The following is a 57,671-nucleotide window of genomic DNA, read 5'->3' as shown; positions in this document are numbered from 1 at the left end:
GCAATAATCTGGGGCCTTGTAATCGTCTTACTTGCCTATATTTTAGTAACTTGGAGTATTTTCAGTGTTTTAACAGCTGATCAAATCCACCAATTTGGTGAAGATGCAGCGCCTCAGTTTGCTTCAATTGCATTTGGTAATTTAGGCGGCAAATTACTTAACATCGGCATAATCATTTCAATTGCTGGATGTCTAAATGGTAAAATTATGTCTTTTCCGCGTATTATGTACGCGATGGCAAAAAATAATGATCTGCCTTTCTCCAAACAATTAGCTTATGTGAACACCAAAACGCACAGTCCAATGATTTCGACACTTGTTATTTTTGGAATTGCTGTTTTAATGATTTTGAACGTTAATGCCGATCGCTTAACCGAACTATGTATTTTTACCGTTTATTGTTTTTACGTTGTTGCATTTTTTGGACTTTTCAAATTACGACTCATTCGTCCGCAGCTCCCTCGTCCATTTTCAGTTCCGCTCTATCCATGGATTCCTTTGATTGCCATCGGAGGAGCTGTCTTTGTTCTAATCAGTGAGGTTATTAGTGATACCCAAGGCGTTCTTGCGTCGCTGATAATCGTTATTGTCGGTATTCCAATTTACTTCTATAAAAACAGATCTAAACGGTAATATGTGTTGTATCATAATATAATTATTATTTAAGAAGACAAAAACACTGTCCTCAGATGCGCTTATACGTGCATCTGAGTACAGTATTTTTTATATCATTATCATTTATTTTACTTGTTAGCTCGTTCTTCTTTCAAGACCAGATGCAACAAGCGACAATGCATAACAGACTACAAAGTACATCACTGCCAGAGCAATAAACATTGGAATCATGTAACGTGTATTCTGTCCATAAATAATCTGGGCTCGATACAACAGTTCAGGTAAAACAATGATAGTTGCTAAAGATGTATCTTTTATCAAAGAGATAAATTGACTCACCAGCGGCGGAATCATTTTTTTCATTGCTTGTGGTAAAACAATGACGCGCAGTCCTTGCCAGTAAGTCATTCCGACTGAGCGTGCGCCTTCCATCTGCCCCGTATCAACCGCTTGGATACCACTACGAACGATTTCAGCAATCATTGCTGATTCAAAAACAGTCATTGCCGCAATCGCTGCAGATAAAGGTTCCATTTTAATTCCGATTTTTGGAAGACCAAAATAAGTAAAGAAGAGCAGCAATAGCAGTGGCAGATTTCTAATTAAGTCGATAATAACTCCTACTATCGCGGACAAGAAAGGAAAACGAACATATCGAATTATACCAAGAATCGACCCGCAAATGAAACTTAAAACAATTGAAATGACTGAGACTTCGATCGTTACCCACAAACCTTCTAACAAATACCGCAAATTAATCCATGAGTAAGCTTCAGCTAAATTTGACATTTAATTCACCCTCCTTCTCTAGGCTAACTTCTTCTCTAAATACCGCATGTAATAACTTAATGGCAATGTAATGATCAAGTACAAAATTCCAACGACAATATACGTATTAAACGTATCAAAAGTTGTCGAAGCAATTGCATCGCCTTGATACATTAAATCAAACCCTGCCACAAATGCCAGTACAGAAGAATTCTTGACCAAATTTATGAATTGGTTTCCTAAAGGCGGAATAACATATCTAAATGCCTGTGGAAGAATAATATGCCACATAGCTTGCATAAAGGTCATTCCGTTAGCACGTGCTCCCTCCATTTGTCCATCGTCAACTGCTTGGATCCCTGCACGTACAGTTTCGGCAATAAAGGCAGATGTATACAACGTCAAACCAATCGTCCCAGCTGTGAAGCCATCCAAAGTAACAAAAAATTGCGGAACAACAACGTAGAAAAACATTCCAATTACCAGTAAAGGTATGTTACGGAAAACTTCAATATAGACACGACCGACAATATGCAATACTTTGTATGGTAAAACTTCAAAAATTGCAAATGCCGACCCAATTACCAAACTAAAGAATAGTGCGATTACACTGCAAAGCAGTGTATTTCCAAAACCAAGCAGCAATTCCTGCCAATGTTGCATAAAGACATTTATCATTGTTGGCTCGCCTCCTTCAAATCAAATCCTGCGACATTTCCAAACCATTTCTGCAGCAGTCTTTGATAAGTGCCATCTTTTCTCATATCAGCGAGTGCCTTATCAATCTTATTTTTCAGCTGCGTTTGATTCTTATCAACCGCAATTCCGTATGGTTCATTAGTAAATGTTCCACCAACAACGTGATAAGCCGGGTTTTCTGATGCGACCCCGAACAAAATACCATTATCAGTTGTCATTGCATCTCCTTGACCTGACTTAAGAGCTGTAAAGGCTTGTGCATAGTCCTCTAATTCTAAAACCTTAGCTTTTGGAGCATATTTTTTAACATTAACAGCCGAAGTAGATCCTTTAACGGCTAAAACGGTCATCCCGTCTTTATTTAAATCACGAACATTTTTAATACTGCTGCCTCTTTTTACCAGCAATGACTGACCAGCCGCGAAGTAAACATTCGAAAAATCAACGATCTTTTCCCGATCCGGTGTAATTGTCATTGTGGCGATGATAGCATCAATATTTCCGTTCTTGAGCAAAGGGATACGCGTCTTGCTAGTAACCTGAACGAATTTTGCATGCCCTTTTTTACCTAGGACCCGCTTAGTTATTTCCTTGCCCATATCAATATCAAAACCTTTGATCGTTCCTGATTTGATATCCATCAGTCCGAATAAACGAGTATCAGCTTTAACACCCCATGTCAGAGTATTACTTGCTTGACTTCTTTTCAGTGCATTTTGTTGAGTACTCTTCTCATTTGAACAAGCACCAAGCGACAGGGTCAACAAAAGCATCCCAAGCAAAATCAGGATTGGTTTTAGTTTTCTCATTATTCTTCCCCCTCTTAATGCTTGATGATTTTGCTTAAGAATTGCTGTGCTCTTTTCTCCTTAGGCGCTTTGAAGAAGACATCTGCCTTTTCGTCCTCAAGAATCTCGCCATTATCAATAAAAATAACACGGTCAGCCACTTCACGAGCAAAACCCATCTCATGTGTAACTACGACCATGGTCATCCCCTCAGTCGCAATCTTCTTCATAACGTTCAAAACATCGTCGATCATCTCAGGATCAAGCGCCGATGTCGGTTCATCAAACAGTAATGCTTTAGGTTTCATTGCTAAACTTCGCGCAATTGCCACCCGTTGTTTTTGTCCACCAGAGAGCTGCCGCGGATATGACTCAGCTTTGTCAGCCACCCCTACACTCTTCAACAAACGCATAGCAAGTTCTTTATTTTCCTTAGGATCGCGCTTCAAAACTAATTTTGGTGCCAGCATAATATTCTCAAGCACCGTTTTGTTATCATATAAATTGAAATGTTGGAAAACCATCCCAACATCTTTTCTAATTTGATTCAAATCCGTTTTACTGTCCGCCAAATCATAATCATTGACGAGTAATTGGCCTTCAGTAAAATCCTCAAGCCCATTGATAGTTCTGATCAATGTACTCTTTCCAGAACCAGAAGGACCGATGACAACAACCACTTCACCCTTATCTACCTTCAGGTTAATATTCTTTAGTGCATGGAACTTATCATAGTACTTTTCGACATTTTTAAACTCAATCATTGCCATTTCTTTTTCCTCCTTGGGAGCAATCATTAATTTCCGGTAACTACAATATTAAAATTTAATTTAATTTTGTGCAAGAAATTCGAATTAATATTATTTTTAATATAAATTTTGACCATTAAACTTTGTTAAACAAAGTTTAATAGTCAAAATTTAATATAATATCAAAAGAATTTTCGAGTATTGAAGAACGATTGCAATTATACTTTGTTTTTGAATATGCTTAATTTCATAATTAAACAAGAAAAACAGTATTTCATACATCCGCATGCAGAAAACAAAACTTAAAAATGGTCCTAATTTCTAAAATTTTAAATTTCATTTTCTAAGACAGCAAAAGATCCCGTCAGAAACCAAAAAATCGATTGCTAGCGAGATCTAATTTTTAATTAATTATTACAAATTCTCAACAAATAATCACTTACTATCCAGTCTTTCCGAGCTGTTAAATGTCCTTTGAAACATCTTTTTCTCGGTACGCAACTTGAATTTTCAACTCGTAAGGGCCCTCTTCTTGCATTACCGTCGAACGACCAGCAAATTTATATGGGCCTCCATAAACAGCCGCTGCGGCAACAAATAAACTGTATTTTCGTTCCACTTCAGTAACCGGCATCAAACCAACAGACTTAATCTGTCCAAGCCTTTTTCTTTCAATTTGATTAATACCGCCATATAAATTCAAATGTCCAGCTTCGTGCACCAATTCAAAGTAAGGAAGTGCGACTGGCTCATTGAGGGCGAAAACATTCTCTTTCTTCGCTCGTGCAATTTTGAAAATCTCATTATCACTATTGCCACCATAATCAAGCCTGAGATAATTTTCTGCTGCCAACTGTCCGACAATCTCATTTAAAGCCTGAATTTCAGCCGCATTTCTTTTGAGTTTTGCCGGCAAAATAGTTTCTCCCTTAAAAAGGCCATTGGTTTGCACGAATCCATTTTGAGCTCCAGTCTTTTTCTTATCCAACATATCTTCCTTAGGCTTCATTCCTAATTTCTTTTCAATCCAAGGTGAGAAATCAAAGCGCGACTTCTTGGATGTGAAAAAATATAAAATATTCAGATATGCGAAATAACTGAGACCAAAAAAGGCTAGAATAAACAATAAACCACGTGCTAAAAAACCATTTGCTAAGAAACGATATGCTACGTACAGCAGATAGAAATTACCAACTGTCCCTAGGATCGTATATACACGGTTCTTCAGCTTAACGTTAATATTGATATAACCTAAATAACTGTTGATTAATCCTATAATACTGAACAAGTTATTTCCTCCTATTCTCCTGTAGCATTATTACTTTGGGTATTCTGATTATTTTGCGTTTGTGTACTTGAAGAAGAACTTTCAGCCTGTTGATTAGTAGATTGTGAGCTAGACTGAGCCGAACTGCTACTCTCTGCTTCATCGTTGTCTTCACTTGATGTACTACCACTTGTTCGTGAAGAAGATGAGGTTGATTCAGCTGAGGAACTCTGATCCATATCTTCTGAACTGCTGCTCTCACTATCTTGTTGCTCATCAGAAGAAACAGAACTGTCTTCACTGCTAGATCTTGACGATGTTTCCTCACTATCAGATTCTGAACTTTTCTTTTTATCACTAGAATCATCTGCTTTAGAAGAACCACTCGATGCGCTCGAAACCGAACTAGAATTTTCAACTTTTTGTGTTACAGGTTTACCTTCGGAAGTATTTGTTGCTTTGTTCACAGCCACGTTAGTCGCGCCTAGAGCAAGTACGACCGACATAATAGCAAATGGTGTAATAAAAGGCGGTGTTCGATAAGCCATTCGTAATCTCTCCATTTCTTATCTTGAAACTTAATATAATTAAACCAAAAATAGGCCTTAAAAGATACTAGTTAGACATATCTTTGCTTAATTTTATACAATCTGCGCACAATCCGTACAATTCAAAATGATGTTCATCAATTCGACAGCCGGGAAGCTGCTTTTCAAAATAATCCAACGGACACATTTCAACCTCTTGGACCTTTCCACATTGCTTGCAAATAAAGTGATGGTGATGCTGATGTATGAAATCGCATTGATACTTCACACTTGCATTACCATCTTTTGTTCGCTGCTCAATGATCCCAACTTCTTCAAATTCTTTTATATTCCTATATATTGTGTTATGACTCATGCCTGGATATATGCTGTGCATATACTTGTCAACTGCCACAACATTAATATATTGTTCCTGAAAATGACTTAAATACTCCAAAAGACTCAAACGCTGTTTAGTGATTTTATAATTGTTTTTTTGCAATAACTTAACTGCAAACTCTATCATAAGTCTTACATGCCTCCAAGCAAATAATAATTATTACTATTAAGCATAGTATAGCACAGCTTTTTAAGAATAAAAATCAATTGTAGTATCCTTCTTCTATCAATGTTTTTGCGATCTTCTCCTCAACTTTTTCCCAATTGTCATTACGAATACGCACACAAAAATCTTTAAGTTGGTCCGGAACATCCATGTCTCTTCTCGCCTCTGAACTGGACAAACGTTGCGTAGCAGCATTGCAGCCGCCATCTCTGTCTTTCAATCTTCTTACCAAAGTTTCGCTGTCAGAAACATAGATGTACCAGCACATGAGACTTTCCTTTAATTCCTTTCGATATGTGAGGGCACCTGCAGTATCTAAAACAATAACTGCCCAAGCGCTTTTTTCCCACGCTCGCTCTAAGCCCTCTCGCGAAGATCCATAAAAATAGTGATCATACTTTACATATTCAAAATAATCATTTTTAAAAAAGGAAGTTTCAGTTTCAAAATAGTAATCACTGCCATCAACCTCATCTGCCCTTTTTGGGCGGGTAGTATGTGTAATAACGCGTTCAAATCCGTGTTTATTTATCAGATAATTCTGGATCGTTGTTTTACCGGCACCAGAAGCACCACAAATAATTAAAAGATGTCTCATAGTTTCCCTCAATTCGATTAAATGCTCAACTGTTTAACATCCATATGTCTCTCTTACCATTGTAATTTCAAAAATAGACTTTGACTATGAATGTAAATCTTTCAGACACAATAGTCAATTTCTCTCAGAATAAAATAATATACGTCGCTTATCCAATACCATCTTTTTAATTTGTCTCTTTTGAAAAAAAGTCAATTTTTTCTTTAAAAAAAAGGTTCTTCCGAACTCTTACTCTTCTAAAAAAACATTTACTTTTAAATATAATTGACATCGTGCTCTAATATTTATATTATCAGGGTTGTATGTTCTATTTTTTATGAAGAAATGGAGGGATTATTCATTGAATTTGAAACAAAGAATCTTCAAAAAAGAAAGTCTTTCGCGGTACATCGATAAAGATGGTCGTCTTGCTAAGACATTAAGTGCCGGTGACCTGATTGCACTGGGTATTGGAGCTGTTATTGGAACTGGTATTTTTATACTTCCAGGAACAGTTGCCTCTTTGCACAGCGGTCCAAGTATTATCTTGTCGTTTGTAGTAGCTGCTATTATCTGTTCGACTGCTGCTATGTGTTACGCAGAATTTTCATCGGCACTTCCGATTGCCGGCAGTGCCTATTCATTCGGCAATATTGTTTTTGGTGAAGTTATCGGCTGGTTTTTAGGTTGGGCATTGATTCTTGAATATATGCTGGCTGTTGCAGCTGTTTCAACTGGCTGGTCAGCTTATTTTAACTCTTTTGTAGCGGGCTTTGGCCTCAATATACCTAAAGCTGTTAGCGGTAACTTCGATCCAACTCATGGAACATACGTCAACATCGTAGCAATTCTAATCGTCCTATTTATTTCTTTTATTCTTTCGAAGGGTGTTAAGACTTCTATTCGTATCAACAATATTATTGTTATTGTGAAAATAGCTATTATTTTCCTTTTCCTGCTTGTTGGCATGTTTTACGTTAAACCTGCCAACTGGCATCCTTTCTTCCCATTCGGCTATGGTGGTGTTTTAAAAGGTGCTTCTTTAGTCTTTTTCGCCTATCTCGGATTTGATGTCGTTTCTGCAACAGCAGCCGAAGTTAAAAACCCGCGAAAAAATATGCCGATTGGAATCATCGGGACATTGCTAATATGTACAGTTTTGTATATCTTGGTTTCAATCGTTCTAACAGGTATGGCTTCTTATACAAAATTAAATGTGGCCAATCCTGTTTCATATGCTTTGCAGCTCGTTCATTTAAATTGGGTTGCCGGAATCATCTCAATCGGTGCTTTAGCAGGCATGTTTACAATGATGGTCACCATGATTTACAGCAGCTCGCGCCTGATCTACTCAATTGGACGTGATGGTTTGCTGCCTAAGTTTCTCGGTGAAGTAAATCCAAAACATCATACACCTAATAAAAGTATGCTGTTCGTAACAATTATTATCAGTTTTATGGGTGGTTTTGTTTCATTGACTCAGCTAACTAATCTGGTAAATATTGGAACTTTGATTGCCTTTACTTTTATTTCAATTGGTATTATCCCTTTACGTAAGCGTAAAGATATTCCTAACGATGGTTTCAAGGTTCCATTCTACCCGTATTTACCAATTATCTCGACACTTCTCTGTATTTTAATGTTAACTCAATTATCTAAGGAGACATGGATTGCTTCAATCATCTGGTTCATTATCGGAATGATTATCTACTTCACATACGGTATCAAACATAGTCAAATAACCAAAAACGAGTAAAGTTTGACCATAAAAGAACTATCTTTGTTTTGCATGAAGCATTGCACAGTTACTAGGAAAGCCCTGACAACTATGCAGTGCTTCTTTATTGTTTATCCTTCTATATTTGCACTCTTTTTAATCATAGACTGTATTTTACGGTATAATTAGAAATTAAAGATAACTTCTGGAGGATATCAACTTATGCGTTACAATCAATTTGCACATATTAAAACTTCTTTAAAAACCAAGCTTGCAGAATTAAACCAGATTCATTACGTTGATCAAGCAATGCTTCATGAAACACCAACTAAATTGTGGCTGCAATTAGTAGAAAAAGCTTTTCCACAAGCACTTTCACTCGCTGCTCAAAAACAAAAGGCAGCTGCACTTTTAGCAGACGAGACAACTCCACTGACTGATTATGTAAAAAAAGCAGATGTGAATGTCCAAGCCTTCTACAATGTAGGCCTGCAGTTATTAGGTTTTGAACCTGAAAAAGACTTTTCACTATCCGACCCACTTGAAGCCATAAAAAAAAGTAACCTTTCTTACCAAGAACAGCTTTCCTCAAAAGAAGATGTGCTTAGCGCTTGGTATGATCTCCTTTGTACACATACCACAAGCGGACAAACTCTGTTAGATAAATTAGCTTCACTTGGATATTTCAAACCTTTCTTCGGAAATGTTTCAGACCCACTCTTCTTTAATGGAAAAGCACAACCCATTTTTGATACAAACAAACTAATACGTGAAGTGGTTTACGTCGAATCAGATTTGGATACTGATAAAGATGGTCAACGTGATCTTTTGAAAGTAGAAATTATTAGGCCAGAAGAGTCCTCTTCTGGTTTAAAAGTTCCAGTTGTTTACACCGCTAGTCCTTACAACCAGGGAACAAACGACACTGATGGACAAAAAATGATGCACAACATGAATACAACTTTAACTCATAAAAAGCCAAGTGACACAAATTATGCCGCCATCGAATATCGAGCAAAAAGCAGTGTGCCGCCTGCTCCTCGTTCTATCACACGCGAAACAACAATAGCTGAAGAGTCGTTCGGGCGTGAATTCTCATACACACTTAACGATTACTTACTGGCACGTGGATTCGCGGCTGTCTATTCAGCCGGCATCGGTACTCTGGACTCCGATGGCGTCAGAACATGTGGTTCCCCCGCCGAAACAGCAGCAGCGGTCGCTGTAATTGAGTGGCTGAATGGTACTCGAATTGCCTTCACCAATAAGACGGACAGAGCAGCAATATCAGCTTGGTGGTGTAATAAAAATATTGCAATGACAGGCAAATCGTATCTGGGAACACTAGCAACTGCTGCAGCAACAACTGGTGTTGCTGGATTAAAAACCATAATTTCAGAAGCTGCCATTTCCAGCTGGTATGATTATTATCGTGATGGTGGCCTTGTTGTTGCTCCTGGAGGTTTCCCAGGTGAAGATGCTGATGTTTTAACTATGGAATGTTTCAGTCGCAAAAAACAGGCTGCCGATTATCTAAAGGTCAAAGATATATTTAAAAAACAGTTAGCAGACATCACTGACGGTCAGGATCGATCAACAGGTAACTATAATACTTTTTGGGATGCACGCAACTATTTAAAAAATATCTCTAAGATCAAAGCAGATATTATCATGGTTCATGGACTAAACGATTGGAATGTTAAGCCGCGAAACGTGTTCAATCTCTGGCAAGCCTTAAAGCACGTTCCAGTTACAAGCAAACTTATCCTTCACCAAGGACAGCATATTTATATCAACAATATGCGTTCACTTGACTTTAATGATATGATGAATCTCTGGCTGTCTTTTAAACTCTACAACGTTGATAACCATGCAAAAGACGAGCTGCCGGATGTTCTGGTGCAAGATAATGTCACACCTGAAACATGGAATAGTTTTGCGGATTGGATAGCTCCTCAACACAATGTAGAAAAATTGTGCTTGCGGCCACATGAACTGGTCTCATCTAAACTTGAGCCTGCAGAAGGTGCCGCCAATTTTCAAGATAAATTACCATCTGCCGATTTTGAATACTATCAAAAACATTTAAATATTTGGATGAAGGATTTGCTGTCTCCGGACCACTCGCCTTTAAAACATAACCGCCTTTTATTCAGAACAGCAGCTATGGACGAGGACAAGATCATTCAGGGGGAACCGGAAGTCACAATGAGCGTGGCCACCAACAAGAATCATGGAATGCTGAGCTTCATGTTGATTGACTATGGCACAGCCCGTCGACTAGGAAGTGTGCCAACAACACTCGAACGTAAAGGCTTAAACTATGGCTTTCAATGGCGCGAAGATGATCTTGTTGAATTTTCGTTAGCCAAAAAAACTCCCTGGAAAATGATTTCCAAGGGACATATCAACCTTCAAAACCGTCATTCTAATTGGAAAAATGATGAACTGCAGCCTAATTCCTTCTACACCATTAATACCAAACTGCAGCCAACTTTTTATCACTTACCTAAAGGTCATCATTTAGGCTTGATTATTTATGCAACAGATATGGGAATGACAGTTCGCGCCAATGAAGATTTAGCTTATTCAATCAAATTAGCTGACAGCTGCCTAAAACTGAATTTTATTTAACTGATACGCTTTTTGTTAATCTTTTCCAATTTATTCCGCTAACTGAGCTTAAAGTGCTATCATAAAATTATCTTTAAAGAAACTAGGTGTTTGATTATGAAACAAGGCACAACCATTCTTACCTTAGACAATGGTTATCATTTATGGACACATACTGAGGGTAAAGGAAATATTCAACTACTTTGTCTGCATGGAGGACCTGGAGGAAATCATGAATACTACGAGAATTTTGCAGAAAAGCTTGCAGATCTCGGTGTTCAAGTATCGATGTATGATCAGCTTGGATCTTGGTATTCAGACCAGCCCGATTTCACAAAGCAGGAAAATATAGACAAGTTTTTAAATATGGATTACTTCATTGATGAAGTTGAAGAAGTTCGTCAAAAACTTGGTTTGGACAATTTTTACCTCATTGGCCAGTCATGGGGCGGTATCCTGACACAAGAATATGCGCTTAAATATCCTGAGCATCTCAAGGGAATTATTATCTCCAGCATGACAGACAATATTGATGAATATGTCGAGAACATCAATGCTATCCGTGAAAAAGAATTCTCAGACGATGAACTCGAATTCATGAAAAAATGTGAAGCTGAAAATGATTATGCTAACACTTGCTATCAGAAATTGATCGATGCCTTAAATCGTGGCTATGTTGATCGCAAACAGCCACCAGCTATCTCACATTTAACAGATACTATGGCCACACCTGTCTACAACTATTTTCAAGGTGACAATGAATTTGTTGTTACCGGTAAAATGAAGGGATGGGATCGTCGTCAGGATATTCATAAGATTAATGTTCCAACTTTAATTACCTATGGTGAACACGAAACAATGCCACTCGCTACAGCAAAAAGAATGGCAAGTGTAATTCCACATGCTCGTTTGGAAACAACTCCAAATGGTGGACATCATCATATGATCGATAATGCCCCCGTTTATTTCGCTCATTTAAAGAAATTCTTACAAGATGTTGAAAATAATACATTTTCAGAATAATTATTGCATGCGAAAATTAGGCGTTGGATCGTAAAATTCCAACCTGGTACCTAGGTTGGAATTTTCTTATTAAAACATCCTCAAAACAAGTTTTCTCCGCCTAACTATGAATTACTCATAGTCGAATACGTTTAATTACAAAGGGTGCTGATATAATGAATATCAAACGAATTGATCACATCGTTCTAACTGTTGCAAATCTTCCTCGTGCTATTCGTTTTTACCGCGAGGTCTTCGATATGCCAATTATTAAGGACAAATCTACTGGAGAAGAAAACTGCGTTCGCTGCGGACACCAATTGATTGAATTTCAGCTCGCAAATACCGACCGTGATTTGAGACCTGCTAAACCTGTCATCGGATCAGCCGACATATGTATCATAGCAGGTGACTCAATGGACCAAATTATTAATCATTTGATTAGCTACTATATTCCCATTCTTAAAGGGCCGCTTAAACGAGTTGGTTCCGAAGGTGAAATGACCTCAATCTATATTAATGACTATGATAACAATTTGCTTGAAATCTCAAGCTATAAATAAATTCAAATCATAAAAAACAAGGAGCCGTTCCAACACTGATGTTGGCACAGCTCCTTGTTTTAATTTATCTTATCAAAAATTCAATTAGGCATTATTAACAGATAGAATCAGACTCAGTCTGAAACCTGCGATTAATGCTCTAAAAGTTTCTATCTTTTACCAAACTATAACTTTTATTTTTTTCTCGTTATTTTCAAATAATTTTATTTGGTTAAATCAATTCGCAGACTAATGAGCCAGAAGGCTACAGCACCAATAATCATTGAGATAAGTTCCCCGATTGCAACTGATAAATACGTTGCCCAAAATGGAATGTGACTAACAAAAAACATTTCTAATGCCACGCTCCAAGTCAATACCGTACATGAAATGACACTGATCACCAGTTTACGCGGCACCGATTCAGTATATCGGCTCAATAAATAACTGACCCCAGTCATCATCAATGTTCCTAAAGAACCAAAAACAACATCCACTGCACCTAAGCTCGACCATAAATTTGCAATCAAGCATCCAAGTGTCAGTGCCCAAATATAACGTTTGTTAAAGACCGCGAGGTTGTTCAGCATTTCTGCCAACCTCAACTGGACTGGTCCGAAGCTCCAAGGTATTAATGCGACCGTGATCACAACATAAAGTGCTGCAATCAACCCACTTTTGAGCAGTCCAACTGTTCTTTCGTGCGTGTTTCCCATTTCAAAGACCTCTTTCTAGTTTTTTTATTTTGGTGGGATTTTTGCGAACCACCAGCACAAGTATCAGAAAATACTTGAAAACTGCTATTTTTCTGTCCAAATCTTCTGTATTTGTACACCGCAACCGATTATAACAAAAATAGGTACCAGAGAAAAGCAACCGAGCTGCTTTTAAAACATGTTTTCCCACTCAAAAAGACACTTCCCAACACAAACTACTTTTAAGGGAAGCATCTCTTAATTTATCATTATTAGAAAATGTGCTAAAAAACACTCACAATTTATTGCTTTATTCTTTTTTAAATGCCCAGAATCTTTGTCCTAAATAATTCAATCCTACAAACAGAATTGTTCCCGATAGCATCGCAATATTATCTTGCGTTCCTTGAGAAAAACTACTAAAAAGAACTTTTATGACAGGTTGTGCAGCCCCATAAGCTATCAAATAACAAATGGTTATATTGATCACAAAGCGGACAATAATCCGTTTGTCCTTTGATTTGTTCTGAAAAGTAAAATATTTATTTAGAAAATAACTTAAAATACTGCCGAAGATATAATTAGAGGCTGAAGAAACCCAGTAATTAAAATGAAAAAGATTATAAAATAAAAACATTATTGCCATCCCAAAAATAGTGTTTGCAATACCAACCACTATAAACTTGAGCATTGTAACATCAAAGAGTTTTCTTAGTCTATCTAGCATCATTCGTATGTGTCCTTTCACTTATGATATAACGCGGACGAGCTTTTGTTTCTAAGTATATTTTACCAATGTACTCACCGATGATACCCAAACATATCAATTGAATTCCTCCGATAAATGTCACAAGTGCACAGGTACTGGCCCAGCCACTGACCGTTTCTCCCATCAAAAAGCGGACAATTACCCAAACCAAGATGGCAAAACTAAACAAAGACACAGAACTTCCCAAAGTTGTGATGATTCGAATAGGTTTAATACTAAGACTCGTTATCCCATTGAATGCAAGACCAAGCATTTTACTTAAAGGATAGTGGCTCTTCCCCGCCAAACGTTCGTGACGTTTATAGTAGACAGATGTACTTTTAAAACCTACCAGAGGGATCATCCCCCGCAAAAATAAGTTAACTTCCTTAAACTTGGCTAATTCGCGCAAAACTCGCTCCGAAATCAGGCGGTAATCAGCATGGTTATAGACAACCTCTGCACCCATTACATTCAATAATTTATAATACGATTCTGCTGTAAAACGTTTGAAAAATGTGTCTGTTTCTCTTGAGCTGCGAACACCATAGACGACTTCATTTCCCTTAGCATATTCTTCAATCATTTGATCCATTGCATTAATATCATCTTGTCCATCGCAATCAATTGAAATTGTAATATCAAACTTTCCAATGGATTCCATTAGACCAGCTAAAACAGCATTTTGATGACCACGATTTCTACTTTGTCTAATGCCGGTGAAGTGGCTATCCTTTTCAGCCAGCTCCCTGATCAGCGCCCATGTTCCATCCTTGCTTCCATCATCCACAAACAAAATTCTACTATCCGGTGCAATCATTTTCTCTTCCGATAATTCTAATATCTTATCTAAAAACTCAGGTGCAGTGACTGGCAGTACCTCTTGCTCGTTAAAACAAGGTATTACTATACATAATCTAGGTTCAATTTTCATAAAAATCCTCCAAACCATTCACAAAAACTATCCTTTGTATTCTAGCATTTGACTGCACTTTTGTAAATTTATCCAAAAATTTTTTACATTTCCTTATTAAACTACAAAAAAGGAAGCGGGATCAAAATTTCTCCAGCCTCCTGTTTTATTTTTGTACTATGCGAATAATGTTTTTCAATAACCATTTTTTTATGTTTAATCACGGATTACTTTGTAGTCAGTCCTTAGTATTTGTAATTTTTGATTAATATGCAAAACATAACAACTATTGACACAACTATTCAAGAAATGAAAATGTTTATTCGGAGAATTAATTTTTATAAAAATTATCTTTTCAAAATAGAATTGATGCGCTTGAGCTCATCTTCAGAAAAATCTAAATGTTGAATTGCTGCAAGATTGTCATCCAGATGTTTGAGATTTGTTGTTCCAATGATGACACTCGCAACTGTTTCGTTACGCAGCAGCCAAGCTAATGCTAATTGTGAGAGAGTCTGTTCGCGTTCTTGGGCAATTTCATTTAATCCACGTAGTCTCTGAATAACTTTGTCTTTTCCTTCATCAAAAACAGACTGGCTAGTATGATGAATCTTATATGAATCAGGTATACCTTCCAAGTAGCGTGTGCTTAAAAGACCCTCCGCAAGTGGACCATATGCCACAACACTTTTCCCTTCATGTTCCATTGCGTCAAGTAAGCCACTATCTTCAGCCTCCCGATTCAATATGTTATATGAAACTTGGTTAACAGTAAAAGGCGTCCCCATTTTTTTAAACAGTTTTGTGATTGCCTCTGTTTGCTGCACATCAAAATTCGAAACCCCAATGTATAACGCTTTTCCCTGACGGACAACGTCATCTAAGGCAGCAGCTGTTTCTTCCAATTCAGTATGCGGATCGAACCGATGAGCATAATAAATATCAACATAGTCCGTTCCTAATCTTTTCAAACTCTGATCGATTGATTGTAGGATTGTTTTGCGCGACAAAAAATGTCCATAAGGTCCTGGAATTGTTCGATATCCGACTTTAGTTGTAATAACTAGTTCATCACGGTAGGGTTTTAATTCATCCTGAAGAACACTGCCCAATAGCTTTTCTGCTGTCCCTATTTCAGGGTAACCGTAATGATCCGCACAATCAAAACTAAATATACCTTTATTAAAAGCACTTAAAATAATCTGTTTTCTATCATAATACGGAGCAGCACTGTCGAAGCGCTTCCATAAACCTAAAGAAATCACTGGCAATCGCAATCCAGTCTTTCCGACCCTTCTATAAGGCAAAACACCATATCTTTTTTCAGCTGGAATAAACATCTTCTCAATCCTTTCCTAATAATATTTGAACATTTTTTAAGCAGACTGCTTTCAAAAAAACACCTGGCAGTACTTTAAAATATATTTGTTCAAGTACCACTTACAAAACAAATTTTTCAATAACCTCCGCAACTGCACTGTGATTATTATCTCTTTTAGTGATATAGTCAGCTTTCTCCTTAACAAAATCCTTGCCGTTATTAACACAGACACCCATTCCTGTTTTCTGTATCATTGGCAAATCATTGCTATTATCGCCGATAGCAATAATTTCTTCAGGCTTAATCCCTAACTGCTCACCTAGTTGAATCGTTGCCTCTCCCTTATCAGCAGCTGGATCATTAAATTCAATATACCGATCCGAAGAAAATGTAATATTCAAATTTTTATTCATCTTTTGCGTCACAAACTTCCTGAGTGCAATCCGCTCCTTAGCTAATGGTACATAAAAAAGTATTTTTACTAATTCTTTTCCGCGTAGTTCATCAATATTGTCTTCTTTCAGATCGACCCAGCCATTAATGCGCCCAGTTAAATAATCAATTTCACTTTGATTCATATTCCAAATATATAATTTGTGTAACGAATAGACATGGACACAGAAATTATGTTCCACACCTAGTTTGAAAAGCTCTTCAATTGTTTCGAATGCCATCGCATTAACTTTCAGAAAACGGTTGTTTTTATTTTCAACTATTGCCCCCCCATTAAAAGAGATAACGTATTCATTTTTCTTCTGAAACAATCCAAGTTCGCGCAGATTGTCTTGGACCGTCAGATAATTACGTCCTGTGTTCGGAACAAAATAGACGCCCCTCGTCACCGCATCTTGGATAGCTTTAATATTTTTTTCGGTAATTTTTTTGTCGTCAGTCAACAAGGTTTCGTCTAAATCACAAGTCACCATTTTATACATATAGCCTGAACCACCTTATCATTATTTTTCTCACTTCCAACATTGAAAATTGCTAATGCCGAATTCGGTTCACAATAATTGTCACGAGAATTGAAAGGAAGACAATAATCGCAAAAACCGCAGCTGGAATTTCAATATCAATTGCCGGAATCGACAAGAACAGCTTAACTGCAATTAATGCAATCAGTCCATAAGCCATAACTTCCAGCTCTGGAACAAGTTCCATTAATTTGATAATAAACTCTGCAATACCCCGCATACATATTATCCCAATCATTCCACCTATCAAAACAATTACAGGATTGCTTGAAATTGCTAACGATGCCAGTACAGAATCAATTGAGAAGACAATGTCCATCATTTCAATTGAAATAACGACCGACCAGAACAGCGGCAATAACCTCTTTTTGGTTTTTCCCTCTTTCATAGGCACAGGGTGGAAAATACGATAAAAATGGTTGACCGATAGATATAACAGGTACCCTGCTCCAAGAATCTTAATTTCCCAAAAATTGATTAGGTATGTTCCTATCCCAATGATCAAGAAACGAAAAAGATAAGCGCCCCACAAACCATAAAACAAAGACTTTTCCTGTTCTTTTTTTGTAGGGAGCGTTTGTGTCTGTGCTGCTAATACAATTGCATTATCAACTGAAAGCAAGCATTCAATTAAAACTAAAGAAAGAATGATCATCCAATCACTGCCGGATTCAACCACGCTTTTCCAATTCTCTATATCAAAAAAGGGTCCATATAACTTCGAAATGACACTCAAAAAAGTAGCTCCTCCCATTGGGGTTTAATTATTTTAATTCATTCTACCATAGCCTTATCTTAGATAAAACACCTTAATATTTTGCTGCTATAGAATACGCAAACTGTCTTTCCCATACACACTATGGACTTCTTCCATTACCACAAAGGCATGCTCATCAACGGTTCGAATTGCTGCCATAAGTCGTACAAGTTGTTTCTGTTCACAGATACAATAGATCATCATTTGAGGATCTCCGCTGACCACTCCTTGCCCAGGAATCAAAGTCACACCCTTTTGAGTAATATCTGCAATTTTTTTTGCGATCAGCTCATGTTTTTTTGAAATAATCGTCAATGCTTTCCGTTTGCCGAAAATCGCCAGTAGTTGGTTCAAAACAGCAGCTGATATATAAAGCTCAATAATAGTTAAAAGCATATTCTCAATCCCAATTAGAAAAAATGAAGGCACAGCAACAATCAAATCAAAAAATAACATTGCCGATCCTGTCTTTACTCCGAGATAACGTGTGGTTATCTTAGCCAAAATAGTGCTTCCCGCAATTGTTCCTTCACCATACATGATAAAACCCAGAGCAATTCCCATCAGCATACCGCCAATAAGTGCTCCCACTATCGGTTCATTCAGTTCTAGACTCCAAGCAGCCGTCAGTTTTAAAAACACCGAAATACCTACTACTGCCACTACTGTATAAGTAATTGTTCGTTTATCAAGCATTTTCCAGCCAATAAACAGCAATATACCATTGCAAACTATATTCGTCAGTGCAGGCGAAATATTCAACCAGTAATACAAAATAGTCATCAGCCCCGTTACTCCGCCTTCGCCTAAATGATTCGACATTAACAAAGAATTAACGGCAAATGAATATATAAAAGTTCCTATTAGTATCAATCCCACATTTTTACCGATTTTTTTCAAAAAACGTTCCTTCTCTTTCTCCTAACTCAAAAATTTTAATGAAGCGGTAAAGTTACTTCACCATCATTGCCATCATCGTCAGGTGTTTCTAATGGATACTTGCCTCGCAGGTAGCTCTTAATCAATCCATAGATAATTTCACGTTCTTGTCCATTTAGAATATGGCCTTCCATTGATAACTCAGTATTCATAGCAAAAAGATCTGACAAATCTCGCACACCGTAACTGTTTCCAACTAAAAAATCAAGTGTAACACCGAAAAAACGTGCTAGTTTCAACACTTCAAGGTAAGAAGGCGTATTGATTCCTCTTTCCCAGCTCCCTATCTGTGGACCCGAATTGAGACGTTCAGTTAAATTATCTTCATTCATTTTGTTCAATTCTATTGCTAATTCTGCCAAGGTCAATCCCCGTCCCTTGCGTAGAGCCTTTAACCGTTCTGGAAACATTGTCCCCCACCCCTTTTATATTAGAATACTACAAACCATTCATTTCTGTCTCCAAAATGTTTTTCAAAATTTGTTTGCTGTGCTAGCTTTTGTACCTGCCGCAACTCACATTCCACAGTCGTGCACAAAATACACCACCTATTCGGAAACACTGATAGTTTATACTTCAATTTGTTCGCTTGTTTCCAAAAGATATAGATATCTATGTGTAATGTCATGCCCTAAGATGTTCTCCAGCGCCGTAGCATACAAATTCAACTGTCCTTTATATCGCTCAATTATTTTTTGCTTTGCTTGCTCATCACCCGGTTGCAGATAATCAGTTTTGTAATCAAACAACTCAACTTTATCGTCATTAATAACATAACCGTCTATAATTCCATGGATGAGCACATCCTGTTCTTTGTCCTCAACATTGGCAAATAGACGTTTTGCTGGTAGTAAAAGTGAGAATGGAACTTCACGACTAACATTATCAGGCATTTTTAACAAAGTTTGCCCCAAGCTGCTTTTAAAAAAAGCCAAAATTTTACTTTTATCAACTGCAACTGCTAATTCTGCCGTCAGTATCCCTTGTTCAGTTAATGAAGTGATCAATTCTTGCAGACTTGCCAATGTCGGCTGCTCAGTTAAGGAAAGCTCCTGCAACACCAGATGTGTAGCTGTCCCTATTTGTGCATTGGTTATTTTTTGTTTGCGTTCGATAAAACTAGGTAGGGTAACATCATTTTTAACATAACGTTTTGCCTGTGTTTGTGTTTTAATCTCAAAATCGGGTTCTAAAAACTCCATCCGTTCTTGGTCAGGATCGTTAAACAGTCTTTTGATTTCCGAAACCGACTGGTAAGCTGTTGTCCGTGTCAGTATTTCCGCTGGATACTGATATTTTAATATCTGCTGTGCTCGTTTTACTTCTTTTTTAGTTTCAGGCTCTTCAATAACAGGAGCATTTGCTAATTCTTTTAACCAGTTGGTGCCTTCTTCCTGTACAGTGGATGCATTAGCCTCTAACTTCTGACGATCAAAAAATGAAATACTAAATTTAGCCGTGTTTTCTTCTAGCGCTGGTAGATTCTGACTCTCGTCAAGATCAAATTCTGCATTGAAGTCTTGACGCCGCACAAGACACATTCCTATCCAATCCATGAAATTCTTAGTTTCTTGACGCAAGCGGCTGTTTAAAACTGTGCCTGTGCTTTGGAATGCTCTTCTCCAACTTTCAATTGTCTTTTGCTGGTCCACACAAGTTCCAACAATATACAATCGCTGTTCAGCTCGAGTTAATGCAACATAGAGGAGGCGCATTTGTTCAGCAGCCATTTTCTTCTGCCCATTATCACGCGCAACAAGTTTCGGCAATGTCTCGATTTTGACTCTAGTGCGTGGATTGGTCCACGTAATCCCGACCCCTTCCTGCTCATCCAAGATATAGTCGCGAATTAAGGACTGTTCATTAAAATGATGTGTTGCATCCATTAAGAAAACAACAGGGAATTCCAGCCCTTTACTACCATGAATTGTCATCACCTGAACTGTATCCTCAGTTGTTTGTGCATTAGCTTCTGTCAAATCTCGATTCTTTTGCTGCATTTTATCAACAAAACGCAAAAACTGAAAAAGTCCTTTAAAACTGGTTTTCTCATAAGCACTTGCACGTTCATACAAAGCATGCAAATTAGCTTGTCTTTGAGCTCCACCAGGCATTCCACCAACGTAATCCAAAAAACCTGTTTCATCATATATCTGCCAAATGAGTGCCGCTAATTCATTTTGCCGTGCAAGCGTTCTGAAGCGTTCCAACTGCTTTAAAAATTCTGCTATTTGATCATATAATTTTAATGCAAAATTACTTGCTTTTTGAGGTACAAAGTTACGATAAAATTTCAAAACAGCCTGATAATAATCACCCGTTCGATCATTAATCCGTAAAAAAGCCAGCTGATTCTCCTTTAAACCAACTATTGGTGAACGCAGCACACTGACAAGTGGAATGTCTTGATACGGATTATCAATAATTTTCAAAAAAGACTGCATTATTTGAATTTCAATTGTTTGAAAATAGTTTTGTGCATCATTTACAAAAACGGGAATCCCCAATTTTCTGAATTCCTCAGTAATAAGCAGGTTGTTATTGCGTGTCGGAACCAAAAGCACAATATCACGATATTGAATTGCACGTTCAGTGTTAGTTCTCCGATCGAAAATCAGTGCTTCACGCTCAATCAAAGTTTTGATTTTCTGGCCAGTCATAATGACTTGCCCCTGTGCCGCGCTGTCTACCACGAAACTTTCATCGAAAGGTTCTCCATCATCTTTGCGAACTGTACTGTTTTCTTTATCTGTTTCATACAATAAAAGCTCCGACTTAGGTGTTCTTTCTGGGTAATACTTCGCACCAAAAACTAATCTTGCATTCTCATCATAATCCATCTCTCCGACTTCAGTGTTCATTAATTGCATAAAAATTAAATTAGTAAAATCAGTTATTCCACTCATTGAACGAAAGTTTTCAGCCAAAATAATCCGTTGTCCTTGAGGGTTGCCCTCGGTGTAAGCATGATATTTTTTTAAGAATAAAGTTGGGTCTGCTAATCTAAATCCATAAATTGATTGTTTGACATCACCGACCATAAACATATTTCCAGGTTCTTTTTGGGCAATCGTTGTTAGTATTGTTTCCTGCAGTTGATTTGTATCCTGATATTCATCAACCAATATTTCACGATATTTATTCTTTAAAACATTCAAAGCTTGTCTTGATTCATCTGTATCTTGCGTTAAAATTTTCAAAGTTAGATGTTCGAGGTCATTAAAGTCAAGAACATGTCTCTGTTTTTTTTCAGCATTAAATGCATCCATAAATCCAGTCACAACTTGGCTTAATTTTTGAACTAAGATAGCTGAATGTTTCAGTGCTGTGCATGTCTCCTCCTCATTTAGAGGAAAATAACGCTCTGAAAGTTCACTCAAAATTTTTTTGGCTAATTCACGTAAATGCATAATTTCATCTTTTGCTTGCTTTTGAATGTCATCCAACTTGCTGAGTCGTGGAGCACGTTCCAATTTAAATGCCTGTACCATCTCTTTGACTCTATCCCATTTTGCATCATTGGTTAATGCATTTAGAATCATCTCGATTCCCGCTTGATCTTTTTGCAGTGCTGCTGTAAACTTATCCAGCCCTTCTTTTCTTGAGATCTGCTGTGCCATTTTCAATTCACTGACTGCCTGTTTCAACTGCTCGGCAGCTAGTGGCACCACTTTTTTAGTAAAAATTTTACTTTTGCTTAACCCACTATCTTGGATATAATATTCGTCTACTAAGTGTTCGAGCCAAAAATGCGGGTCTGGTTTAGCGCTGGCAAAATCAAAAGTTCTAAATATAAGTTCGGTTAACCCATCATCATTGCGATCATTGGAAAAGTTTTGTGTCAACTCTTCAAAAAGTGGATCATTTTCGCCATAAAAATGTTCACGCAAATCTGCCCACACATCTTCAAGCAATAATCCGCGCTCAGTATCATCTGTCAACAAGCGAAATAAAGGATCAAGTTTGATTACATAATAATAACGTTCAATAACTCTCAAACAAAATGCATGCAGAGTACTTATGTTGGCTATTCCCAACTTGGTAAGCTGCTCCAGATACCATTTTTTTCTCACTTCGTCTGCTTGATTAATCTCATCACGCAAGGCCGCTTGAATACGCTCGCGCATCTCTCGGGCTGCTGCTTCTGTAAAAGTTACAACTAGTAATTCATCAATTCCGATCCCCTGATGCAGATGCTCAATAACTCGTTCAACTAAAACCCTTGTTTTACCTGAACCGGCTGATGCCGAAACTAAAATATCTTTGCCGGTTTCTGTAATTGCTTTCTGCTGTGCCGGCGTATATTTAATTTTGTTCGTCATTCATCTGGGCCCCTTTCTGGTTTTTTAAAGTTGTCAATATATCAAGCGGCGATAATGGATCCAAGCGATGATAATTATTTTCTGGAAGTAATGCATCAAATTGGAAAATGGATTTGAACGGTGAATATTGTAACGCCGAGCGGCCATTAGGCCAAAGTGCTGGATTTAAAGCATCTGCACCGGCAAAAATCTGCAGCGCTGCTTGCCGAATCAGCTCTTCATTATGCTCTAATAGCAGTTGCAATTCCGTGTAAGTTACCAATTGATGTCTTCTTGCCTTAAATGAACCATCTTTATTGCGCCTAAAAGGATAAACAACAGATTCGCCATTTCCCTTCTCCTTAAGTTGGCGGTCCAAGCTTTCAAGCATTACCGGATCAGCAACTAAAAGTCCATCATACTTGTTTTTCTTCAGCAAAACTTCATCCACCGTTTTTTTAGCCACTTCTTTAAGTTTTAACTTAGGATTGTATAAATGCATATATAATGCACCAGCAGGTTGTACAGTATCCACTTTCTCTCCTACTGTAAGCAGATCTAAATTCTTCATTACGGCATTCAAATACGTCAACATTTGCAAAGCCAGTCCATAATAAGCATCTCTGAAATCAAAAATGTGTGAACTTGACTTATAATCAACAATCCCTAAATAATTCTTTCCAGCAACACCCATATGATCAATTCGATCAATTTTCCCGCGTACATTAACCTTTTTACCGTGAGGAAGTTCAAAAGTTAACGGTCTCAGACCATCTTGCGAACCAACATGTCCAAATAACACTTCGGTCTTCAAAGGGCGCATCCCTGTTCTCTGTGCTTGCTGATGGATTGACCAGCCGATCTGGCGCACTGTTGCAATCAGTTGGCGGCTTAAATAGTTCATCCTATTAGAACTGCTTAGAATTTGAAACTGTGGCAATTCTTTGATCTGCAGCAATATTTTGTGCAGCAATTGGTTGATTTCGTCTTGCGACGTTTCAGCAATTGTCTTTCCTGTCTGCGCGATTGCCTTCATCAGTGAATCCAACGCCAAATGGAAAAATTCTCCTGTATTTGCAGCTGACAACTCAAAAACATCGCGTTCTTGCAAATGCAATCCATATTTCAGAAAATATGCGTACTGGTTTGCATAGAATTCTTCCATTTTAGAAACTGAAGTGTTAATCGCTTTTCCATATAACTGATCCACGATCTCTGGCTGCAGTCTTTCGGGGATATTTTTATAATCAAGGCTCTCAAATAGCTTTTGTGTAAGTGGCTTAATCTGATTGTCTTGTTGAAATAACCGATACACATAATGCCAAAAAACTGGCAATCGAGTTTTCTTAGCATGGGCTTGTCTACTGATATTTAAAAGCTGGGTCAACGTCGTTCGCATGGTGCCTATAAAATCATCTGCGAATTTTCGTGGTTCATATGAAAGCGCTGGTTCTGCCGCAACTTGCTTAACCTTTAAGGAAAAGTGCTGCTGAATGTGTTCTAAATATCTTGAAGGTTTGATGCCAACTTGATCTTCGCTGCCGCTGGGGTAGGAAAGATAAAGCCGCTCACTGCCGCTCATAAAGGCTAAATAATCAAGATATATTTCCGCCGCCATTTGATGATCTGCCGTTTCAGCAATATACTGTCCGTCTTGCAAAAGCGGCTCCATTTTCAAGCGGTCCGCGTCAGACAGCAGGTTATTTTGGGTAATACTATCAGGCATAACTGCATCTGTTGACCCAATCATGAAAGTCACTTTGCGTTCATTCATTTGAACCATACCTGATTCCGAAATAATTACCTGATCAAGTGTTGAAGGAACCTGACTATATTCAGAACCTTCAAATCCGCTTTGTAAAAGTTCCAAAAAATTGTCACTATCAAACTCAAACTCACCTAATGCCAGCACATATTCATCTAGCAGTTGGCAAAAAGTATCCCATGTTTGTTCTGGTCGTGCAGCTGCCTCAATATTTCCCTTTTCTAACTCAGCATCACGCCATTCCAACAACCTCTGCGGTACATTTTGAGCAATAAGAAAGTTACATAACAAAGTTGCTGCTTCAAGGCCGTTTTTGGCTTCATCAACTTTTTTTAGAAATGGAGCAATCTGCTCTTTTACAAAATGTCGAATTAGATTTGCCTTATGGGTCTTAGCCTTTTCCGCGTCCGTTTGTGTTCCTGTATCTGTCTCTGTAAAGCGATAGTAGATCCAATCTTCTTTCTGAAGCCAGCGTCTTCCTTCAAATCCATACTTAAGGACCATATTCTCGGTTAGATCAAGGCATTCCCTAAATACTTCGATCTTCATTGGGTGTCCATCGATTTGGGGAATCAACAGTTCCGTTTTCAGCAATCTCATCATGTCATCATAGCGGTAATAGCGTTTTTTGACTGCAAATAATGCATTAATCAATTCAACAAGAGGATGATCAGTCATTTTCTTTTGAAGGTCCACAAAAATAGGAATATTAAACTGTTCAAAAATTGGCTGCAAAACGTTCTGATAAAGATCAAGATGTCGTGTCATTATCAAGAAATCACGATAACGGTATCCTTGTGCAACCAGTTGCCTGATTCGCGTTGCAACTTCCCGAGTTTCAACAAATCGATTCGATGCTTGAAAAATTTGCAAGGCCTTTTCGTCTGGAATTTCTGTTTTTTTCATCGGTGTCATCTTAGTTGTTTCAATCCAATAATCTTCTAAAGCTAACAAACTTTTGTTCTGAATACGCATCTTCCCTGCATATTCATCCATTAAAACCGGAATTTTATTTTTTCTTGCTCTTTGATACAATTCAAAATATAATTTTCCTGAACGATAAAAAAGATCATGGCTTTCCGGTTGTTGATTGATGTACGGTTTATCCAAGACTAAGGCAATTCGTACATGTTGTGCGTGCTGAATAAGGGTTTCTACCAATCGCCGTTCTCCAGCGGTCAGTTGTGAAAATCCAGCAATAAAAAAATAACTGTGTTTCAAGTTTTGCTTCGCCAAGTAACGACTCATTTCGTCTAAAAGATCTGCACTTTCATTGTATTTACCAAGTGTTGCTTGCTCAAACGCTTGATAAATGATCTGCAGATCGTGAATTTTGGCCTGCAAATCGACCGCCGAATTTCCATTATTTTTTAGTGAAGAAGCAAGCTCTGTTAAATCTGCACTTGAGACGCATCCATTACGCAATTCTGTCAATTGACTAACTAGTTGGCTGACGAATCCCATTTGGCCCTGTTCTCCTCTAAAAACCGTTAATTCATCTTGATGAATTCTCAGAATGTTCTGCACAATCATATTCAACCCTGCTTTAGATAAACGAGGTATTTGATAAAATGCTGTGTTTTTAAGAAAGAACCAAGCCAGCCGTGTAAATGAAAAGACTTGAACATTTGTCTCCGCAAAAAGTCTTTCTTCTGGTTGTTCCATAGCTCGCAGCATTTTTAAAGCTCTGACTTCTGACGCAAATTTAATATGATTCGGGACCAGATAAAAAAAATTTCCACGCGGATCTTTTTTCTTGAGTTCTTCAATTTCTTTTACCAGTTTTTCTTGATGATCTCGCGAAGCTTTACCTAAAATAAATCCTAAGCTCATATCATTTCCTCCTTGCGTTCTTTTCCTATTTGTTATTTTAACATTTAATATCGAATGCTGAAGCTCACAAACATGAAAATAGATTCCGGTTACAAGCAAACACAAAATATTCAGACAACATCTTGATATTCTTACAGACATTAAGTAGCTAAAAAAGCATCTCAAAATTAAGCCAAAAAATATTGATTGCACCAATGAGTATGTAAAAAAGAGACAGACTTGATGGTCTGCCCCCAATTTTAAAACACTTTGCATTCTCCGCGTTAACACCCACTAAAAGTCAGCCTTTTCCACCTTACCACGAGTTGATCATATTCCGAACTATGTCCGTAACTCGTAGTTAATATTCAGAGCCTAATGTCTATTGGCAACTTCTATTTTTTTTAATTTGTATTTAACTAGAAGACGTTAAGCCAAAGAGTCCCATGGCTCTAACATAATTTTTTCTTTAGTCAAAAGTTTTCTCTGCTTGCTGTTAAGGTACTTTTTATTAACAATCACTTCATAAACATACTCATCGAACCAAGCATCACTCATTACAAAGTAGCCTTTATCGCCATTTTTTTCTCCCCAGCTATTCTCAACTTTCCATTTAGCTGGTTTTCTATCCACAAGATCCACCCCAACTAAGGTCATTGCATGTGAAACTGATCCTTCGTGCGTCCGCAGCCGATCAGCTTTTGAAAGCTTCAAGTCAATACTGAACAACTCATCCTTTTTATAAAATGATGGGTCCAGAATTCCTTGCTGACGACCCGTATCCTTTAATACATCATTCCCGAACCAGACCGTTTCTCCGTCTTTCATCTGTGCAATTGCTGCGTCTTTCAAAGCTTGGATATCTGTATTCACAAACATAATCTTCTGACCATTAAAAATGTAGTCCTGACTGTCTAGACCATAAACTTGATCCGGTTCATGATCAGGTGCATTAGTTAAGCAAACGTATTCATCCCATCGATGTGTAACGTACTTCTCGTAAAAACTTTTTGGTGTTAAATCACGATCAATATGATATTTTTTCTTGTCATCACGATACTCAAAATCAAATTTAACAGGTGGTTCTCCGAAAACATACACCAGCATCCGATAAACTTGGTTAAGATATTCTTTCTTGACTTTATCTACTTCCATTCCAGTTATACCTTTGTTAATCAGTTTGCGCAAAGCCAAACCATCTTTGCGCAGCTTTAAGGCCAAGGTCTCGCTGATTTCATTTGTCTTATCACTGTTGTAAGTCTCAGGCATAATTGAGCGTGGAACAACGCCATACTTGTCTATCAGTGCTGCAGCATTAGCCCACTGACCTCCATCACTATCCGGTGATGAAAAAAGACATTCAATACGCCGATCTGAAAAGGGAAGCATAGCTGTTTCAATCACTGTCTCATAAAACTTGTTTGCTTTTTCAAGACGATCATAAAAAGAATTATAATTTTGCGAAAATTGAAAATCTTTCATGTTATATTTTTTTGCAAAGTCGTGCCGTAATGTATTAAGGGTCGAAAAAAGCCAACAACGGCCGCTTTGCTTCTGGTTAGTAACTTTGCCTGGGTTCAAATCAAGTGAAAAAACTCTGCCTAGATTACGTTTAGCGTTATAATTTTCACTTGAAGCATTTACACCATTTTTTTGAACCGCTCGCGCAATTGCCCTTGCCGAGGGAGTCTTATTTAAATCTGTTCGAAAAGAAGCCAAGTCGCTCAGTGTAATATCTTTCTCCATTATGATTCTTCTCTCCTAACGCTTATTATTTAAAAATTCAAATGTTGCAAATTCTATCATACTCAATGTTATCACACAACTATCAGTTAAAAAGCATCTTTGTAAAAAACAACCTTTCGTCCTGCAATTTTTTGCTTTTCACGCGCATTACCGCTAAAATTATTTTTCAAAGCTGAAAATTGACTTTCAGAAATAAACAATGGCTGTTGGAAAACCCACCATTCCACTCCACGACTTAAAGGCGGTGTTGTAAGCGAGCCTAGGTAGTTATATGCATTTTGCGTCTTTCCTTTGAGAAGGTCAGACATAGGAAGACGATATTCAAATTTCTGCTGCTGATTTTCTTTTGTCTTCTTCTCTTCATAAAAAGGTCTTAGCAAAGAATTATCATTACCTATTTCAACAAAAAAGGCTACAACTACAGTTTGGCCTATAGCATTCTGATGAACAAAATGCCACTCCATCGGAAATGTTTTACCGTTCAGAATATGCTCTGCAGGTATATGAAAATGCAGTTGCTGAAATTTAAAATTACGACCATTGAGCTGCATCTTCCCTCTGCCATTAAATTGCAGATTGTTTCCCTTATTGAGTACACTCTCAAAAACATAGTCTGTCATAAAGGTCAAGGGTTCTTTCTCCACTACTTTGCGTTCTGTTCGCTCAGTTTCAATAGCAATCGGTGACTGCAAAGAAGAAGGAACAAACTCCCAACTGTCCTGCTGCTGATAATTTAACATACTTAAATGCCCTCTTTCTCTTATAAATCATCTTATATTATCAACAACCAACACCTTTAATTCAAATTCTCTGCTCTAGATCAATGTTATTTGCAAAAAAGGGCACATTAAAAATTCAACTACTGAAATTCATTATGATACAAGATAAAAAAAGGCTGAGTCAAATGTAACTTCTGACTCAGTCCCATAATTCAATTTTGTTTTCAAAACTGTTATTTATAATTCTAAATCTGCACTTACACAGTATGTTTTTTATTAAACAATGAGTCAACTGATCGATTATGAAAAATCAAATCGATTGCCTTTGCAAAGGTAGGTGCGACAGATAAGACTTTCAATTTAGCAATTTTTTTAGGATCAGGTACCTCGATTGTATCCGTAACAACAATCTCAGTGTAATCAGAATTCTGCAGTTTTTCAACGGCTTCATTAGAAAAAATAGGATGTGTCGCACAAGCATAAACATCTGTTGCCCCTGCATTTTTTAAGGAACTAACAGCACCCATCATCTTTTCACCAGTATCGATTAAATCATCAAAAACGATACACCTTCTGCCCTTAACATCACCAATAATCGTTAGATTTTCATTCTCGCATTCTGGACTGCCTTCTCTTTTGTCAACAATTGCAAGCGGTGCCTTCAACAATGTTGCTAAATTACGTGCAATCTTTACACCGTTATGGTCAGGTGCAACCACAACTACATCATTAGTAATACCCTTTTTTACAAAATATTCAGCCTGAACAAAAATAGCAAGCAAGTGATCAACTGGAATATTGAAAAATCCCTGTAATTGACCAGCATGGAGATCCATCGTGACAACACGATCTGCTCCTACGAGTTCTAAAAAATTAGCAATCAATTTTGCTGTAATCGGTTCACGCGGACGTGCCTTTCTGTCCGCACGTGCATAACCGTAATACGGAATCACCAGGTTTATTGTGCCTGCACTTGAACGGCGCAAAGCATCAATCATAATCATTAGCTCCATAAAATTTTCATTTACCGGGTCAGAGATTGACTGAATAACGAAAACATCGTCGCCACGAATACTTTCATTAATACTAATTTGAATCTCTCCATCACTGAAATGATTAACTGACACCTTGCCCAAAGGAACTCCAAGTTCTTGTGCTACATTCCCTGCCAATTCCTGATTAGAATTCAAGGCAAACAATTTCAAAGATTCTTCTGCTTGTTTTTCGCTCATAACTGCCTCCAATTTAGAATGTCTTCCTAACCATTATAATAAACTCTTTTCCGGAATACTATTACTTTATTCATTATCTTTGTGTTTCTTATAATTTTTCAAAAAATATTCCGTTCTTCTAAATTAACTGCGCTAAAAACATTAATTTCTAGTTTGTCCCTGCCCACGAACAACATACTTTGTAGTGGTCAGTTCTTCAAGTCCCATTGGTCCACGTGCATGTAGCTTTTGTGTCGAAATACCGATTTCAGCTCCAAATCCATACTCAAAGCCATCGGTGAAACGTGTTGATGCATTGACATAAACAGCAGCTGCATCAATCTGATCTAAGAACTGCTGACTTCTTTGATAGTTATTTGTTATGATTGTTTCAGAATGCTTTGTATTATATTTATTGATATGTGCTATTGCCTCATCGATTGAATCAACAACCCTAATTGCAAGAATATAATCATTATATTCAGTATACCAATCTTCCTCAGTCACCGGTTTTACCCCAGAACCCAATATCTGCTGAGTCTCCTTGTCTCCTCTTAGCTCAACATGATATGGTCTAAGTTTTTCAGCAATATACGGCAAATATTCGACAGCCACGTTTTTATGAATCAGCAGCTTCTCCATTGAATTGCAGACCGCTGGACGCTGACACTTTGCATTAACAATGATATCCGCAGACATTTTCTTATCACTGTCATCATCAACATAGACATGACAATTTCCGGCACCTGTCTCTATTACAGGAACTTTTGCATTATCTACAACAGCTTTGATAAGACGTGCACTTCCTCTTGGAATCAAAACGTCCAAATAATCAGTCAGTTCCATGAAACGTCCTGCAGTTTCATGTGATGTATCCTCAATAATTTGAATTGCATTTATATCAACATCGTTGTCATTCAAAACTGCACGTAAAATTTCTGCTAACTTCAAATTAGAATGCAATGCTTCTTTACCACCACGTAAAATAACAGCATTCCCTGACTTGAAACACAGCGCAGCCGCATCAACAGTCACGTTTGGGCGTGCTTCATAGATGATTCCAATGACACCCAGAGGTACACGACGCTTGGCTATGCTTAGACCTGCCTTATTGATCCAGGCCTTATCAACATTTCCTATTGGGTCCTGCAACTGTGCTACCTGTTTTAATCCTTCAGCGATTCCTTCAATCCGTTCTTCTGTCAAAGTCAACCTGTCAACGAAGTTGCTCGGTAATTTTGCAGCACTTTCCAGATCTTTCTGGTTAGCCTCCAAAACTTCAGAAGTATTCTCAATAAGCGCTTCCGCCATTAGTTTCAATATACTGTTTTTTTGTTCTGTTCCCAATTGTCCTATCTGATAGGCTGCCTGCTGAGCCCGTTTGCCTAATTCAACTATATCAGATGCCATGGTTTACACCCCTTTGAGAAATTATTTTTGTGTTTGAAATAAAGTGCCTAACGGATCTCCTTGGAGTAATTTAAAAATGATTGAAGGATTTTCTCCGTTCGCCAAAATCATTGATTTGCCCGCATTCAACATTTTTTGCGCAGCTTTTAATTTGGTAGTCATTCCACCGGTCCCTAATTTAGTTCCTTGCCCGCCGGCACCTTCAAAAGTCTGTTCATCAATATGATTGATTTTTGATTTCAAGACTGCATCAGCAAATTTACGCGGATTTTTGTCAAAGAAACCATCAATATCGGATAACATAATTAACAAATCTGCATCAATTGTAGTTGCTACAATAGCAGACAACTGATCATTATCACCAAATTTTGTATGATGGTCCAACTCATCAACTGCAACAGTATCATTTTCATTCACGATAGGTATCACATTAAGCTGTAGCAAATTTTCAAAAGTATTCAAAACATTTTGATGACTTATCGGATAATCAACTACATCATGCGTCAACAGAATCTGACCGATTTTTTGACCATAAATTGCAAACCGCTGCTGATATACTGTCATCAGCTGGGTTTGCCCTACAGCTGCAATTGCCTGCTGCTGAGGAATTGAACTTGGTCTTTCATCTATCCCCATCAACCCAAGCCCCACTCCAATTGCACCTGAAGATACAAGGACAACTTGTTTTCCTTCATTAACCAAACCGCTTAGAGTGTAGCATAATTGATCTATCGCCTGTAAATTCAATTTGCCATTTGGATGTGTGAGCGTACTTGTCCCAACTTTGACAACGAGCCTCTCTGATCTGAGGTGTCGTTTTTCAACCATTCTTAGCTTCCTCCATTATTATAGATAATTTTATATTCTTCATTAGTGCTATCCAGCATACAGTACATTATGCAGCCTGTATACTTTAAAGTATTTTATCGCTCTTTTGCCTCTTGGTCCTTACTTTGTTCTTCTCTCTCTATGTCTTCATTTTCTTCATTATGACGTGTTACTTCAAGCCATTCAATATAATTGCGGTTGAATTCTGCAACTTTTAAATCAAACTGACCGATAGTAATGACGTCTCCGCTTTTAACTTTGTAGTTTTCCAATAAGTACCCAGCTATTGTTACACTTTCTGATTCATCAAAACTGCGCTTCTTAACTCTAAAAAAGCGTTCAAAATCATACAATGTTGTTTTACCTGAAACCCGATATACATTAGTTCCCGTTTTGACAATATACTCACTGGAAACATCATCGATCTCATCTTTAACAACTCCAAATAGTTCTTCATAAATATCTTTATCAGTAACGATTCCGCTTGTTCCACCATATTCATCTAAAATGACGACTATTGGAGTCTGTTTCTTAATCATTTGCTGAAGAAGTCCTTGAATTGGAGTCACCTCTGGTGCCGTGATGATGGTCCTCAATAATTTACTAACCAACACAGAATCATCCACCCGTGCTTGGCGAATCAAATCATAAATATAGACATATCCTAAAATCTTATCCTTATCGTTATTAGCCACTACTGGGAAGCGACTATAGCCTTCTCTAAGGTAATAATTAATAACTGTCTTCACTGAGTCTGTTATGTCAACAACTTCCAGACTAGTTCGATCGACCATAATATCTTTTGCAACTTTATCATTAAAATCAAATGCTCGCTGCATATAAAGCAGATCATTTTTGTCCAAATTGCCGCCTGTAACTGCATTTCTAGACAATCGTAAAATTTCAGCCTGTGTTAAAATATCATTGCTCTCATCAGCGGGTGGCAGCCCGAAAAGTTTAATAATTCCCATAGCTGAAACATTCAGTAATCTCACAAAAGGATAGAAAATAATATGGCAATAATGCAGCGGAGTGACCACTAACATTAACATTTTCATCGGCATATCAATACTCAGGTTTTTAGGAACAATCTCAGTCAAGACAACTTCTAGATATGTCAGCAAAAGAACCCCTAAAACCGCTCCAACTGCGTGAAGCGCACTAGTACTGATTGGTGTCACCTTCAAGACATCGACAATCAGCAGTTCAATCGTTCCTTCTCCAATCCAACCCAAAATAATACCAGAAAGAGTCACCCCAACTTGTGTAGTTGATAAGTATTCATTCAGTTCTTGAACCATTTTAAGAGCGGTTCGTAATTTGCGTTTATTGCCTTGTTCAGATTCAAGTGCACTTTCCAAGGCACTTTTACGCGTCTGAACCAATGCAAATTCTGCAGCTACAAAAAAAGCCGCACAATAAAAAACAATTAACATTATGACCAAATTGATTACTAACTGATCATTTGTCAAAAACCATTCCCCATTTCTCTATCGTCTACTCTATGAGTACATCATATCATTTTTTTCTTTATAAATGTTAATCGATATTAGCAAAGATTTTTTATTATTTTCATTGTGTTATCGGCAAAGATAAGAAATTTCAACCATCTGATTAATAGTATAAATAATGTCATGATCCTAGTAATAAACAATCTCTGCTTTCTAAAAATGGTAGAAAAGAACACCGCAACAGTAAAAAAAGCAAAATTGAAAAAAACAAATTAAAGAAGATAGATCTGTAATAAAAATCAAGTATTTTTGGGCAATACTGACCGCTGATTAAAAAAAATTTTTGGCTATGGTAAACACAAAAGAGTCAAACTACCTCACGTTAGCTATCGAGCCGAATAATATTTTTCAAAAAAGCAAAAATAGCTTGAAAAACTGAATTTAATCAGTACTCCAAGCTAAAATTCTTTATTTATATAAAAAATGTTTTTACTAAAGATTAATCTACTTTTTTAACTGGTAGAACGCCGCCTTTATATTTATCCTTAATCCATTTTTGCGTTGATTTGGATTGCAAAGCCTTCATTAACTTTTTAATAGCAGGTTTATTCTTATCATTCTTTCTAACAGCTACAATGTTTGCATATGGTGATGAAGATTTTTCAAGCTCAATTGCATCCTTAGCAGGATTTAACCCAGCTTGAACTGCATAATTTGCGTTGATAACAACTGCATCACCCTCATTATTTTTATAAAATTGTGTCATGAGTTTAGCTTCATAAGTATGCTTGAAGATCAAATGTTTTTTATTGGTTTTAATATCATCAAAAGTTGCCGTTGTAATCTTAGTACCCTTTTTCAAAGTAATAAGTCCCGCATCTTTAAAAATCGTCAAAACACGCCCATAATCAGCAACATTGCTGCTAACTAAGATTGTTGCACCATCCTTTAAGTCCTTCAAGCTCTTAACTTTCTTAGAATAAACTCCGATTGGTTCCAAATGAACGGCCCCAGCTGAAACCAAGCTGCCATTATTTTTCTTATTCCAATTGTCTAAAAATGGAATATGTTGGAAATAATTAGCATCCAATTCTTTATTTGCCAAAGCTTTATTGGGCATAATGTAGTCTTGGAAAACCTTTATTTTAAGATTAATACCCTCTTTTTTCAGTTGCGGCTGAACATGCTTCAAAATTTCAGCATGTGGAACTGAAGAAGCCCCGACTGTAATTGTTGTATTCTTTTCCGATGAAGATGCTTTACCACATCCAACTAGTAACAACGCCGATGCAGCTATTGCAAGTAGACCAACTAACTTCTTTTTCATTTAAAATCACTCCTATATTTTTTATTGCTTCTTTATTTGCTCAGCGCTTGTCCAGATGACGAACGGCAAAGTCCCCTAAAAATTGAAAAGCAAAAACGATAATAACAATAATAATTGTTGCAGTGAAAGTAATTGCATTATTGTACGCTTGGAAACCATCAGTATAAGCCAATTGTCCCAGACCCCCAGCACCAATTGCTCCAGCCATTGCAGTATAACCAATTAAAGAAATAGCCGTCACAGTGATCCCAGAAGTTAAAGCCGGCATACTTTCTGGAATTAGCACTTTATATATAAGCTGCCACTTATTTGCACCCATTGATTCCGCTGCCTCAACTACTCCTCCATCCACTTCATGAAAAGCCAATTCGACTAACCGAGCGTAGAAAGGTGCTGCTGAAAATATGAGTGACGGTAATGCTGCTTTAGGTCCGATTTGTGTTCCCACCAATGTTTGCGTAACTGGAAGCAAGAGCACAATCAAAATAATAAACGGTATTGAACGAAAAACATTTACAAATAATGCTACAAGTACGTTCAATCCGCGAATAATAAAATTGCTGCTTCCAGTTGTTTCATACAAAAGCAGTCCCAGTAAAACACCGAAAATTGCAACCAGTGCAACCGAAACAACTGTCATCCATAATGTCTCCCACGTTGCTCCCCACATATTGCTCCAATTAACATTGCTGAATTTAAAATAAGTGCTCAATCCTTGATTATTCATGCTTATACACCTCCGTTTCAACTCTCATCGTGCTAAGAAATTCAAGTGCACCCTTGATGTCTTCTTCATTTCCTACGAGTTGAACAAAGAGACTACCAATCGAACCGGAACCATCCTGTAGTTGTCGAACCGATCCTTGCAAAATACTTAGCTGCAAATCAGGAAATTGGTGCAGCATCTCTGAAACAATCGGCATTTTAACTTGATCTCCATGAAACTTTAATTGCAGCAACTGTCCTTCTGGATATTTTTGCAGAAGTTCACTGATAACAGGCTTAACATCCTCGTCCGGACCTGTATCAGTCTCACTATTCACAAACTTGCGCGTTAAATCCTGTTCTGGATGTGTAAAGACCTTAGCAACAGTTCCTTCTTCTATTACCCGTCCTTCTTCCATTACAGCAACTCGATCTGCTAAGCGGCGAATAACATGCATTTCATGTGTTATGATAACAATCGTTAGTTGCAACCTGCTTTTAATCTCCGCAAGCAGATCCAATACTTCATCCGTTGTTTGCGGGTCCAACGCACTTGTTGCTTCATCAGAAATTAGGATTGCCGGATCATTTGCCAAAGCACGCGCAATCCCTACCCGTTGCTTTTGACCGCCTGACAACTGTGAAGGATATGCATTGATACGATCACCCAAACCTACAAGTTCTGCTAAATGCTTAGCCTTTTTTATACGCTCGCTCTTGTTCATCCCAGTTAATTCTAGGGGAAACATAATGTTGCCCAAAACCGTGCGCGACCATAATAAATTAAAGTGCTGAAAGATCATGCCTATTTTCCGTCTCTGCTCGCGCAACTGTTTCTTTGACAAATTAGCATTTTGCTTGCCGTCAATACTGAGCTCGCCACTAGTTGGTATTTCTATACCATTCATCATTCTAACCAATGTGCTTTTTCCGGCCCCAGAAAAACCAATGATTCCAAAAACCTCATCTGTATTGATCTTCAAAGAAACATTCTGAACTGCCGGGACTGTTCCCGACTTCGTCCGATATATCTTTGAAACATTTTTAAATTCGATCACATGATCCCCACCTTGTTTGAATATAAAAAGACTCTCGTCCACTAATTAAGGACGAGAGTCTCGCGGTACCACCTTGTTTCATCATCAGTTCACACTGATAATCTCAACAGCTACTTCAGAAGCCTGTGGTTGTACCGTAGCCAACGGATTGCTAGCCTTGCGACCACCAATCGAACTCCAAGTTCATCTTCATTTTTCTTCCGTATCCCTTTTCTCACCGATCAAGGGTCTCTTAAATATACTTAGAAAAACTACTCTTCTCTTCAACGTTCATTAAATTATTCTTTAACTATTAAGTTCCCATTAATTTTAATTTTATTTCCATTAATTGTCAACAAATTACCTTTGTTATATTAACCAAATCTACCTATTCACTTGCTAAAGAAAACAAACTTCCTCTCAACTTATTCAGAATTCGACATATAAAATTGCTGGTTGCCCCAAGTAAAATTTATTAGCAATTGACTGAGACATTTAATTTAACCTAATTTCAATCTTTTTTTTCACTCTTAGCATTTTTATTTTCTGCCAACAACTCCAATTGTTCATTGATACCCGTAATCAGCGCTTGATTAACGTTCTCATAATCGGCAAGATAATCCTTCACAGTTCCAAAAGAATCAATCCTCAAGCCCGAAGCATTAACATCTGCAGCCTCCACTATCAAATTGATGATAACATCGGTTTCTTCATTCTTCTCAAAGAAATTATCAACTCTGTTACTATTTGCAAATGGAAGGTTAATAATTCCACTCTCTAATGAAATAGTGACTGTTTCATCCTCAAAATGCAGCGGCTGACTGACCCGCGTTAGTTTATCCTGTTTTAAAAAGCTGCGAAACTGTTCGAAAAGACGATTGCACTCTTCTCTATCAACATTCTTTTTAACTGATAGAATTTCCAAAACAGCTGATTGAAAAGCATTATTCTCAATTTCATTTACAAAAGTTTCAACCTTAACCTTCATCACACCCACTCCAAAAATAAATTGTTTTCAACATATCAAAGATTCTTGTCCATATTAAAAGTTAGTTTAGATAATGTCAAACCTTTTGTAACAAAGTGGCCTATCATCTTCATTGCTTTTGTGCGCATTGCTGCAGCAATTTGATAGTTCTGCTGAGTTAAAAATGCTGTTAATGCCTCACCTTTTTTATTTGAAGCAGTATCATCTATTTTATCAAGCAATCGCAATTGTGCTTCTCGGCAATCTTTCAAATAGTCCAAATCATCTTGAATAAACTCTGCATGATGTGATTCCACCAGCATTGACAATGTTCGATACATCCAGTATGCGCTCTGAACATCATACTCTAACGGTGTCTCACTCCAGCTAGAATCAGTATCATTAGCATTCGTATAGAAAGGGACATACGGTGCAAACGATGGAACGCCAAAACAGATCCACATCAACGCCGCATATTCTGAAGAAACATTATTTCTAATTTGCAAAATATGTGAATTTTGAGTTCGATTGAGTGAAATCGGTCTGAATTTTAATCTATCCGCCTCACAGCCGTTACCTAACGGATCATACTTCGTTTCATTGTAGTGTGAGCTTAAAACATATTCCAAATCCTTGACCCCAATTAGCTGCTCTGCATGACAAACAAAGGGTAGCTCACTAGACATCGGATTCTGTTCGATACTTGGACTCAAATAATGTTGTCCGAACCAGACTCGTGGTGTATTATAATGACGATCTTTCTTCGTATCAGTTCCAAAAATATGTCTAAAGTTCCATCCTTCCTTGTCAGGATTGAGATGATGTTGGCTTACAAAATCTTGGATTCCCTCTGACCACAAATAGTTATCCCCATCATTAAAATTTATCTGTTGTTGTGCAACTTGGTTAGCTGCAACAGCATATGCGTCATCTGGAATACGTGTTGCTGCCCAATGGTGCCCCGTAACAATTTCCATATACCAGACTTCATTTTTATCAGAAAAAAGAACGCCATTTCCTTCGGGTGATCCATACTCTGCAATTAATTTCCCTAAATATTGCACACCACCGCGTGCAGATTCAATATAAGGGGCAACCATCGTTTGAAGGGAATCTTCCGCTAGGCCGTTAGGAACCCATGGGTCATAGGCTAATGCTCTTTCATTTCCATAAACACTCTCTGTTGCTGACATTGCAACATTTTTTTCATTGATAGAACTCTCCTCAAAAATGCCCTCATGTTCAACATCTGCATTTGGCGTTGCTGTATAACGGAAATTTTTTGCCGGTAATTCTGCAGTAAATCCGTTTTGATTAGAAACTAATTTTCCTGCACTTTTTTTACTAGCTGGTCGCATAACAAATCGCTGAGGTGTAAGCGGCAAAAAAGTATCGTCATTCCTTGCGATCATCGTTGAACCATCGATACTTGCCTTTTTTCCGACCAGAATTGTTGTACATGCTTTTTCCATTTTCTTTCCTCCACCTCGAATAAATAATAAACTTTTCATCGTTGCACATTCCTCAATTATTGCTTAGAAAAGAGAACTAGCATTTCCAAGTAGAATTTGACTGATTTCATAACTGAAATCGGCTCGCTTAATTGGTTCATATGCAGTTAGAATTCTTTTTAAAACAGGTATTTTCAATGCAAAGTTAAGCAAAACGGCCATCAAAAACACCATTTTGCGTTCCTTCGCATAAATCATCCCTGGATATACTATATACCCTCTGTCAGGTATTTTCTCCATTATTTCATTTTCAACTTCTTTTTTTGCTCGTATATAGTTTTTGAGAAAAAAAGGAGCATGTTTGGCCGAAACAAACAGAAATTTGGCTTTTTCTGTTCTATCTTGCAGATGCTTGATTAATCTTTTAGCAGGCCTAACACTTTTTTCATAATACTCCTGATAATTTTTTTCAAATAAAACACCAATCAGATCGATTACCCAATCAGCATTTTCAACTGCTTTTCCCCAATTTTCATCCTTATTCACATCCGATTGGATCCACTCGACCTTATTTATCCAGCTCTGTGTTTCATGTGGTCGACCTGAACGTGAAATACTCGCTAAATTAAAATTTGGATCAGCTGACAAGTACTGCAAAACGCCTTTTCCGACAAAACCCGATCCTCCTATGACCAAAACTTTCAAGTTATACACCTCCATTTTTAATCGTATTTCTGTGCAAACTTTTTTCATACCTTTTAAATCACACAAAAAAGGAGGCATCTCAGCCCACTTTTTTTGTACCTTTGATCTAATAAATTCGATAACTCATCTAAAAAAATTGGCGCATGATATCTTTCAAGGGTGGTAATTCAGGAATCTTCCAATAGTTCTCCAAATATTCTTGACCGAATTTCAGATAGCCTTTTGCCTCGTCCATCACAATTTTTCCAGGTAGCGGTGCATTATCGGCAACGTACGCATTAATTAAAGTTGGTCTATCTTTAATCTTGTATGCACGGTCCAGAGCTTTTTTAAACTCTGCATTACTCTTAGCGGTAATTCCAATTCCTCCGCATGCATCAGCAAATTTTGCAAAATCCATATCAGCAAGATCAATCTGATAATTAAGCTGTCCTGCTGATTGTTGTTCATACTGAATAAATGCAAGTTTCTGATTATTAATTACAATACAGATAAGCGGTAATTTGTATTTCACAGCTGTTACAAAATCCTGCATGACCATTGAAAAAGCACCATCACCATTTATTGTTAGCGCTCTGCGTTTAGGATATGCAACTTGAGCTGCGATCGCCCCTGGCAATCCACATCCCATAGTTCCAAGCCATGCAGAGATAGCAAATTTTTGTGATTCCCTGACATGGAGAAAACGTGCAGCCCAGGAAGTCGAGGTTCCGACGTCAATTGAATAAATTAAATCGCTCGGCGCGGTTTCGTCAATATAAGCTGCCATTGCTTCTGGCGCCAGCGGTTCAGTGTCCAATTGGCGTTTAGACTGCATCCAATTGTTCCAATTTTGCATATTTTTTTGACAAGCATTTAAAAAGTCTGTATTTTGCCGAATCCTGCCTTGTCTATTAAATTCTTTCACAATTTTAGCTGTATCACCTTGAATAGCAACATCAACTCCGTACCTTTTCCCAAGATTTTCAGCTTTTAAATCGACCTGAATACATTTAGCTTGTCCTTTCTTAGGTAAATAAGGACGATAAGGGTAGTTTGTTCCCAGCATGAGCAGCAAATCAGCGTTACGCATTGCTTCATAAGCCGGTTTGGTTCCTAATTTGCCAACATTTCCCAACGAATTTGGGTGGGCATCATTTATAATTCCCTTGGCCGGTAAGGTTGCAATGAAAGGAATTTGATTTTCTTCGACAAATTGCTTGATATCAGCCCCAGCCTTCTTCGCACCCATACCAAGCAGAACAACTGGTTTTTTGGCTTCACGAATAAGTTTGACCGCAGCCTTAACCTGCATTTTATCAATTTCGGGTGTATTCAGGGCAAACGCACGCGCTGATGATTTATATGTTTCTTTCAGTTGCTGTTCTGGAATATCATCTGGAATAGTCAAAACGGCAACGCCCTTATTTTCGTAAGCACTTCTAATCGCTTGATCAACAATATCCGGCAGATTGTCAACAGACGATACAACTCTGTTAAACACAGCAACATCATCAAACAATTTGGCAGTGTTTACCTCTTGAAAGTATCCTTCATTCAACGATTTTGAAGTTACTTGTCCCAGTAAGGCTAAGACGGGCACATGGTCCATTTTAGCATCATACAAACCATTAAGCAGATGAATTGCTCCCGGACCGCCAATCGACAAACATACACCTATCTTATCGGTATATTTTGCCTCTGCAGCAGCTGACAGTGCCGCAACTTCTTCATGCCTAACTTGAATGAACTTGACCTTGTCTTTCTGTCTTCTCAAAGCATCAACTGTCGTATCAATTGAATCACCAGGCAGTCCGTAAACATTTTTAACTCCCCAATCAACTAACACATCAACCAACAAATCCGAACCTTTGATTTTTCCCATCTAAAACACTTCCTCTAGAAAATAGCTTCTTAAGAAAGGAGCCTCTAACTTAAGGATAGCGCAAAAAGGATTGTGCACGATAATCATTTGCTCAAAAAATTATTCATGAACACTTGACATAAGTCAGCAAAATTTGGGTGCTAATGCAAAATTACAGACATGAAATTTTTCTTTGCTCTAAGTAATTCAGCGTTAGACAACGGATCCCGGCTTATAGAACACGTCTATAAAAGAATAATAAGAGAACTAAATCAAAATTTAATTTTTGAACTGCCTGTTCTGAAAGTATTTGACTATAAAATTTGTATTGGTGTATCTTAAAAAGCAATTTTTCAATTTAACAGCAGCTGGCTTCGCATCTGCGGTTGATCTTGCTTCAAATAAAAAACGCAATTCGCCTATTAGCATCTGCGGCTATTACTCTCATACCCAATAGTCACAGACTGCCATATAAACGATTTGCGTTAATTACTCTTTATTACTCGTTGTGCCCATCCGAGTCAACCAGTCTCTTGTTTAATGAATAACTACTTTCGTTCCCTTAGGAACCTGCCCCGACATCCATTTTGCATCTGCTATTGATAAACGAATATTGCCATGGGTATTGACGTTTTGTCCTTTTTTACCTAGCTTTCCTGCTTCATCACGTCGATAGTTTTTATTTTCATCTGTTGGAACCGAATGAAACATATGGACTCCCTTTCCCTTCCAGGAGACCCAATACTTCGCACCTTCACCACTCACCGGATTGTAGAAAAACTTTCCGCGTTGATCTTGAATGTAAAAAGTTCCTTTAGGCAAAGCTTTAACATCTTTAGACCTTTTCTGCGGTGAACTTATTGATGCATACATTGTATAGATCGTCTTTTGACCAGATTTTAGATACACCCTCTGTTTCTTAGTCGAGACTTCGATCCAAAAATGTTCCACTAAATCTATGTTTGGGTAGTCAATTTTTTCAGATGATTTACGCCAGCTAATAGGCCTGCGCATATCTAAATTTTTGATTCCCTTTTTCTTCAGTTCTGCCTTTTTCTTAGCAGCTTTTTCCAATTTAATGCTATTCTTTTTTTCGGCTTGTTTAACATGGACAACGCTCCAGCCAGCAAAACAAACAAGCATAATTGCAATCAGCCAAGCTAAAACTTTCTTCTTACTCATACGTATACCTCTCTAATCCTTACTTAATCTAACACTCTCAACATCGAAGACTTTATCGATCCAACCATCATAAAAAGATGCCTCATGCGTAACTAACAACACATTTCCAGGGAAAGCAATCAACGCTTCCTTCAAAGCCTCTTTTGTTTCATCATCCAAATGATTAGTAGGTTCATCCATGATCAGAAAATTACTAGGTTTAAGTTCTAGAATACATATTTTAACCTTGGTTTGTTCTCCCCCGCTCAATAACTTAATCGGCTTCATGGCGTTAGCAGCGTTTAGGCCCGCACGCGCTAAACGCTGGCGAATTGTTTTGGGTTCAAGCTTAGGATAAATATCCTGTACAATCTGCAGTGGCGTCCTCATGTTGCCATCCCAGTCTAGATCTTGCGTGAAATAATTGACCTGCACTGCATCGACAAACTTTGCTGTCCCGCCAAAAGTTGGAATCAAGCCTAGGATTGATTTGATTAATGTTGATTTTCCGACACCATTGAATCCCTTTAAAACAACTTTTTCACCATGGCTCAAAGAAAACGTTACTGGCTCCAGTAAGGGCGACTCATAACCGACAGAAAGATTATCAACAGTTAGCGTAGCCGCCGACAATAATTCTTCATAAGGAAAATTAAAGTGAGCCTGGAGCGCATCACTAGGCGGATCGATTCGTTCCATCTTATCCAATCTTTTCTGTCTTGACTTTGCCATCGTTGAACGTGTTCCAGCCTTGTTTTTCCGAATATATGCCTCATCTTTTTCAATTTGCTGCCGTTGTTTCTCATATGCCTTCAGCTGGACTTCTTTTTTGACTTCCTTTTGCTTGATCGCAGATTTAAAACTACCTGTATACTTGGTAATTTTGCCGAAAGCAATGTCAATTATCGTATTCGTTACTCTCTCCAAAAAGTCGAAATCATGTGATACTACCATAAAGCATCCGGTAAAACTGTTTAAATAATTAATTAGCCATTCAATATGTTCAGTATCTAGATAATTTGTTGGTTCATCAAGAAGCAGCACATCCGGCTTTTCCAGAAGAAGTTTTGCCAAAATGATTTTCGATCGCTGGCCTCCGCTGCATTGGCTGACCTTATGATCTTTACCAATTGCATCTATGCCCAATCCTGCCATAACCTGTTCAATATGTGTTTGAATTTCATAAAAATCTTTAGCTTCCAGTTGCTCTTGATAACGGCCAGCTTTCTCCATCAATTTTTCATCCATGGTTTCTGCATATCGTTCATAACATTTTGTTTGTTCTTCGCTGATTCGATACAAATCCGCAAACGCTGTTTTTAAAAATTCAAAAACCGTTAAGTCATGTGCACCCTGCGCATATTGGTCTAAGTAACCGATCTTGCATCCGTTCTGCCACTTGATTTTGCCTTCATCTGGCAATTGTTGCCCGGTAATGATCTTAATAAGAGTACTTTTACCGGCACCATTTTGCCCAATAATACCCATATGATCTTCTTTATTTAATCTAAAACTAGCATCTTGATACAATTGTTTGTCTGCAAATGTATGTGAAATGCCTTCAACTTCTAAAATGCTCATTTTTTCCCCATCCTCTTATTGATTGATTATATCATATCCCGCCTGAAAAAATTTTTATAAACGTTTCCTAGATTTTTATAAACATATATTCCATTAAAAAAGACCACCACAAAACGCTGGGGACGTTTCATGCCGGTCAATGCACCAAAAAAGGCTGCACCAATTTATTTAGCTGTTTTTTCTAATTCTTCGCGGCTCTTCAAGAAAGCTAAAACAGCTTGATGTTGAGCACGACGTTTCTTAATATTTTTTTGATTTACAGGGCGACGATCATTGGCAACCCCAACATGAGTATTTTGTGACATCACTGCTCCTCCTTTCGTCATCCACATATCTTTTTATTCTATACTGTAACTGTAATTTTTTCAAGCTTTATAGAGTAGAATAATCGTCTGATTATGCTTTCCGTCGACGACGTGTCCCCTTTTTTTGTAATTGTGTGCTTAACAAGTCTTGTAAAATTGCAACATGTTCGTGGTATAAATCATCCAAACCGATTTTTTGATATAACGAAAAAATTTCAGAAATAAGCTTAATTCCTTGCTCATAATCTCCATCATATATTGTTTTAAGGCCATTAAAAAATCGTTTATTACTTTGGGCATAAATATTGTTAGAATCTACATTTATCTTAGCTAATAAACTATAATAGTACGCTGTATGTTCTTTTTTATCAGACTTCATGAATAATAAGATCGTTCCACATAACGTTTTGATTTTCAAGTTTTCTAAACGTAAATCTTGCTCGTCGTCCTGTTCCAACCATTCATGATTTTGCAGTAGCTTTTCGGCGGAAGAACTATCGAACATAAACATCGCATCAGATAAAAGTTTATATTCATAGTGTCCCCAATGCTTGCTTCTTAAAAGATAATGTGTAATTTCTTTTCGCTCAGTTAACGTACTTTCATTTACCCTGCCTAATTTTTTCTTCATTGCCTTAGCAATCAGCTGAAGATTATGGAAACGCAGCAAATGTGTTTCTTCATACCCGCGTTCAAGCTTTTTTTCCAAAGCTCTTATTTCAGTAAAGTTTCCATCACAAAATGACCTCAGTAAATCTTCGCGGTATTCATCGTAATGATAATGTACTTGGCGTTGCATAATTTTCTTAAATAGGACAACAAATTCATCAGATTCGACATTCAATCTGTCAAGTATATGTAAAAAAGTATCAGCAGTAGTTTCAACGAGACCGCTTTCGTACTTATAGTACATTGATCGTGACAACAAGTTATCATAAACAGTCTTTGCCTTTATCCCCTTAGCTATTCGGATATTTTTTATCAATTCCCCAGTTTTCATCCCATAAACTCCTTTTTTATTAATTAGACACATGTTCAATAAATGGCAGTATATAAAAAACAATAATAATGCTGTGTCAACTTCCTTTAGATTTAGTCTTTTTACACCATTCAATTCGCTTTGCTTCTGCTAAAAGCCTATATTTCAGCAAATCATAAAGGAAAAAGTTAATTTAATGCACGGAAAATATTTTATCTATGGTTGTTTTCATTTTAGCAAATCGATTAAGATTCGGAAACTCTTTAAACTAAATAGTACCATTTTTTTTTACTCAATCATAGCAGATTATCTTCATAAAAATAACCATTCAACCGGCGTCAACCGATTATAAAACCGCATAGTTACTACTATCGGATTTTTTTGTGGTAATTTAAACAGCGAATCACATTAGTATAAAAATAGAACGATCTTTCAAAAATTTTCTTTACCTTTTTTATTGTTTTTTTCTTAACAACTTCAGCCATTCACTCAATTTAGATTGCTGTAACAGTTTTCTTAATCCGGGAACTTGCCTTAAATGACGATAAATTTTAAGATACCATGGTGCATACGCTGCTCCTAACACACTTTCGATCTGCCGTTTCGTTTCGCTTTCAATATTTTTGTTCTCATCAACAGCTATTGCTCCTTCGCCCTCGAATGATGAAACATTTTTAAACATTTTTTTAACATATCCAGCCTTCATTTGTTTCAATAAATTTATACTTGTAGCAAGCTCTTCAGTTTTTATATTTTCAGAAGTAACCCTTAAAGCCTGTTGTGCATCAATAGCTATATCTTTTTTATATATCCAGCTGATAAGCGGAACTCCTTTGAAATTTTCATATGTTACATGATCATCTCCAACATATGCTAATACACGATGCCCTTGTGCTAAAGATTCAGCAATTGCGTATCCTAGCGTCTCAACATGGGAAGTTGAAAGCGCAATATAGTTACTAGGTACTCTTTTATTTATAAATATTGCATTTTTAAGCTGATACTGTGCAATCATTTTTTCGTAACAAAGTTTATCTGGACCATAACCATTTATATATAACCTAATATTATTCCCTTTTAGCTCATTAATCATATGAGCTGCTAGTTTGATTGCATAGCTAATGTCCTTAGCATCCTCATCAAAGCGTGCATAAACTAAAAAGTTGCTGGTTTTGCTTCGTTGAACTTTGGCAGGATCGCATAGTTGCAGATGATCTAAGCTCACCATCTGTACATAAATACGCTCAAAATGATACTTTTGAGCAAATCTTTTTTTTATAGCTGGTGTCGCTACACGCAGACAAGTAAATGGACTCAGATCAACACTAGCGAAATCCTTATTCAAAAGTGATAAAGGTGTATGCACTTCACCAATAATTAGCGCTTTCAAATTATATTTCCGTATTACCGCGGCCAATGGGAAAAGATCCTCCCGCGTAATAAAGAAATAATTCTTCGTGGTACTTTGCTTTGCAGTAGTTTTACTGTATAACTCCTCTACTTTTTTTATTTGCACATCAGCAGTAACTTTTTCATGCTTATGTAACCTGCGCAAATCAAGTTCATCAAAATCAGTATAGTTATAATAAACGACCGTATAATTTTGAGAACTGAATTCTGCGATTAAATTCAAATTACTGCGCGTTGTTCCGCCTGGTGAAAAAATATTATAACCAACAATACTTATTTTGATCATAGCCTGACCCTTCCCAAATACATAAAAAATCGCATAAATTTTATTTGTCAGTTGAAAATACTGTAAGAACGATTTTACCATATATTCATGCAGTAAATTACTGCTTCTTGCATTTTTATCCTTAACAAAATAAATTATTTCATTATTATTTACTATACAAAAAAAGTACGCCCAAAGTCGCCCTTTTTTTGAATGTTTTTTATATATTTAATCAAACAGAATATAAACAAATAAAAAGGGGTCACAAATGAAACACACTTAGGTGAAAATATACCTTTAAAACATTTCAGCAACTATTTGCGAAAAAATAACAGGCCTTACGGCAAGACTAAAGTTTTGCTGCAATTCCTGTCAAATAATTGAATTAGCCAACCAAAAATAATTTCTTCTATGCTTTCAAATATTATTTTGCTTGTTTTTCAAGCAGATCACGAATTTCTTCTAGTAACTGGACCTCTGGTGCAGCGACTGTTGTTGCTTCTTCTTTCTTACGAATCAAAAATTTGTTAACTCCCTTTACCAGTAAGAAAACAATAAATGCAACAATCAAGAAATTAATAACCGCATTGATAAAACTGCCAAACCTAAATGTCGCATCCCCAACTTTAAAAACCCAATCTGAAAAGTCGATTCCACCAATAAAAACACCAATCAGCGGATTAATAAGATAATCAACCAAGGACTTTACAATCGAGGTAAAAGCACCACCAATAATGACACCAACAGCTAAATCAATCACGTTCCCACGCGAAATAAATTCTTTAAATTCTCTAATCAACAAAAATTCCCCCTTATAGCTCTCATTTTACCCTAATTTAACAACAACTATCAATTTTTTCAACTTTTTCAATTATTTAAGCTATATCTGACTTAGCTTATGAATACAAGAAGGCGAGTATAAAACTTTCCTAACTCACATGTACTATGCTACATTTAAGAAAAGAAAAGGAAGGATTATCCAACATGACACGAAATTATCATCAGCTCTCCTCGGACAAGGTCTTAAGCGAACTACAAACGACCGATCTAGGTCTCAACAATGAAGAAGTTAAAGCTCGGTTGGCAAAATTCGGTCACAATGTTTTGACTGAACAAAAAAGCACTACTCTCTTGCAAAAGTTCATCAGCCAGTTTAAGGATTTAATGATTATTATTTTAATGATTGCGGCCGTAATAGCCTTTTTTGCCGGTGATGCATCTGATGCTGTGATCATTTTCTTAGTTGTTGTTTTAAATGCTGCTTTTGGAGTCTTTCAGGAAGCTAAGGCCGAAAATGCTATCAATGCCTTAAAAGAAATGACCACTCCGTCTTCACGGGTCCGTCGTGATGACAGTATCCAAATCATTAAAAGTTCGGAGCTCGTTCCTGGCGATATCGTTTTGCTTGAAGCAGGCGATATCATTCCTGCCGACTTACGTTTCATTAAAGCTAATTCGTTGAAAATTGAAGAAGCTGCCTTGACCGGTGAATCTGTTCCAGTCGATAAAAATGATCTTTCCATAGAAACAGAGAAACTTCCCATAGGTGATAGACATAATTTAGGCTACATGAATACAAACGTTACCTATGGAACCGGTGAGGGTGTAGTCACCGCAACAGGAATGCAAACAGAAGTTGGTCATATTGCTAACATGCTGAACAGCGTTGACAAGTCCATTACACCTTTGCAAAAAAGTATTATCCATTTAAGCAAAATTTTAAGTGTTCTTGTTTTAGTCATCGCAGCCCTTGTTTTTGTCATCGGTATCGTGGCTGATCGTGCTTCTATCCTTGAAATGCTTTTGACTTCTATTTCGTTAGCTGTTGCTGCCATTCCAGAAGGTTTGCCCGCAATTGTCACTATTACCTTGGCATTGGGAACTCAGGCAATGGCTAAAAGGAATGCATTGATTCGAAAACTGCCTGCCGTAGAAACCTTAGGTACTACTGAAATCATTGCTTCTGACAAAACTGGTACACTTACTCAGAATAAAATGACAGTTGAAAAAATTTATCAGAACACACGATTGCAAGATGCTCATAAAGTCGATCTCAATCTAAAAAATCGTTTGGCTCAAATAATGATCCTTGCTAATGATAGTCAGAAATCAGACCAAGGCCTTGTGGGAGACCCTACAGAAACAGCCCTTATTCAATACTATTTGGATAAAAAACTGCCTGTGGATGATGTTGCACGCGAATTTCCACGCGTTACTTCTCTTCCGTTCGACTCAAATCGAAAGTTGATGTCTGTTGTTGTTTCCAACAATGAACAGCAGCTGATTATGACAAAAGGTGCTGTAGATGAATTATTGAAACGTACGACCAAAATTGAAGAAGATGGTAAGGTACGGGAACTGACAGAAAAGGACAATGAACAGATCTTAAACACTAACCATGCTCTTGCACAACAGGCTTTGCGGGTCTTGGCATTCGCTTATACACCTGTGCAGGGTATCGATTCTACTTCCAGTTATGAATCTTCTGAAATCGAAAATGACTTGATCTTTGTCGGTATGATTGGCATGATCGATCCAGAGAGACCTGAAGCAAAAGATGCAGTTGCTGAAGCCAAAAAAGCTGGAATACGTCCGATCATGATAACCGGCGACCATAAGGACACCGCAACTGCAATTGCCAAACGCTTGCAGATTATCGATGGAAAAGATAGCCGTGTTATTACTGGAAATGAACTTGACCAACTCTCTACAGAACAGTTAGATGCTACCGTCGAACAGTATTCTGTGTACGCACGTGTCGCTCCGGAACATAAGGTTCGCATTGTTAAGGCATGGCAGAAAAAAGGAAAAATTGTTGCAATGACCGGTGACGGTGTCAATGATGCTCCTGCATTGAAAACTGCTGATATTGGTGTTGGTATGGGGATTACAGGTACTGAGGTTTCAAAAAATGCTAGTGATATCGTTCTTGCCGATGATAACTTCGCTACAATTATCGTTGCTGTAAAAGAAGGTCGGAAGGTTTTCGCTAACATTCAAAAGGCAATACAATACCTCTTATCAGCCAATCTCGGTGAAGTCCTCACTCTCTTCTTTATGACAATGCTTGGTTGGGATATTTTTGCACCCGCTCAAATTCTCTGGATAAATCTTGTGACGGACACCTTCCCAGCCATTGCACTCGGAGTTGAGAAAGCCGAAGCCAACATGATGGAGAATAAACCGCGTGGAAACAAATCTAGTTTCTTTGGTGATGGAGTGATGTCAAGTATCTTTTATCAAGGACTGCTTGAAGGAGGATTAACTCTCGGTGTTTATCAATTAGCACTAACATTCCCATTCCATAACTCTTATGAATTAATTCACGCTGATGCTCTAACGATGGCTTTTGCAACACTTGGTTTGATTCAACTGTTTCACGCATTCAACTCAAAATCGATTCACGGTTCAATTTTCAGAAAGGATCTCTTTAACAATCGAATGTTCAACTGGTCCATCCTGATTTCTGGGATCTTATTGTTTGCAACAATTTTCGTCCCAGCTTTCAATGATACTTTCAAAGTTACCCCACTTGCCCCTCAGCAATGGTTAGTTGTTCTGATTGGCGGGTTAATGATGTTAGTTATAGTTGAAATTGTTAAACTTTTCCAACGTTTAATATTAAAAAAGTAAATTACTTCAATATGAATCTCAATAATTAAAATACACTAAAGGCTTCTAGGAGATCTCCTAGAAGCCTTTAGTGTATTCCAACTTTATTGTTTATTCTCAATACCTCATTTTTGCAAAAATTCAATCTAAAATCCTAAAAACATTTGATCGATTTCTACAAAATCCTCTTGTTTTAAACTAATATCTGCAGCTTTGATGTTGCTTAAAACTTGTTCTTTCTTGCGTGCACCTGGAATAACAATGCCTATGCTTGGCGCAGCGATATACCATGCCAAAATAATTTGAGCAACTGTTGCATTGTATTTAGCAGCTATTGTTCGTACCTTTTCTAAATTATCAATAATTTTTTTATATTGTGCTTCTGAAAAATTCTTAAATTTCTTTTGATCATTCAAAGAATATTTCCCCGTCAACAAGCCGGCGGCTAGTGGAAAATAAGGGACAAAGTCAATATGATTCTCTTTCAGATATGGAAAAAGATCTTTCTCCGCTTTTCGATGAACTAAACTGAAATTATCTTCCACAATATCAACTTCACCGTTCTTATTTGCTTCCTTTATTTGTTCCAAGGAAAAATTTGAAACACCTATGGCTCTGATTTTTCCTTCTCTTTTTAAATCAGCCAAAGCCCCAACTGCCTCATCTTTTGGTGTTTTTTCATCTGGAAAATGAATATAAAAAATATCAATATAATCTGTTTTCAGTCTCTCGAGTGCTTCATCTACAGCTTTTTTCAGAAAAGCTGGAGTATTGTTTATTTTTAAATCATTATGTTTATCCTGAGCTGCTTTAGTTGCAATAACAACTTGCGAACGATCATAGTTGTGAAGAACATCGCCAATTATTTCTTCTGAACGTCCCAAGCCATACATATACGCAGTATCTAAAAGTGAGATTTTTTTATCCAAAGCCGTTTTTATAACTGCATATCCGTCCTCATCTTTTAATCCATCAAAAAGATTATGCCCACCAACTTTATTAGTACCTAATCCTAATTTTGACGCTACAACGTCGCTCTTACCAATCTTTATCAGTTCTGTCATTAGCTACCCCCTTTAGGAAAATCTACTATCATTATAAGACTTCCTTCGTTAACATGAGAACATATTTGCTCACTGGTTGCACAGATTCTTTTGTCTTTAATTTTGTACAAAAAAGGACACAAAATTAGGCAGCCACTCGATTTTAACTGGCAAATTAGGGCCTGGATCACCATCAATTCTTGTTTCTGCAGCTTTGCCGTCAGTTGTTTTTATAATTGCTTTCTTTAAATCAAATGAAGTTAATGTTGTCGACTTGCGTAAGTTGCCAGTCAAAGCAAGGTATCCGTAGTTCAATAACTTACTGATTTTCATATTATTTAACATTGTTACATGCAGACTGTTACCCTCATTTTTAAGATACTGATGTCCGCCAATAAAATTAGTTGTTGTCATTAAGCAAAACCAAACTTTAGCTGATAAGGAGAAAAAATCATTATAAAATTCTGTCTCGTAAGAACGATTTTGACGTAAATTTTTGACTGCATTCCATCCATAAATCGCTAAACCATATCTTTTCTTCTCACTTTGACGAACATCATTTGAGATGTTTGCCAAGCTTCCAAAAACCAAAGAACTTACTATTGCCTGTCCATTGCATTTTCCAATCCCAACTGGGCGCATATTCCCTCTCATAATGATTTTAAATGCTTCATCCACATCTAATGGTATCTCCCATTTTTGAGCAAAGTTATTGACTGTTCCGTTAGGAATAAGCCCCACTGGAACACTCTCTTCAGCACGAATAAATGCTGTTAGCGCTGCATTAAGTGTCCCATCTCCACCAATACAGATCAGTTTTTTTGTTTGAGGTAATTTACTTACCAACTCTTTTATTGCTTCTTCACGACTCCCTGCTGTTAATTGGACTGTCTCTTGCCCTTTTAACTGTAATTTTTCTTGAATACCATCAGCTATTTGTTGTGCTTCACCATTCCCAGCTTGCGGATTAAAAAAAAGCATATACTTTTGCTGCATCACTTTTCCCCATTTCACTATTTATAACTTATAACTCCATCTTCCAATCTCAAGATACCACACATTGAGCTATGATTCTTTTTCCTGACTTTTCAGTTTCGTTCAAAAAAACTTTTTCAGTATTTTTTATTTTATGAGGCAGACCTAAAAAATGTTTTCATTATATACAGTTTGGTGTACAATAGTTTCTGAGCTCAGGAAATTTGAAAGGTGGTATTTAATTTGAGCGAAAATAATTCAAAGCCAAGGAAGCATAAGCTGATAGAGTATGCTAATGGTCCTTCGCTAGAAGAGATTAACAGTACTGTTGAAGTTCCAAAGGGAAAAGGATTCTGGAGAACATTATTTGCTTATTCCGGGCCTGGTGCACTTGTTGCCGTCGGCTATATGGACCCAGGTAATTGGTCAACCTCGATCACTGGTGGACAAAATTTTCAATATTTATTAATGTCCGTTATCCTGATGTCAAGTTTGATTGCGATGCTCCTTCAATACATGGCAGCTAAACTTGGTATTGTGAGCCAGATGGATCTCGCGCAGGCAATTCGTGCAAGAACCAGTAAATCACTAGGGATTGTATTGTGGATTCTAACTGAATTAGCTATCATGGCAACCGATATTGCCGAAGTTATTGGGGCCGCAATTGCTTTATACCTTCTGTTCCATATTCCTTTAGTTATTGCTGTATTTATTACCGTATTTGATGTTTTACTATTGCTCTTATTAACCAAAATTGGATTCCGGAAGATTGAAGCAATTGTTGTCTGCTTGATTTTAGTTATTTTAGTTGTTTTTGTCTATCAAGTAGCTTTATCTGATCCCAACTGGGGTGGCGTCATCAAGGGATTGATTCCGACTGCTGACACATTCTCAGGCAAAAGAAGTGTTGGTGGCGAAACACCCTTGACAGGTGCCTTAGGAATCATTGGTGCTACTGTTATGCCACATAATCTATACTTGCATTCTGCTGTTTCTCAGACACGCAAAATTGATCACAGTAAAGAAGATGACGTTGCGCAAGCAGTTAAATTCTCTGCATGGGATTCAAATATTCAGCTAACAGCAGCTTTCTTTGTTAACTCCCTCTTGCTAATCATGGGTGTTGCCGTCTTCAAAACTGGTGCAGTAAAGGACCCATCATTCTTCGGGCTTTTTCAAGCTTTATCTGATACTTCAACCCTAAGCAATGGTGTTTTGATAAGTGTTGCTCGTTCCGGTATTTTATCAACATTATTTGCTGTTGCCCTCTTGGCTTCCGGTCAAAACTCGACAATCACAGGTACTTTAACTGGTCAAGTTATCATGGAAGGGTTCGTTCATATGAGAATGCCTTTATGGTTGCGTCGTTTAGTGACACGTCTGATATCGGTTATTCCTGTGCTGATTTGTGTTAGTATGACGAGCGGACAAAGCGCAATTGCTGAACATACCGCTCTCAATAATTTAATGAACAATTCACAAGTTTTCTTAGCTTTCGCTTTGCCATTCTCAATGCTTCCTTTGTTGATGATGACCAATAGTCGGGTTGAAATGGGAGCACGTTTTAAAAACTCACTATGGGTAAATATCTTAGGTTGGTTCTCCGTTCTTGCCTTAACATTCCTCAACATGAAGGGATTGCCAGACCAAATCGAAGCATTCTTCGGCGATAATGCTACTAAGGCTCAATTAGCCTTCGCTGATAAGATTGCATATGTTTTAATAATTGCTGTTTTGGCATTATTGATTTGGACAGTTTACGATTTGTATCGTGGTAATAAACGCGTTGCTGATAAGCTTAAAGCAGCCGAAGAATTATAGACCTATATACATTTTGAGGGTATAAGAATGGAGTTGGATTCGAACAATGGAAGATTTTAAAAAAATTTTAGTAGGTGTTGATGATTCTGCCGATGCACTTTTAGCGTTCCGTTACGCTATCAGAAGAGCTAAAAATGATAATGCAGAACTAATTATTGTCTCAATCCTTGAAAGCCATGAAATGAATGTATTTGAAGCCTTAGACAAGGATTATATTCATGGTGAACGTGCTGATCTAGAAAAACATATTCTTAAATATCAGCATGAGGCACAGGCAGCCGGCGTTGAAAAAGTTAGCGCTGTCGTTGCCGAAGGTGAAGCTGGTGAAACAATCGTTAAAGATGTCATACCTCATGTCGAGCCTGATTTACTCATCATCGGATCACAGTCCAAAAAAGGGTTGGCAAAACACTTTGGAAGTCAAGCAGCGTACATGGCTAAATACTCACCAATCTCTGTCTTGGTTATTCGCTGATTAACCAAAGTGCTATAAAAAATGAAGTTTACAGAGCAGTTCTCTAACACAAGGGGAAACAGTTTTATTTCTGAAACAAGAACAATATGTCGCTAGTACTCAAATCTTAATGACTATTGATAACCTCTTGCTTTTGCTATTTGTTTTAATTTGTTTTACAAAAATAAAAAATGCTGGAAACAAAACCTGAGGACATTCCTCAGCGTATCTTGTTTCTAGCGTTTTTTATTTTCTACAATATGATGGTAGGTCATGGCTACACCATGATTAATTTCCTATCAAGATCTTGATAGGAAAAATGATACTACTAGTACTAAAATGATCGCACCTATCACCGATGGAATAATAGCCATTCCTGCAACTTGTGGTCCCCAAGAACCTAAAATAGCTTCCCCAACTACTGATCCAACTAAACCAGCAATAATATTACTGATCCAACCCATTGACTTACCTTTATTGGTAATCGCGCCTGCAAGTGCGCCAATAATTGCACCAACAATCAACACCCATAACCAATGCATTAAAACTCCCCCTATCTCAATAGTTCCAAGTACTTTCGCAAAGGAAACAGGACAAAACTCTTAAAAGTATTGCCCTACATTTACTCAGCTAAACAATTTTCAAACTAGTGTGTTTCAAAAGCCATGTCGATTTATAAATTGATATATATCCTAAAAATAAACTACATATAACTCAACGACATTCATGGACTCACATTGTTGCGCACTACCGAAAATAGTTTAATCCTTGCTTTTTTTATCAACCTTTTCTTTTAAATCGTCAACAGCGTCCTTGACTGCATCTTTAGCATCACTTAACTTGTCTTTGGCTTTGCCAAGAACTCCTTGTGCTTTGCCTTGTGTCTCGCGAGCCTTATCACCGGTTGCTTTACCTTCAACTTCTTTTGCCTTACCTGCAACTTTATCTTTTGCACTATTAATTTTTTCTTCTTGACTCATAGCAGCAACCCCTTTCAAAATTGGGACGAAGGTTAATCCTCAATCACTTAGAGACATGAATTAAGTATTACTCCTCCAACCTCTAATAAAATGCTAACATTGAATAATATTATAAGCAATAATACTGCTCAAAACTTGCAAACGTTCGAAAATCATCTAAAAACTTTGGTTTCTTTTAAAGGTATATTTTTAAGTAACTTGCCTCGCACAATAATTCGATTATTTTCTCCAGTTTTAGCCGTTAAACAAGTAACCAGTGTTACTAGTTTTTCCCCTGGTACATCCTGAATCCATTGAACTTGATACTCATTAACAACTTTTCTGTCCGTTACACGGTACTCATAGACCCTTTTGCCATCAGTTAAGTAAACCATATCACCTTTTTTCACTTTTGCTAAAGGAGAAAATAAAATCTGAGGATCATTCATATGATGTCCTGCCAAGGCATAATTCCCTTGACCCATCTTTTCATCTTTTTTCATAGTCCCTGTACCTCGCAACAAATTTTCATTGCGCAAACCATAAAAAATCGACAATTTCAAGTTGACTGCCGGTATTGCCAGCTTGCCAATCGCCTGTCCATCGTCTTTCCATGCATCCTTTACCGCTGAAATACTAGCTGGTTTAACTTTTTTAAACTCAAAACTCGATTTTTCTTTTTTAGCCTTAGCAACCGATTGAGTTTTACGCCTTAATACTGTCTGCGTCATATTATCAATGACCTTGTCTTTTATCTGTTCATTGAAAACTAAAATAAGCCCTATTGCTAATAATAAAACTAAAGAAAAAAGCTTTATTGAAGTTATTACCCTTTTTTTCATTATCTGCCTCTCTTTATCTGAATAAACTTGTACAGATCGCCGACTTCCCAACGTTTACATTCTCGCACAATCACATGGTTTTCTCCAACCACTAAGACTTTCTTAGTCTATATATATTAAATACACTCTTTTTTATTTTTTTAAATGAAAATAAAAAAGAGGCTGTGACATAAGTCTCCATAATAAAGGCCGGTTTGGAAAAATCTTTGG

General features: G+C 37.3%; 50 protein-coding genes and 1 other annotated feature (1 of these 51 running past the window's edge). Of the genes, 8 read left to right on the top strand and 42 right to left on the bottom strand.

The genetic code is table 11. The features are described 5' to 3' along the window. A protein-coding gene (locus FD20_RS04975) for an APC family permease (protein WP_057736498.1) crosses the window boundary here: on the top strand, positions 1-633 show its final stretch. Its footprint begins 687 nt before the window's first position; 633 of the gene's 1,320 nt are visible here — the last part of the coding sequence; its start codon lies off the left edge, out of view; it ends in the stop codon at positions 631-633. 117 nt (positions 634-750) lie between these two features. On the opposite strand, the gene FD20_RS04970 is transcribed toward FD20_RS04975, so the two are convergent. From FD20_RS04970 to FD20_RS04935, 8 genes are all read right to left on the bottom strand, one after another. Next, a complete protein-coding gene (locus tag FD20_RS04970) occupies positions 751-1,404 on the bottom strand; it encodes an amino acid ABC transporter permease (RefSeq protein WP_057736497.1) in 654 nt (217 codons plus the stop codon). Positions 1,405-1,422: 18 nt separating this feature from the next. Continuing rightward, positions 1,423-2,061: an amino acid ABC transporter permease gene (locus tag FD20_RS04965; protein WP_057736496.1), complete on the bottom strand. Its 639-nt coding sequence runs from the start codon at positions 2,059-2,061 to the stop codon at positions 1,423-1,425. Further along, a complete protein-coding gene (locus FD20_RS04960) occupies positions 2,058-2,891 on the bottom strand; it encodes a transporter substrate-binding domain-containing protein (protein WP_057736495.1) in 834 nt (277 codons plus the stop codon). The genes FD20_RS04965 and FD20_RS04960 overlap by 4 nt, the downstream gene beginning before the upstream one ends. Before the next feature lie 14 nt (positions 2,892-2,905). Next, positions 2,906-3,640, bottom strand: a complete 735-nt coding sequence (locus tag FD20_RS04955) for an amino acid ABC transporter ATP-binding protein (RefSeq protein WP_057736494.1) — start codon at positions 3,638-3,640, stop codon at positions 2,906-2,908. Between the two features lie 442 nt (positions 3,641-4,082). Continuing rightward, positions 4,083-4,907, bottom strand: a complete 825-nt coding sequence (locus FD20_RS04950) for a DUF6681 family protein (protein ID WP_057736493.1) — start codon at positions 4,905-4,907, stop codon at positions 4,083-4,085. 11 nt (positions 4,908-4,918) lie between these two features. Beyond that, positions 4,919-5,434, bottom strand: coding sequence for a hypothetical protein (locus tag FD20_RS04945; protein ID WP_057736492.1), 516 nt, complete (start codon positions 5,432-5,434; stop codon positions 4,919-4,921). A gap of 67 nt (positions 5,435-5,501) precedes the next feature. Beyond that, positions 5,502-5,939 carry a Fur family transcriptional regulator gene (locus FD20_RS04940; protein ID WP_057736491.1) on the bottom strand — a complete coding sequence of 146 codons (438 nt, stop codon included), beginning with the start codon at positions 5,937-5,939 and terminating at the stop codon, positions 5,502-5,504. Between the two features lie 76 nt (positions 5,940-6,015). Continuing rightward, positions 6,016-6,576 (bottom strand): guanylate kinase, encoded by a 561-nt coding sequence (locus FD20_RS04935; protein ID WP_057736490.1) that lies wholly within the window; start codon positions 6,574-6,576, stop codon positions 6,016-6,018. 340 nt (positions 6,577-6,916) lie between these two features. On the opposite strand from FD20_RS04935, the gene FD20_RS04930 reads away from it, so the two are divergent. The 4 genes from FD20_RS04930 (at position 6,917) to FD20_RS04915 (ending at position 12,450) form a co-directional block, all read left to right on the top strand. Next, positions 6,917-8,311 carry an APC family permease gene (locus tag FD20_RS04930; protein ID WP_057736489.1) on the top strand — a complete coding sequence of 465 codons (1,395 nt, stop codon included), beginning with the start codon at positions 6,917-6,919 and terminating at the stop codon, positions 8,309-8,311. Between the two features lie 183 nt (positions 8,312-8,494). Further along, positions 8,495-10,906, top strand: coding sequence for a Xaa-Pro dipeptidyl-peptidase (locus tag FD20_RS04925; protein WP_057736488.1), 2,412 nt, complete (start codon positions 8,495-8,497; stop codon positions 10,904-10,906). A gap of 96 nt (positions 10,907-11,002) precedes the next feature. Beyond that, positions 11,003-11,908, top strand: coding sequence for a proline-specific peptidase family protein (locus FD20_RS04920; RefSeq protein WP_057736487.1), 906 nt, complete (start codon positions 11,003-11,005; stop codon positions 11,906-11,908). Positions 11,909-12,063: 155 nt separating this feature from the next. Then, a complete protein-coding gene (locus FD20_RS04915; RefSeq protein ID WP_057736486.1) occupies positions 12,064-12,450 on the top strand; it encodes a VOC family protein in 387 nt (128 codons plus the stop codon). A 203-nt stretch (positions 12,451-12,653) separates the two neighbouring features. Here FD20_RS04915 and FD20_RS04910 read toward each other — a convergent pair whose 3' ends face one another. The 29 genes from FD20_RS04910 to mscL all read right to left on the bottom strand — a co-directional run bounded on the left by FD20_RS04910 (position 12,654) and on the right by mscL (position 48,554). Next, positions 12,654-13,145 (bottom strand): QueT transporter family protein, encoded by a 492-nt coding sequence (locus tag FD20_RS04910; RefSeq protein ID WP_057736485.1) that lies wholly within the window; start codon positions 13,143-13,145, stop codon positions 12,654-12,656. A 289-nt stretch (positions 13,146-13,434) separates the two neighbouring features. Continuing rightward, positions 13,435-13,854, bottom strand: coding sequence for a GtrA family protein (locus FD20_RS04900; RefSeq protein ID WP_235807713.1), 420 nt, complete (start codon positions 13,852-13,854; stop codon positions 13,435-13,437). Further along, a complete protein-coding gene (locus FD20_RS04895) occupies positions 13,841-14,806 on the bottom strand; it encodes a glycosyltransferase family 2 protein (protein WP_057736483.1) in 966 nt (321 codons plus the stop codon). The genes FD20_RS04900 and FD20_RS04895 overlap by 14 nt, the downstream gene beginning before the upstream one ends. Positions 14,807-15,132: 326 nt before the next feature. Further along, the gene (locus FD20_RS04890; protein WP_057736482.1) at positions 15,133-16,125 is read right to left on the bottom strand and encodes an aldo/keto reductase; all 993 of its coding nucleotides are present in this window, start codon (positions 16,123-16,125) and stop codon (positions 15,133-15,135) included. Between the two features lie 100 nt (positions 16,126-16,225). After that, the gene (locus FD20_RS04885) at positions 16,226-17,041 is read right to left on the bottom strand and encodes a Cof-type HAD-IIB family hydrolase (RefSeq protein ID WP_057736481.1); all 816 of its coding nucleotides are present in this window, start codon (positions 17,039-17,041) and stop codon (positions 16,226-16,228) included. 52 nt (positions 17,042-17,093) lie between these two features. Continuing rightward, positions 17,094-17,834, bottom strand: a complete 741-nt coding sequence (locus tag FD20_RS04880; protein ID WP_420864737.1) for a TerC family protein — start codon at positions 17,832-17,834, stop codon at positions 17,094-17,096. Between the two features lie 69 nt (positions 17,835-17,903). Then, positions 17,904-18,737, bottom strand: a complete 834-nt coding sequence (locus FD20_RS04875) for a YitT family protein (RefSeq protein WP_057736479.1) — start codon at positions 18,735-18,737, stop codon at positions 17,904-17,906. A 35-nt stretch (positions 18,738-18,772) separates the two neighbouring features. Continuing rightward, positions 18,773-19,186 carry a helix-turn-helix domain-containing protein gene (locus FD20_RS04870; protein ID WP_057736478.1) on the bottom strand — a complete coding sequence of 138 codons (414 nt, stop codon included), beginning with the start codon at positions 19,184-19,186 and terminating at the stop codon, positions 18,773-18,775. Between the two features lie 159 nt (positions 19,187-19,345). After that, positions 19,346-23,098, bottom strand: coding sequence for a helicase-exonuclease AddAB subunit AddA (addA, locus tag FD20_RS04865; RefSeq protein ID WP_057736477.1), 3,753 nt, complete (start codon positions 23,096-23,098; stop codon positions 19,346-19,348). Next, the gene (locus FD20_RS04860) at positions 23,082-26,675 is read right to left on the bottom strand and encodes a PD-(D/E)XK nuclease family protein (protein WP_057736476.1); all 3,594 of its coding nucleotides are present in this window, start codon (positions 26,673-26,675) and stop codon (positions 23,082-23,084) included. Before FD20_RS04860 ends, addA begins: the two co-directional genes overlap by 17 nt. A gap of 408 nt (positions 26,676-27,083) precedes the next feature. After that, entirely contained in the window at positions 27,084-28,400 is a 1,317-nt protein-coding gene (locus FD20_RS04855; RefSeq protein ID WP_057736475.1) for a C1 family peptidase, read from the bottom strand. 86 nt (positions 28,401-28,486) lie between these two features. Further along, a complete protein-coding gene (locus tag FD20_RS04850; RefSeq protein WP_057736474.1) occupies positions 28,487-29,140 on the bottom strand; it encodes a carbonic anhydrase family protein in 654 nt (217 codons plus the stop codon). A gap of 236 nt (positions 29,141-29,376) precedes the next feature. Further along, on the bottom strand, positions 29,377-30,351 hold the full coding sequence (locus FD20_RS04845; RefSeq protein ID WP_057736473.1) for a ribose-phosphate diphosphokinase: 975 nt from the start codon (positions 30,349-30,351) through the stop codon (positions 29,377-29,379). Between the two features lie 141 nt (positions 30,352-30,492). Continuing rightward, on the bottom strand, positions 30,493-31,740 hold the full coding sequence (locus FD20_RS04840; RefSeq protein WP_057736472.1) for a glutamate-5-semialdehyde dehydrogenase: 1,248 nt from the start codon (positions 31,738-31,740) through the stop codon (positions 30,493-30,495). A gap of 21 nt (positions 31,741-31,761) precedes the next feature. Further along, entirely contained in the window at positions 31,762-32,568 is an 807-nt protein-coding gene (gene proB / locus FD20_RS04835) for a glutamate 5-kinase (RefSeq protein ID WP_057736471.1), read from the bottom strand. Between the two features lie 95 nt (positions 32,569-32,663). Next, a complete protein-coding gene (locus tag FD20_RS04830) occupies positions 32,664-34,040 on the bottom strand; it encodes a hemolysin family protein (protein WP_057736470.1) in 1,377 nt (458 codons plus the stop codon). A 478-nt stretch (positions 34,041-34,518) separates the two neighbouring features. Beyond that, positions 34,519-35,346, bottom strand: a complete 828-nt coding sequence (locus FD20_RS04825; protein ID WP_057736469.1) for a MetQ/NlpA family ABC transporter substrate-binding protein — start codon at positions 35,344-35,346, stop codon at positions 34,519-34,521. Positions 35,347-35,386: 40 nt separating this feature from the next. Beyond that, positions 35,387-36,073 (bottom strand): methionine ABC transporter permease, encoded by a 687-nt coding sequence (locus FD20_RS04820; protein ID WP_057736468.1) that lies wholly within the window; start codon positions 36,071-36,073, stop codon positions 35,387-35,389. Further along, positions 36,066-37,109, bottom strand: a complete 1,044-nt coding sequence (locus FD20_RS04815) for a methionine ABC transporter ATP-binding protein (protein ID WP_057736467.1) — start codon at positions 37,107-37,109, stop codon at positions 36,066-36,068. Before FD20_RS04815 ends, FD20_RS04820 begins: the two co-directional genes overlap by 8 nt. Before the next feature lie 44 nt (positions 37,110-37,153). Next, positions 37,154-37,385 (bottom strand) — a binding site (T-box leader). 214 nt (positions 37,386-37,599) lie between these two features. Continuing rightward, positions 37,600-38,076 (bottom strand): hypothetical protein, encoded by a 477-nt coding sequence (locus tag FD20_RS04810; protein ID WP_057736466.1) that lies wholly within the window; start codon positions 38,074-38,076, stop codon positions 37,600-37,602. Between the two features lie 35 nt (positions 38,077-38,111). Then, positions 38,112-39,527 carry a C69 family dipeptidase gene (locus FD20_RS04805; RefSeq protein ID WP_057736465.1) on the bottom strand — a complete coding sequence of 472 codons (1,416 nt, stop codon included), beginning with the start codon at positions 39,525-39,527 and terminating at the stop codon, positions 38,112-38,114. A gap of 63 nt (positions 39,528-39,590) precedes the next feature. Next, the gene (locus FD20_RS04800; protein ID WP_057736464.1) at positions 39,591-40,211 is read right to left on the bottom strand and encodes an NAD-dependent epimerase/dehydratase family protein; all 621 of its coding nucleotides are present in this window, start codon (positions 40,209-40,211) and stop codon (positions 39,591-39,593) included. 127 nt (positions 40,212-40,338) lie between these two features. After that, the gene (locus FD20_RS04795) at positions 40,339-42,075 is read right to left on the bottom strand and encodes a pyruvate oxidase (protein ID WP_057736463.1); all 1,737 of its coding nucleotides are present in this window, start codon (positions 42,073-42,075) and stop codon (positions 40,339-40,341) included. Positions 42,076-42,591: 516 nt separating this feature from the next. Continuing rightward, entirely contained in the window at positions 42,592-43,236 is a 645-nt protein-coding gene (locus tag FD20_RS04790) for a L,D-transpeptidase (protein ID WP_057736462.1), read from the bottom strand. Positions 43,237-43,248: 12 nt separating this feature from the next. After that, positions 43,249-44,796, bottom strand: a complete 1,548-nt coding sequence (locus FD20_RS04785) for an ABC-F family ATP-binding cassette domain-containing protein (protein WP_057736461.1) — start codon at positions 44,794-44,796, stop codon at positions 43,249-43,251. 164 nt (positions 44,797-44,960) lie between these two features. Next, on the bottom strand, positions 44,961-45,101 hold the full coding sequence (locus tag FD20_RS13665; RefSeq protein WP_164478842.1) for a hypothetical protein: 141 nt from the start codon (positions 45,099-45,101) through the stop codon (positions 44,961-44,963). Between the two features lie 91 nt (positions 45,102-45,192). Next, positions 45,193-46,101, bottom strand: coding sequence for a helix-turn-helix domain-containing protein (locus tag FD20_RS04780; RefSeq protein ID WP_057736460.1), 909 nt, complete (start codon positions 46,099-46,101; stop codon positions 45,193-45,195). Positions 46,102-46,534: 433 nt separating this feature from the next. Then, complete coding sequence (locus FD20_RS04775) at positions 46,535-47,776, bottom strand: glycosyltransferase (RefSeq protein ID WP_162255623.1); 1,242 nt, start codon at positions 47,774-47,776, stop codon at positions 46,535-46,537. Positions 47,777-48,179: 403 nt separating this feature from the next. Further along, on the bottom strand, positions 48,180-48,554 hold the full coding sequence (gene mscL, locus FD20_RS04770; protein ID WP_057736458.1) for a large-conductance mechanosensitive channel protein MscL: 375 nt from the start codon (positions 48,552-48,554) through the stop codon (positions 48,180-48,182). A gap of 185 nt (positions 48,555-48,739) precedes the next feature. Between mscL and FD20_RS04765 the strand changes: the two genes are divergently transcribed. Then, a complete protein-coding gene (locus tag FD20_RS04765) occupies positions 48,740-51,388 on the top strand; it encodes a cation-translocating P-type ATPase (protein WP_057736457.1) in 2,649 nt (882 codons plus the stop codon). Between the two features lie 125 nt (positions 51,389-51,513). Here the strand turns inward: FD20_RS04765 and FD20_RS04760 are convergent, their stop codons facing one another. After that, a complete protein-coding gene (locus FD20_RS04760) occupies positions 51,514-52,431 on the bottom strand; it encodes an aldo/keto reductase (protein WP_057736456.1) in 918 nt (305 codons plus the stop codon). A gap of 96 nt (positions 52,432-52,527) precedes the next feature. Continuing rightward, on the bottom strand, positions 52,528-53,424 hold the full coding sequence (locus tag FD20_RS04755; protein ID WP_235807712.1) for a diacylglycerol/lipid kinase family protein: 897 nt from the start codon (positions 53,422-53,424) through the stop codon (positions 52,528-52,530). Between the two features lie 204 nt (positions 53,425-53,628). Between FD20_RS04755 and FD20_RS04750 the strand changes: the two genes are divergently transcribed. Together FD20_RS04750 and FD20_RS04745 are read left to right on the top strand one after the other, a co-directional pair. Further along, a complete protein-coding gene (locus FD20_RS04750) occupies positions 53,629-55,206 on the top strand; it encodes an Nramp family divalent metal transporter (RefSeq protein ID WP_057736454.1) in 1,578 nt (525 codons plus the stop codon). A 46-nt stretch (positions 55,207-55,252) separates the two neighbouring features. After that, entirely contained in the window at positions 55,253-55,681 is a 429-nt protein-coding gene (locus FD20_RS04745) for a universal stress protein (protein ID WP_057736453.1), read from the top strand. Between the two features lie 278 nt (positions 55,682-55,959). On the opposite strand, the gene FD20_RS04740 is transcribed toward FD20_RS04745, so the two are convergent. The 3 genes from FD20_RS04740 to FD20_RS04730 form a co-directional block, all read right to left on the bottom strand. Then, a complete protein-coding gene (locus FD20_RS04740) occupies positions 55,960-56,202 on the bottom strand; it encodes a GlsB/YeaQ/YmgE family stress response membrane protein (RefSeq protein ID WP_057736452.1) in 243 nt (80 codons plus the stop codon). A 219-nt stretch (positions 56,203-56,421) separates the two neighbouring features. Then, a complete protein-coding gene (locus tag FD20_RS04735) occupies positions 56,422-56,640 on the bottom strand; it encodes a CsbD family protein (protein ID WP_057736451.1) in 219 nt (72 codons plus the stop codon). Positions 56,641-56,792: 152 nt separating this feature from the next. Next, positions 56,793-57,461, bottom strand: coding sequence for a class A sortase (locus tag FD20_RS04730; RefSeq protein WP_057736450.1), 669 nt, complete (start codon positions 57,459-57,461; stop codon positions 56,793-56,795). Positions 57,462-57,671 lie beyond the last annotated feature (210 nt).

Origin of the sequence: Liquorilactobacillus uvarum DSM 19971 (genome assembly GCF_001434935.1) — a bacterium.
In the GTDB taxonomy this organism is placed as follows: Bacteria; Bacillota; Bacilli; order Lactobacillales; family Lactobacillaceae; genus Liquorilactobacillus; species Liquorilactobacillus uvarum.
Note: the sequence above shows the minus strand (reverse complement) of the source record. Positions and strands in the feature narration are given on the sequence as shown.

What these genes read in the sequence shown, in the direction of transcription:
- FD20_RS04970 (WP_057736497.1), bottom strand. Translation starts at nt 1,404, where the DNA reads ATGTCAAATTTAGCTGAAGCTTACTCATGGATTAATTTGCGGTATTTG.
- FD20_RS04855 (WP_057736475.1), bottom strand. Translation starts at nt 28,400, where the DNA reads ATGGAGAAAGATATTACACTGAGCGACTTGGCTTCTTTTCGAACAGAT.
- FD20_RS04760 (WP_057736456.1), bottom strand. Translation starts at nt 52,431, where the DNA reads ATGACAGAACTGATAAAGATTGGTAAGAGCGACGTTGTAGCGTCAAAA.
- FD20_RS04870 (WP_057736478.1), bottom strand. Translation starts at nt 19,186, where the DNA reads ATGTTTCCAGAACGGTTAAAGGCTCTACGCAAGGGACGGGGATTGACC.
- FD20_RS04910 (WP_057736485.1), bottom strand. Translation starts at nt 13,145, where the DNA reads ATGGGAAACACGCACGAAAGAACAGTTGGACTGCTCAAAAGTGGGTTG.
- FD20_RS04940 (WP_057736491.1), bottom strand. Translation starts at nt 5,939, where the DNA reads ATGATAGAGTTTGCAGTTAAGTTATTGCAAAAAAACAATTATAAAATC.
- FD20_RS04775 (WP_162255623.1), bottom strand. Translation starts at nt 47,776, where the DNA reads ATGATCAAAATAAGTATTGTTGGTTATAATATTTTTTCACCAGGCGGA.
- FD20_RS04960 (WP_057736495.1), bottom strand. Translation starts at nt 2,891, where the DNA reads ATGAGAAAACTAAAACCAATCCTGATTTTGCTTGGGATGCTTTTGTTG.
- FD20_RS04955 (WP_057736494.1), bottom strand. Translation starts at nt 3,640, where the DNA reads ATGGCAATGATTGAGTTTAAAAATGTCGAAAAGTACTATGATAAGTTC.
- FD20_RS04790 (WP_057736462.1), bottom strand. Translation starts at nt 43,236, where the DNA reads ATGAGTAAGAAGAAAGTTTTAGCTTGGCTGATTGCAATTATGCTTGTT.
- FD20_RS04795 (WP_057736463.1), bottom strand. Translation starts at nt 42,075, where the DNA reads ATGGGAAAAATCAAAGGTTCGGATTTGTTGGTTGATGTGTTAGTTGAT.
- FD20_RS04765 (WP_057736457.1), top strand. Translation starts at nt 48,740, where the DNA reads ATGACACGAAATTATCATCAGCTCTCCTCGGACAAGGTCTTAAGCGAA.
- FD20_RS04805 (WP_057736465.1), bottom strand. Translation starts at nt 39,527, where the DNA reads ATGGAAAAAGCATGTACAACAATTCTGGTCGGAAAAAAGGCAAGTATC.
- FD20_RS04850 (WP_057736474.1), bottom strand. Translation starts at nt 29,140, where the DNA reads ATGTTAAATTATCAGCAGCAGGACAGTTGGGAGTTTGTTCCTTCTTCT.
- FD20_RS04860 (WP_057736476.1), bottom strand. Translation starts at nt 26,675, where the DNA reads ATGAGCTTAGGATTTATTTTAGGTAAAGCTTCGCGAGATCATCAAGAA.
- FD20_RS04885 (WP_057736481.1), bottom strand. Translation starts at nt 17,041, where the DNA reads ATGTATAAAATGGTGACTTGTGATTTAGACGAAACCTTGTTGACTGAC.
- FD20_RS04890 (WP_057736482.1), bottom strand. Translation starts at nt 16,125, where the DNA reads ATGTTTATTCCAGCTGAAAAAAGATATGGTGTTTTGCCTTATAGAAGG.
- FD20_RS04820 (WP_057736468.1), bottom strand. Translation starts at nt 36,073, where the DNA reads ATGAATAATCAAGGATTGAGCACTTATTTTAAATTCAGCAATGTTAAT.
- FD20_RS04825 (WP_057736469.1), bottom strand. Translation starts at nt 35,346, where the DNA reads ATGAAAAAGAAGTTAGTTGGTCTACTTGCAATAGCTGCATCGGCGTTG.
- FD20_RS04925 (WP_057736488.1), top strand. Translation starts at nt 8,495, where the DNA reads ATGCGTTACAATCAATTTGCACATATTAAAACTTCTTTAAAAACCAAG.
- FD20_RS13665 (WP_164478842.1), bottom strand. Translation starts at nt 45,101, where the DNA reads ATGTCACAAAATACTCATGTTGGGGTTGCCAATGATCGTCGCCCTGTA.
- FD20_RS04945 (WP_057736492.1), bottom strand. Translation starts at nt 5,434, where the DNA reads ATGGCTTATCGAACACCGCCTTTTATTACACCATTTGCTATTATGTCG.
- FD20_RS04740 (WP_057736452.1), bottom strand. Translation starts at nt 56,202, where the DNA reads ATGCATTGGTTATGGGTGTTGATTGTTGGTGCAATTATTGGCGCACTT.
- FD20_RS04935 (WP_057736490.1), bottom strand. Translation starts at nt 6,576, where the DNA reads ATGAGACATCTTTTAATTATTTGTGGTGCTTCTGGTGCCGGTAAAACA.
- FD20_RS04895 (WP_057736483.1), bottom strand. Translation starts at nt 14,806, where the DNA reads ATGAAAATTGAACCTAGATTATGTATAGTAATACCTTGTTTTAACGAG.
- FD20_RS04810 (WP_057736466.1), bottom strand. Translation starts at nt 38,076, where the DNA reads ATGAAGGTTAAGGTTGAAACTTTTGTAAATGAAATTGAGAATAATGCT.
- FD20_RS04920 (WP_057736487.1), top strand. Translation starts at nt 11,003, where the DNA reads ATGAAACAAGGCACAACCATTCTTACCTTAGACAATGGTTATCATTTA.
- FD20_RS04730 (WP_057736450.1), bottom strand. Translation starts at nt 57,461, where the DNA reads ATGAAAAAAAGGGTAATAACTTCAATAAAGCTTTTTTCTTTAGTTTTA.
- FD20_RS04745 (WP_057736453.1), top strand. Translation starts at nt 55,253, where the DNA reads ATGGAAGATTTTAAAAAAATTTTAGTAGGTGTTGATGATTCTGCCGAT.
- FD20_RS04915 (WP_057736486.1), top strand. Translation starts at nt 12,064, where the DNA reads ATGAATATCAAACGAATTGATCACATCGTTCTAACTGTTGCAAATCTT.
- addA (WP_057736477.1), bottom strand. Translation starts at nt 23,098, where the DNA reads ATGACGAACAAAATTAAATATACGCCGGCACAGCAGAAAGCAATTACA.
- FD20_RS04840 (WP_057736472.1), bottom strand. Translation starts at nt 31,740, where the DNA reads ATGGCATCTGATATAGTTGAATTAGGCAAACGGGCTCAGCAGGCAGCC.
- FD20_RS04880 (WP_420864737.1), bottom strand. Translation starts at nt 17,834, where the DNA reads ATGGGAGGAGCTACTTTTTTGAGTGTCATTTCGAAGTTATATGGACCC.
- FD20_RS04900 (WP_235807713.1), bottom strand. Translation starts at nt 13,854, where the DNA reads ATGATGCTAGATAGACTAAGAAAACTCTTTGATGTTACAATGCTCAAG.
- proB (WP_057736471.1), bottom strand. Translation starts at nt 32,568, where the DNA reads ATGGTTGAAAAACGACACCTCAGATCAGAGAGGCTCGTTGTCAAAGTT.
- FD20_RS04965 (WP_057736496.1), bottom strand. Translation starts at nt 2,061, where the DNA reads ATGATAAATGTCTTTATGCAACATTGGCAGGAATTGCTGCTTGGTTTT.
- FD20_RS04735 (WP_057736451.1), bottom strand. Translation starts at nt 56,640, where the DNA reads ATGAGTCAAGAAGAAAAAATTAATAGTGCAAAAGATAAAGTTGCAGGT.
- FD20_RS04785 (WP_057736461.1), bottom strand. Translation starts at nt 44,796, where the DNA reads ATGAGCATTTTAGAAGTTGAAGGCATTTCACATACATTTGCAGACAAA.
- FD20_RS04845 (WP_057736473.1), bottom strand. Translation starts at nt 30,351, where the DNA reads ATGAGCGAAAAACAAGCAGAAGAATCTTTGAAATTGTTTGCCTTGAAT.
- FD20_RS04780 (WP_057736460.1), bottom strand. Translation starts at nt 46,101, where the DNA reads ATGAAAACTGGGGAATTGATAAAAAATATCCGAATAGCTAAGGGGATA.